The sequence below is a fragment of the Paenibacillus endophyticus genome (assembly GCF_014192395.1).
In the GTDB taxonomy this organism is placed as follows: domain Bacteria; phylum Bacillota; class Bacilli; order Paenibacillales; family Paenibacillaceae; genus Pristimantibacillus; species Pristimantibacillus endophyticus.
Window position 1 is genome coordinate 173,015 of record NZ_JACHXW010000008.1, and the last position, 57,671, is coordinate 230,685.

The 57,671-nt window shown below is 49.4% G+C and carries 47 protein-coding genes (2 of these 47 running past the window's edge); 6 read left to right on the forward strand and 41 right to left on the reverse strand.

Going from position 1 to position 57,671, the window contains the following annotated elements:
* From yqeH to FHS16_RS15505, 19 genes are all read right to left on the reverse strand, one after another.
* Positions 1 to 187: the 5' end (the start) of a ribosome biogenesis GTPase YqeH gene (gene yqeH, locus FHS16_RS15415; protein WP_183564228.1), read on the reverse strand. 938 nt of this gene lie to the left of the window's left edge; 187 of the gene's 1,125 nt are visible here — the first part of the coding sequence; it begins with the start codon at positions 185 to 187; its stop codon lies beyond the left edge, outside the window.
* Positions 187 to 711 carry a YqeG family HAD IIIA-type phosphatase gene (locus FHS16_RS15420; protein ID WP_183563981.1) on the reverse strand — a complete coding sequence of 175 codons (525 nt, stop codon included), beginning with the start codon at positions 709 to 711 and terminating at the stop codon, positions 187 to 189. The genes yqeH and FHS16_RS15420 overlap by 1 nt, the downstream gene beginning before the upstream one ends.
* A gap of 198 nt (positions 712 to 909) precedes the next feature.
* Positions 910 to 3,156 (reverse strand): DUF4129 domain-containing transglutaminase family protein, encoded by a 2,247-nt coding sequence (locus FHS16_RS15425; RefSeq protein WP_183563984.1) that lies wholly within the window; start codon positions 3,154 to 3,156, stop codon positions 910 to 912.
* On the reverse strand, positions 3,153 to 4,400 hold the full coding sequence (locus tag FHS16_RS15430) for a DUF58 domain-containing protein (protein WP_183563987.1): 1,248 nt from the start codon (positions 4,398 to 4,400) through the stop codon (positions 3,153 to 3,155). The genes FHS16_RS15425 and FHS16_RS15430 overlap by 4 nt, the downstream gene beginning before the upstream one ends.
* A gap of 4 nt (positions 4,401 to 4,404) precedes the next feature.
* Positions 4,405 to 5,361, reverse strand: coding sequence for an AAA family ATPase (locus FHS16_RS15435; RefSeq protein WP_183563990.1), 957 nt, complete (start codon positions 5,359 to 5,361; stop codon positions 4,405 to 4,407).
* Positions 5,362 to 5,501: 140 nt separating this feature from the next.
* Positions 5,502 to 5,852: a stage V sporulation protein AE gene (spoVAE, locus tag FHS16_RS15440; protein WP_183563992.1), complete on the reverse strand. Its 351-nt coding sequence runs from the start codon at positions 5,850 to 5,852 to the stop codon at positions 5,502 to 5,504.
* A 6-nt stretch (positions 5,853 to 5,858) separates the two neighbouring features.
* Positions 5,859 to 6,872, reverse strand: a complete 1,014-nt coding sequence (gene spoVAD, locus FHS16_RS15445; RefSeq protein WP_183563994.1) for a stage V sporulation protein AD — start codon at positions 6,870 to 6,872, stop codon at positions 5,859 to 5,861.
* A 1-nt stretch (position 6,873) separates the two neighbouring features.
* Complete coding sequence (gene spoVAC, locus FHS16_RS15450) at positions 6,874 to 7,365, reverse strand: stage V sporulation protein AC (protein WP_312890922.1); 492 nt, start codon at positions 7,363 to 7,365, stop codon at positions 6,874 to 6,876.
* 347 nt (positions 7,366 to 7,712) lie between these two features.
* Positions 7,713 to 9,737 carry a beta-galactosidase gene (locus FHS16_RS15455; protein ID WP_183563998.1) on the reverse strand — a complete coding sequence of 675 codons (2,025 nt, stop codon included), beginning with the start codon at positions 9,735 to 9,737 and terminating at the stop codon, positions 7,713 to 7,715.
* Positions 9,738 to 9,828: 91 nt separating this feature from the next.
* Positions 9,829 to 11,538 (reverse strand): ABC transporter substrate-binding protein, encoded by a 1,710-nt coding sequence (locus FHS16_RS15460; RefSeq protein WP_183564001.1) that lies wholly within the window; start codon positions 11,536 to 11,538, stop codon positions 9,829 to 9,831.
* A 71-nt stretch (positions 11,539 to 11,609) separates the two neighbouring features.
* Entirely contained in the window at positions 11,610 to 12,503 is an 894-nt protein-coding gene (locus tag FHS16_RS15465; RefSeq protein WP_183564004.1) for a carbohydrate ABC transporter permease, read from the reverse strand.
* A gap of 12 nt (positions 12,504 to 12,515) precedes the next feature.
* Positions 12,516 to 13,475, reverse strand: coding sequence for an ABC transporter permease (locus FHS16_RS15470; RefSeq protein ID WP_183564007.1), 960 nt, complete (start codon positions 13,473 to 13,475; stop codon positions 12,516 to 12,518).
* Positions 13,476 to 13,764: 289 nt separating this feature from the next.
* Complete coding sequence (locus FHS16_RS15475; protein WP_183564010.1) at positions 13,765 to 15,321, reverse strand: response regulator transcription factor; 1,557 nt, start codon at positions 15,319 to 15,321, stop codon at positions 13,765 to 13,767.
* On the reverse strand, positions 15,314 to 17,116 hold the full coding sequence (locus FHS16_RS15480; RefSeq protein ID WP_246431765.1) for a sensor histidine kinase: 1,803 nt from the start codon (positions 17,114 to 17,116) through the stop codon (positions 15,314 to 15,316). The genes FHS16_RS15475 and FHS16_RS15480 overlap by 8 nt, the downstream gene beginning before the upstream one ends.
* A gap of 175 nt (positions 17,117 to 17,291) precedes the next feature.
* On the reverse strand, positions 17,292 to 17,642 hold the full coding sequence (locus FHS16_RS15485; protein WP_183564013.1) for a hypothetical protein: 351 nt from the start codon (positions 17,640 to 17,642) through the stop codon (positions 17,292 to 17,294).
* A gap of 538 nt (positions 17,643 to 18,180) precedes the next feature.
* A complete protein-coding gene (locus FHS16_RS15490; RefSeq protein ID WP_183564016.1) occupies positions 18,181 to 21,009 on the reverse strand; it encodes a glycoside hydrolase family 3 C-terminal domain-containing protein in 2,829 nt (942 codons plus the stop codon).
* Positions 21,010 to 21,014: 5 nt separating this feature from the next.
* Entirely contained in the window at positions 21,015 to 23,399 is a 2,385-nt protein-coding gene (locus FHS16_RS15495; RefSeq protein ID WP_183564019.1) for a glycoside hydrolase family 95 protein, read from the reverse strand.
* 225 nt (positions 23,400 to 23,624) lie between these two features.
* Complete coding sequence (locus FHS16_RS15500; RefSeq protein ID WP_183564022.1) at positions 23,625 to 24,461, reverse strand: sugar phosphate isomerase/epimerase family protein; 837 nt, start codon at positions 24,459 to 24,461, stop codon at positions 23,625 to 23,627.
* A gap of 24 nt (positions 24,462 to 24,485) precedes the next feature.
* Positions 24,486 to 25,568 (reverse strand): Gfo/Idh/MocA family protein, encoded by a 1,083-nt coding sequence (locus FHS16_RS15505; protein ID WP_183564025.1) that lies wholly within the window; start codon positions 25,566 to 25,568, stop codon positions 24,486 to 24,488.
* A gap of 163 nt (positions 25,569 to 25,731) precedes the next feature.
* On the opposite strand from FHS16_RS15505, the gene FHS16_RS15510 reads away from it, so the two are divergent.
* Positions 25,732 to 26,610, forward strand: a complete 879-nt coding sequence (locus FHS16_RS15510; protein ID WP_183564028.1) for an AraC family transcriptional regulator — start codon at positions 25,732 to 25,734, stop codon at positions 26,608 to 26,610.
* Positions 26,611 to 27,069: 459 nt separating this feature from the next.
* Here the strand turns inward: FHS16_RS15510 and FHS16_RS15515 are convergent, their stop codons facing one another.
* Positions 27,070 to 28,299, reverse strand: coding sequence for an MFS transporter (locus FHS16_RS15515; RefSeq protein WP_183564031.1), 1,230 nt, complete (start codon positions 28,297 to 28,299; stop codon positions 27,070 to 27,072).
* 209 nt (positions 28,300 to 28,508) lie between these two features.
* Here FHS16_RS15515 and FHS16_RS15520 point away from each other — a divergent pair, with 209 nt between their 5' ends.
* Positions 28,509 to 29,177 (forward strand): GntR family transcriptional regulator, encoded by a 669-nt coding sequence (locus FHS16_RS15520; RefSeq protein ID WP_183564034.1) that lies wholly within the window; start codon positions 28,509 to 28,511, stop codon positions 29,175 to 29,177.
* Between the two features lie 156 nt (positions 29,178 to 29,333).
* Here FHS16_RS15520 and FHS16_RS15525 read toward each other — a convergent pair whose 3' ends face one another.
* Both FHS16_RS15525 and FHS16_RS15530 read right to left on the reverse strand, forming a co-directional pair.
* Positions 29,334 to 30,320 (reverse strand): Gfo/Idh/MocA family protein, encoded by a 987-nt coding sequence (locus FHS16_RS15525; RefSeq protein WP_183564037.1) that lies wholly within the window; start codon positions 30,318 to 30,320, stop codon positions 29,334 to 29,336.
* On the reverse strand, positions 30,317 to 31,348 hold the full coding sequence (locus FHS16_RS15530; protein ID WP_183564040.1) for an alcohol dehydrogenase catalytic domain-containing protein: 1,032 nt from the start codon (positions 31,346 to 31,348) through the stop codon (positions 30,317 to 30,319). The genes FHS16_RS15525 and FHS16_RS15530 overlap by 4 nt, the downstream gene beginning before the upstream one ends.
* 162 nt (positions 31,349 to 31,510) lie before the next feature.
* On the opposite strand from FHS16_RS15530, the gene FHS16_RS15535 reads away from it, so the two are divergent.
* Entirely contained in the window at positions 31,511 to 32,380 is an 870-nt protein-coding gene (locus FHS16_RS15535; RefSeq protein WP_183564044.1) for a helix-turn-helix domain-containing protein, read from the forward strand.
* Between the two features lie 349 nt (positions 32,381 to 32,729).
* Here FHS16_RS15535 and FHS16_RS15540 read toward each other — a convergent pair whose 3' ends face one another.
* From FHS16_RS15540 to fabF, 7 genes are all read right to left on the reverse strand, one after another.
* On the reverse strand, positions 32,730 to 33,560 hold the full coding sequence (locus FHS16_RS15540) for a uroporphyrinogen-III synthase (RefSeq protein WP_183564047.1): 831 nt from the start codon (positions 33,558 to 33,560) through the stop codon (positions 32,730 to 32,732).
* 95 nt (positions 33,561 to 33,655) lie between these two features.
* The gene (locus FHS16_RS15545) at positions 33,656 to 34,735 is read right to left on the reverse strand and encodes an AI-2E family transporter (RefSeq protein WP_183564050.1); all 1,080 of its coding nucleotides are present in this window, start codon (positions 34,733 to 34,735) and stop codon (positions 33,656 to 33,658) included.
* Positions 34,736 to 34,932: 197 nt separating this feature from the next.
* Complete coding sequence (locus FHS16_RS15550; protein ID WP_183564053.1) at positions 34,933 to 35,895, reverse strand: ABC transporter substrate-binding protein; 963 nt, start codon at positions 35,893 to 35,895, stop codon at positions 34,933 to 34,935.
* Between the two features lies 1 nt (position 35,896).
* Positions 35,897 to 36,934 (reverse strand): FecCD family ABC transporter permease, encoded by a 1,038-nt coding sequence (locus FHS16_RS15555; protein WP_183564057.1) that lies wholly within the window; start codon positions 36,932 to 36,934, stop codon positions 35,897 to 35,899.
* A 1-nt stretch (position 36,935) separates the two neighbouring features.
* Entirely contained in the window at positions 36,936 to 37,940 is a 1,005-nt protein-coding gene (locus FHS16_RS15560; protein WP_183564060.1) for a FecCD family ABC transporter permease, read from the reverse strand.
* Between the two features lie 145 nt (positions 37,941 to 38,085).
* Positions 38,086 to 39,699: a helix-turn-helix domain-containing protein gene (locus FHS16_RS15565; protein WP_183564063.1), complete on the reverse strand. Its 1,614-nt coding sequence runs from the start codon at positions 39,697 to 39,699 to the stop codon at positions 38,086 to 38,088.
* Positions 39,700 to 39,790: 91 nt separating this feature from the next.
* The gene (fabF, locus tag FHS16_RS15570; protein WP_183564066.1) at positions 39,791 to 41,038 is read right to left on the reverse strand and encodes a beta-ketoacyl-ACP synthase II; all 1,248 of its coding nucleotides are present in this window, start codon (positions 41,036 to 41,038) and stop codon (positions 39,791 to 39,793) included.
* 126 nt (positions 41,039 to 41,164) lie between these two features.
* Between fabF and FHS16_RS15575 the strand changes: the two genes are divergently transcribed.
* Positions 41,165 to 42,007 carry a helix-turn-helix transcriptional regulator gene (locus FHS16_RS15575; RefSeq protein ID WP_183564238.1) on the forward strand — a complete coding sequence of 281 codons (843 nt, stop codon included), beginning with the start codon at positions 41,165 to 41,167 and terminating at the stop codon, positions 42,005 to 42,007.
* Positions 42,008 to 42,045: 38 nt separating this feature from the next.
* Here the strand turns inward: FHS16_RS15575 and FHS16_RS15580 are convergent, their stop codons facing one another.
* The 7 genes from FHS16_RS15580 to FHS16_RS15610 form a co-directional block, all read right to left on the reverse strand.
* Positions 42,046 to 42,642, reverse strand: coding sequence for an ABC transporter ATP-binding protein (locus FHS16_RS15580; RefSeq protein ID WP_183564069.1), 597 nt, complete (start codon positions 42,640 to 42,642; stop codon positions 42,046 to 42,048).
* On the reverse strand, positions 42,632 to 43,555 hold the full coding sequence (locus tag FHS16_RS15585; protein WP_183564072.1) for an oligopeptide/dipeptide ABC transporter ATP-binding protein: 924 nt from the start codon (positions 43,553 to 43,555) through the stop codon (positions 42,632 to 42,634). The genes FHS16_RS15580 and FHS16_RS15585 overlap by 11 nt, the downstream gene beginning before the upstream one ends.
* 52 nt (positions 43,556 to 43,607) lie before the next feature.
* Complete coding sequence (locus tag FHS16_RS15590; RefSeq protein ID WP_183564075.1) at positions 43,608 to 44,468, reverse strand: ABC transporter permease; 861 nt, start codon at positions 44,466 to 44,468, stop codon at positions 43,608 to 43,610.
* On the reverse strand, positions 44,465 to 45,460 hold the full coding sequence (locus tag FHS16_RS15595; protein WP_183564078.1) for an ABC transporter permease: 996 nt from the start codon (positions 45,458 to 45,460) through the stop codon (positions 44,465 to 44,467). The genes FHS16_RS15590 and FHS16_RS15595 overlap by 4 nt, the downstream gene beginning before the upstream one ends.
* Before the next feature lie 23 nt (positions 45,461 to 45,483).
* Complete coding sequence (locus tag FHS16_RS15600) at positions 45,484 to 47,070, reverse strand: ABC transporter substrate-binding protein (RefSeq protein WP_183564081.1); 1,587 nt, start codon at positions 47,068 to 47,070, stop codon at positions 45,484 to 45,486.
* Positions 47,071 to 47,307: 237 nt separating this feature from the next.
* Positions 47,308 to 47,757 carry a nickel-responsive transcriptional regulator NikR gene (gene nikR / locus FHS16_RS15605; protein ID WP_183564084.1) on the reverse strand — a complete coding sequence of 150 codons (450 nt, stop codon included), beginning with the start codon at positions 47,755 to 47,757 and terminating at the stop codon, positions 47,308 to 47,310.
* A 58-nt stretch (positions 47,758 to 47,815) separates the two neighbouring features.
* Positions 47,816 to 48,118, reverse strand: coding sequence for a Dabb family protein (locus tag FHS16_RS15610; RefSeq protein WP_183564087.1), 303 nt, complete (start codon positions 48,116 to 48,118; stop codon positions 47,816 to 47,818).
* 191 nt (positions 48,119 to 48,309) lie between these two features.
* Between FHS16_RS15610 and FHS16_RS15615 the strand changes: the two genes are divergently transcribed.
* Both FHS16_RS15615 and FHS16_RS32255 read left to right on the forward strand, forming a co-directional pair.
* Positions 48,310 to 49,740 (forward strand): aminotransferase-like domain-containing protein, encoded by a 1,431-nt coding sequence (locus FHS16_RS15615; RefSeq protein ID WP_183564089.1) that lies wholly within the window; start codon positions 48,310 to 48,312, stop codon positions 49,738 to 49,740.
* A gap of 24 nt (positions 49,741 to 49,764) precedes the next feature.
* Positions 49,765 to 49,899: a hypothetical protein gene (locus tag FHS16_RS32255; protein ID WP_281379121.1), complete on the forward strand. Its 135-nt coding sequence runs from the start codon at positions 49,765 to 49,767 to the stop codon at positions 49,897 to 49,899.
* A gap of 93 nt (positions 49,900 to 49,992) precedes the next feature.
* On the opposite strand, the gene lacZ is transcribed toward FHS16_RS32255, so the two are convergent.
* The 5 genes from lacZ to FHS16_RS15640 all read right to left on the reverse strand — a co-directional run.
* The gene (gene lacZ / locus FHS16_RS15620) at positions 49,993 to 53,025 is read right to left on the reverse strand and encodes a beta-galactosidase, LacZ type (RefSeq protein ID WP_183564092.1); all 3,033 of its coding nucleotides are present in this window, start codon (positions 53,023 to 53,025) and stop codon (positions 49,993 to 49,995) included.
* Positions 53,026 to 53,100: 75 nt separating this feature from the next.
* Entirely contained in the window at positions 53,101 to 53,925 is an 825-nt protein-coding gene (locus FHS16_RS15625; RefSeq protein WP_183564095.1) for a carbohydrate ABC transporter permease, read from the reverse strand.
* On the reverse strand, positions 53,918 to 54,757 hold the full coding sequence (locus FHS16_RS15630; RefSeq protein ID WP_183564241.1) for a carbohydrate ABC transporter permease: 840 nt from the start codon (positions 54,755 to 54,757) through the stop codon (positions 53,918 to 53,920). The genes FHS16_RS15625 and FHS16_RS15630 overlap by 8 nt, the downstream gene beginning before the upstream one ends.
* Positions 54,758 to 54,943: 186 nt before the next feature.
* Positions 54,944 to 56,239: an ABC transporter substrate-binding protein gene (locus FHS16_RS15635; protein WP_183564097.1), complete on the reverse strand. Its 1,296-nt coding sequence runs from the start codon at positions 56,237 to 56,239 to the stop codon at positions 54,944 to 54,946.
* A 183-nt stretch (positions 56,240 to 56,422) separates the two neighbouring features.
* Positions 56,423 to 57,671 carry the 3' portion of a sensor histidine kinase gene (locus FHS16_RS15640; RefSeq protein WP_183564100.1) on the reverse strand. The gene runs 524 nt beyond the window's last position, so only the last 1,249 of its 1,773 coding nucleotides appear in the window; the start codon falls outside the window, past its right edge — the gene reads right to left on this strand; the stop codon is at positions 56,423 to 56,425.

The window sequence follows — 57,671 nt, forward strand, 5'->3', positions numbered from 1 at the left end:
CATCCTGATCTACCGCTACGGATGAAGCTTCATTATAATTGCGAATACGGAAACATCTTTGGCATATAACCGGCTCCCTGCCAATTGCCGCTTCCGGCAAATAACCGGGCAATTCGACACTTTTCGTTTGCAGCGCTACACCGCAGCCTGCACATGAACCGGATGCCTGACTAAGCTGTTCTTCCATCACTTCTTTTCCCCCTCATACCATAACCCTTTTTTCCTTAAACGTACTAAAGCAAACCGTTCAATTTGGCGGTTCACTCGCGTCATTATGCCCTCATCGGCAGGTGCAATCGGCAATACGAGAATGGTATACAGTCCCATTCTGTTGCCGCCTAACACATCCGTCAGCATTTGATCGCCAATAACGACAGTATGCTCAACGGCTAAGCCGAGCACACCTAGCGCTTTCTTGAACGCTTTGCCGGCAGGCTTGCGTGCTGCGTGAATATATGGAATATTCAACGGCGCCGCAAACTTTCCAACGCGGGTTTCATTGTTGTTCGACACGATAACAACCTGGAAGCCACGTGAGCGAACATAATCAAGCCAATGCACAAGCTCAGGCGTAGCTAACGCCTCCTTGGCACCGACGAGCGTATTATCCAAATCCGTAATGATGCCGCGAACGCCTCTTGCATGCAGCTCATCTAAATTAATTTCATAAACTGTATTAACGCGCATATGCGGCAACAGCCGTTCAAACATAATGGATTCCCTCTGCTTTCTGCCTGCTATCTTACGAAACTATACCATACAAACCAAATTTGTTGCAAAAAAATACCGCTGCCAATTTCTCAGGCAGACGGTATCTGTACAAATAAAATGATCGCTCTCGGTTGATTTTCCCGAATATTCCCAGCAAGTGGGAGGACGCTTCCAATCCGTCTTTGCTGCCTAACAAAATTATTTTAATTGATCGATTAGAGATCGTACTTTGATGACGAATCGATCAGCATCTTCCGTGGATGCCATGGCAGGACTGTACTTCGCCTGCTCAAACCCGTCCAGAACTGCTTTGAAATCCTCACGAAGCCGTTTCCTGCTTTGCGACCACCGGATGACCGCTTCTCTTAACGTTTCATGCTCCTGGCGCTCCATGCCTCGCTTCTTGCAAATTCGAAGCAGTCTATGCGTCTCAATAACAATCCGATCATTTGATGTATAAGAGCCATGGCGAAGTTTTCTCCATGCTAATACAAGCTTTTGACGACGCACATAGAGCCACGCGACCGCTGCAATAGCGATGAGAGAGACGGCGCTCCACAGCCATACCTTCGAACTGGACGATGTCTCTGATTCGGCAACCGCGGCAGCATCCGTTTCTTCTGTATCCGTATCTGGCAAAACAGCGTCCTCTTCGGCAGCCATCGTATACGGAAAGCTAAACCCGGAAGTAGCCTCGAATGGAATCCAGCCGAATCCTTCGAAATATATTTCAACCCATGAATGGGCATCCGAGTTGCGAACCGTATAAGTGCCAGAACCGCTCGGGTTGACATTCTCACCCATAAATTCGCCTGGAGGTCCGTAATCGCTAACAGGAAGCACGCCTGGCGCGAACCCCTTCACCCATCTCGTTGGCAAATCCAAGCTTCGTGCCATTACAGCCATCGCGGTTGAGAAATAATCACAGTAGCCTTCTTTCAATTCAAACAAAAACTGGTCTACAAAATCAAGAGAAGCACCGGTAAGCTTCGACTGATCCGGCAGGTTGTTGTAATTGTAATTCAGCCTTAAATACGATTCCAGCAATTTTGCGCGGTCATAATCATTCGCAGCCTCTGCCGTAATATCCTTCGCGAGCTGCTTGACTCGATCCGGCAGCGTATCCGGAAGCTGCAAATAATAAGCATTGCGGGAAGCATCCGCTTCATTCGCCCAGCCTGCTTCCGCCTTCCGCAGCAATTCTTCGTCCATGACAGGCACTGAAGACGTAACGGAATAGGTTTGCGGATATTTGCGGTTCTTCATGGACCAATTCAATAATCGAAGCTCGCCGGAGTTCGCTTCCCAGCGCAGCCCTGAAGGCAGAGTAGCTTCATCATTGTCCACCCAATTCAAGGTGGTTAACGGAGCAGCGCCGAACAGGACCGGATAAACATCCTTGCGAACCATCGTCACGATTTGATCAATCTTCGTAACTCCCGCAACTGGAGCAGGGTCCAGCGCAGCAAACGCCGCACCCTTTGTGATCGGGGTTAGCGTCTCTCCGGCTTCGACATCCTTCCAGCCGCTTCCGGTATAAAGGGCCTTTGATTCCCCCCGCCAATAGCTGCGATGGGAGGTCGTTACCGTCATCATTGGCGAGTAGTCAAATTCGAAGCCGCCTCCGAGCTGATCGTCATTTCGGCTATAGCCTGAGCTCGCGTTGCCGGTTTTGCTTGGGGTTATCGATTCCGTGCCTTTATCGCCTAGAAATACTTGTACCTGCTCGCCTTTCGCTTCCTTCCAGATCGTATAAGGATCTTGAAGGAGCGGAGACAATGACGGCATGTTGAGCCCCACTGTCATCAGTACCGTCAGCACGATCGCGATGGGCAGCAAAAGCTGCAGCGGGTATTCCGCAAGCTCCTTCCAGCTCGCAGGATGTTCGCGCTCGAGTTTCGACATATGGCTCGCAACAAGCCATAGTAATCCAATGAATACAACCATACCCACTTCATCCCATAGCCAAATGGGAGTAAATGAATCTCCGATCGTCAGCAGAAGGATGTTGGTGCCAACGAAACCGATCATCCTAAACCGCGTTGTTGTCCATATCCCGAACAATACGTAAAGCAGAAGCAAGGCGGCGCTGATCCAAATAAACGGATTCAACTGTACGGCGTGGGCCTGCAGCCACCACACCCAATCCTGCCAACTCTCCGGTCTTGCGATGAGCCAATCCATCTTGACCAGCCTAGTTGTTATGATGATCGCCGCAGCTGCTTGAAGCAAAAGCTTTGCATACTTTACGCTCGCCGGCAGCAGAACATCTATCGCCGCGGCAGCGAAGAGGGTAACATACGCGATCGTGAACGTTTCTTCCCACCAATAGCCTTCGAAAAGCGTAATGGTATTAGATAGTATGATAGCAATAAAAATAAATCTTAGATTATTGAACCAATTCGATGAAAAATAGATGCCGATCGCTTTCATGAATGACTTCATGCGATGCCACTCCCTTCTAGTACAGTGGGGAGCTCTTGCAGCTGACGGATTTCGAACACGGGCCAACCACGCTCGCGCATCACATTCTTCCATGACGTATTGCCGCTAAGCTTATCGACAGCAGATGATATATGAAGCAAACATGGCGTGATGCCTTTTCGTGACAGCCACTCCATACTCTTTATTACATCAGCGCCCGTATCAGGTGTAATCACGACGGCAAAGCTGCCAGGCTCAAGAATCGTATCCGCCTGCTGCAGCGAGGAATAAAGCGGCCTAACCGCATCCGCATCCACGAAGGTCAGATGCTTCATCATGATATTCCGCTGTTCAATGCCTGATTTGGGACTAATCATCGTCAGCTTATCGCCAATGGACAGCAAGCCCATGGCTGTATCATCCTTCAAGCCATTCTCAAGCAGAGAAGCCGCAGCCGAAACCGCGAGTTCGAAACGAGTCGCCAGCTCCAATGCGTAGCCGCCGGCATATCGGTCAAGGATGACGATTGTACGCGGCAGCGACTCCCGCTCAAAGGCTTTGGATTTCCATTCCCCTGTTTTCGCAGTCGCATTCCAATGCACGCGAGATAATCGATCCCCATACAAATATTCCCGAACGCCATTGATTTGTGTCGTTTCTTTCGCTGATCGGGACGCAATGGCATGGGAATAAGGACCGCGGATGCCACGCTGAATCCCATTCCACTGCCTTAGCGGCACGGTCTGAGGCAGGACGTTAAAGACCGTTTCAGTGCCGAATTGACCGGAGTGCTCGAATAACCCAAATACGTCATAGGATAGGCATTGCGTATGCATAAAACGATATTCGCCGCGCTGCAGCGGCGGCGTTTGGTAGACGACTTGGCCGCTTCGTTTCCAATTCGGTACGAAAGATGACTCGAAAGCCAGCTTCTGCCCATTATGGCGCTGCATTTGATCTCTCACAATCACATAAGGAAGCGGGTAATAGCCTGGAATTTTCATCGAGAGCGTGACATCCAGGGAACTTCCCGCGGATAAGCTCTGTTCAAGCGCATTCGCGCTGGGAACCGTATAGGTTCTGCTGCCTGAAACCCGATTAATGCCGCTCCAGCGTCCAAGCACCAAATAGACGAGCAACAGGTTCAAAATCATATAAAGCATAAAAGCGGTTTTCCCGCCTTGAAATAAAAAATAAAACAGACTGGTCACATAAATTACGGCAACAAGCTGCCAGCGCAGCTTCTTCGATTTAGCCGCTGCCATCCGTTTAACGCTCTAGCCGAACCGGCACCTTGGTGGACTGAATCACCTGATCGATGATATCCTCCGCTTTAAGACCGTTCATTCGGGCTTCCGTGCGAAGCAAGAGTCGATGGGACAGGACAAATGGCGCCAGCTCCTTCACATCATCTGGCGTTACGAAATGGCGCTGCTGGATATAAGCGCTCGCTTTGGCTGCACGCGCAAGCGCGAGTGCCGCACGAGGGCTGGCTCCCAGCATCACGTTAGCGTGCTCTCTCGTGCCTCTGATAACGCTAACCAAATATTTGCCGACAGCATCATCAATATGGACTTTGAGCACTTGATCTTGAATATGAATCATATCTGCTATATCAATCATCGGTTGAATACGGTCTGACGGATGTATTCCTTCATTAGATAACACCATGCGCTGCTCATCGGATTCACTTGGATACCCAAGCGACAGCTTCATCATGAAGCGGTCCAGCTGAGCTTCCGGAAGCGTGTAGGTTCCTTCGAATTCAATAGGGTTCTGAGTTGCCAGCAGTACGAACGGGCGAGGAAGCTCGTATGTGTCTCCGTCTACCGTAACATGCCCCTCCTCCATGGCCTCGAGAAGCGCGGATTGCGTCTTCGTGGTTGCGCGGTTGATCTCATCCGCTAATAAGATGTTGGACATGACCGGGCCGGGCCGGAAAATAAAAGACTCTTGCTTCGGATGATAGATAGAAACACCTGTAATATCAGTTGGCAATAGATCGGGATTGCATTGGATACGGCGGAATTGTCCGCCGATTGATTTGGCTAGCGCCTTGACGAGCTGGGTCTTTCCTGTGCCGGGCACATCTTCGAGTAAAACATGTCCGCCTGCAATTACAGCGATGAGCAGCCGTTTGATTTCTTCCTCTTTGCCTAAGATACAAGTTTCTAAGTTTCGTAGAATTGTAGCACATAATTGCATGTCTGCAGGACGAATATCCATACCATTACCTCCCGAAATAACGCTTGTGTTCATGTTCAATACTACTATTTTACAGTACTACCTTTCTCCTGCACAAACTTTTTCGCTACAAAAAAAATTGGAAGATCCCACAGGATCCTCCAACTGATTCACGCTATCCGTTAGCCCTTAGGCCTAACCACCAACGCCGCCAAAAACGAAAAAATGATCGCTGCTGATATGCCGGCGCTTGTCACTTTGAAAATGCCGGATATAACGCCAATCCAGCCTTGATCATGCAGCTCCGTCAATGCGCCGTGTACAAGCGCGTTGCCGAAGCTCGTAATCGGGACGGTCGCTCCAGCACCCGCGAACTTCACCAGCGGCTCGTACAGATCAAACCCATCTACGATCGCCCCAATAACGACTAACGTTGACATCGTATGCGCCGGCGTAAGCTTCAATACGTCGAACATCAGCTGGCCGAGGACGCAAATGGCTCCACCTACTACAAAAGCCCAGAAAAAAATCATATCATCTCAACCCCCTTTTGCGCTGATCGCAACCGCATGCGCAATGCACGGAATGCTTTCGCCCTGCTGGAACGAAAGCGGAGACAGCAAAGCGCCAGTCGCGACGACCAATATCCGTTTTAATTCTCCCTTTTTAATCCGTTTCAGGAGATGCCCGTAAGTGACAACCGCAGAACAGCCGCAGCCGCTGCCTCCGGCCTGCACCTTTTGGTTCTGAACGTCATACACCATCAAGCCGCAATCGCTGAACACCGTATCATTCATCGGAACACCGTTTTGAAGCAGCAGTTTATTCGCAATCGGATGGCCAACGCCTGCCAAGTCGCCCGTAACGATGAGATCGTAGTCACTAGGCGTTCGTCCCGTATCATTAAAGTGAGCTTGGATCGTATCCACTGCTGCTGGTGCCATCGCCGCGCCCATGTTGAACGGATCGGTTATTCCCAAATCAATCACTTTCCCGATCGTCGCACATTCAACGACCGGGCCGTCGCCTTCTGCCGCAACGACAGCTGCACCGGCTCCGGTTACCGTATACTGAGCCGTGGGCGGTTTCTGCGAGCCATATTCAGTCGGATATCGGAATTGCTTCTCCGCGGTACAATTGTGGCTGCAGGTTCCTGCAAGCACATGGGTAGCTGATCCCGAATTAACGAACAAGGAAGCAAGCGCCAACGTCTCCATTGAAGTGGAGCAGGCACCGAATACGCCGATATACGGAACGCCGAGAGAGCGTGCCGCGAAGCTGTTGCTAATAATTTGGTTCATTAAATCTCCGCCGATATAGAATTGAAGCTGATCGCGCTCTATGCCTGCATTTTGAATGGCGAATTCAGAAGCTTGCTCGAGAAGAAGCCGCTCCGCCTTCTCCCAGCTTTTCTGCTGCATGTCGAGCTCGGGATGTATGAGGTCGAAGTCAGATGCAAGCGGCCCTTCCCCTTCATCAGGACCCACAACCGTTGCTTCGCCGATAATAACGGGCCGTTTCTCGAACCACCAGGATTGTTTCCCACGCAGCATTTTACTGACCCCCAGTACCTAGTATGAGATGCGCGATTCCGACGAAAAATGCAGCTACCGTTCCGTACACAATAACCGATCCGGCAAGCTTGAACATATTGCCGCCAACCCCAAGCACGAGACCCTCGCTTCGATGCTCCAAGGCTGCAGAGCACATGGAGTTGGCAAAGCCCGTAACGGGAACAGCAGATCCGGCTCCCGCCCACTGCGCGATTTTGTCATAAACGCCTAGGCTAGTGAGTATAACCGAAATCAGAATCAACGTAGCAACGGTTGGATTGCTAGCCGCTTCCTGGCTCATCCCCATCAAATGAACAAACATCTCTTGTATGGCTTGTCCGATCACGCATATTGCTCCTCCAAACACGAAAGCCTTCAAGCAATTTCCCAGAATAGATCTCGGAGGCTCCATCGTTTTCGCAAATGATTGATACTCCTTAGGTGACATCGTCATTTTTTTATATTGATTGCGGCTTTTGCTTTTTGTAGCCACTGCGCCATCCTCCTTTTCGGTACGGCTTCCCTTGGCGCTCTAGCGCAGAGTTCCGTAAACACGTTGCTTTCTTCTCATTCATTATTTGTAATAGCAGGAAGCAATATTCCAGCAAAAAAAAGGATTGTCCATGGCGCTAGCAAACGCCGGGGACAATCCTTTTTCAAATCCAAATTGCGAACAAAAGAAGAACGAGAAGTACGTATAAAACAAGCATGAGAATACTCAGATATCGACGATGCCGCCTCTTCGACACGAATGTTTCTCCCTTCATACCGGGCATTTATCTATAGCATATGCCAAACACCCAGTACCAGAGCAAGTCCTAGCCTCACAATTTCAGGAATTTAACCCTCAATAATCATAACGCCTTTGGCAGCAAGTTGATAAACTCCGCTGACCACCTCGCCGGATAGAAGCTCAGGACGCGGCTGTGCGCCCAGGTCAACCTCTGCTTCGTCTGCATTGTGGTTTAGAACAAATGTATACGCTTTGCCGTCTTTGCTTCTGCGTGTAACCTCAACGCCGCTAGGTGTGACAAGCAGCGGCTCAATGCCTTTGTCCTTGCAAATATTAGCGATTAATGATTGAAGGAAATGCTGATCCGGACTGGAGGCGATATACCATGCCTCGCCTTCGCCGAATTTATTAACGGTCACGGCAGGCATGCCTTTATAGAAATCAGATCCATATTCCGCAACGACCTCAGCACCCTCGGAATGAATCAAGTCGCATAACAGGCTGCATGTATATGTGCCGCTAAGAGCGCCATCAACCTTTTTCATTACGATTTGGTTCTGTTGGCCTGGCAGCAAGGCATCGATTTCTTCGGCCCAAATACCAAGCACCTTACGCAGCTTGCCAGGATAGCCGCCCGTTGTAACGAGATCATTCTCATTCACGATTCCGCTAAAGAACGTTGTGATAAAGGTCCCCCCGCGCGCCACGAAAGCCTCAACCTTCTCGGCAAAACCAGGCTTGATCATATACATAACCGGTGCAATAACCAAATCATATTGGTCCAGCTGTTCTTCCACGCTGATCATGTCGGTCTGAACGTTCAGCTCGAACAAAGCGTCATAATATTTATGAACCTCGTCCACGTACTTAAGCGCAATGCTCGGGCCGCTCGAGAGCTCAACCGCCCATCGGTTCTCCCAATCGAATACGATCGCTGCTTTGGCGTCAATACGCGAATCGAGCAGCTTGTCTTGGAGCTGCGTAAGCTCGCGTCCAAGCTCCGCGCATTCCCGGAACACGCGAGTATGCTCGTGACCCACATGCTCGATAACGGCACCGTGGTATTTCTCGCATGCCCCGATCGATCTGCGCAGCTGGAAGAACATGACCGTGTCCGCACCGTGCGCTACGGCTTGGTAGCTCCACAAACGCATAACGCCTGGCCGCTTCAACGCATTATAGGCTTGCCAGTTCTGCTGGCTTGGGGTCTGCTCCATCAGCATAAACGGCTGTCCGCTTTTAAGTCCGCGCATCAAGGCATGCGTCATCGCTGTGTAGCTTACAGGCGTGTCGATGGAAGGGTAATTGTCCCATGAGATCACGTCCATATGCTTCGCCCATTTGAAATAATCAAGCTCGGGGTACGTGCCCATCATATTGGTCGTAATTTGAATATCCGGTGAATATTTGCGAATTTCTTTATATTCAATCAAATAGCAGTCGAGCAGCGCATCCGATTGAAACCTGCGGTAATCAAGCGAGATGCTTTGAAAATTCGTACGGTTGCCGCCCCATTCCTCGCTCAGCGCATTCGGAGGAACAATCTCGTCCCAATCGTAGAACGTATGCCCCCAGAAGCTCGTATACCAAGCTTTATTAAGCTGTTCAATCGTGCTGTAACGCTTTTGCAGCCATGCTTGGAACGCCTCAGCGCAGTTGTCGCAATAACAATAGCCGCCATACTCATTGGAAATATGCCAAGCGACAAGAGCAGGATGATCCTTGTAGCGTTCTGCCAGCTTGCCAGCAATAAGCTGTGAATATTTGCGGTATGCGGGACTGCTCGGGCAGGAGTTGTGACGACCGCCGAATTTGCGCTTGCGTCCTTCGTAATCGACCCGAGTCACATCTGGGTACCGCTTCGCCATCCATGCAGGATGAGCGCCTGTGCTTGTAGCCAGACATACTGCAATACCGTCTCCATGCAAGCGGTCAATGATGCGATCAAGCTCAGCGAAATCATAGGTTTCTTCATTCGGTTGAATCTTTGCCCACGAGAAAACGTTAACGGTAGCCACGTCGATATCCGCCAGCTTGAACATCCGAAGATCCTCAGTCATCGTTTCGTCATCCCATTGCTCGGGATTGTAATCCCCGCCATACCATATTTTTGGAAGTTTATTATGTATCATGTTGTTGTCCTTCTCCTCTCAACCTTTGCGTAATAAGAACGAGGGAAGAGAGCCCATGTAATGAGCCCTCCCCTTCCTTGCTATTTTAAACTTATTTGGACCAAAGCGCTACGCGGTCCTTCACCATTTTCGTGAACTCAGCATTTAGTTTATCAACGCCGGCATCATCTAGATCTTTCAAGAATGCATCGTAGATTTTGTCGAAGTCCGCCGGTTTAGCTAGAATAGCTTCTGGAATGCGTTTTTTCATGATATCTTGCGTTTTTTGGAAAATAACGTTGGCTTGTGAGCCTGTTTCGAATGGAAGCGTCCAAGCTGCGCCGTATTTACGCTCTGGGAATGCATCGTCAGCAGGCCACAGATCTTTGTATGTTGTTGCATTGTATTTCGCAAGCGTCTTTTTGTCTTCTTCGGAATAAGCCGTTTGGATTTGTTCCGGGAATGTTGTTGTATAGTAATTGCCAGAAGGATCCTTCACGCCATCGCCGTAACGAGCGGATAGCAAGTAGTTGCCAATACCCGTTGTTTTCTTGAACGTGTTGTTGTCATTCGATTTCTGCGCTTGAATATCTTCAGGAATGACACGTTTACCGTCCACTACATTGTAATGCTTGCCTTCGATACCCCAGTTAACAAGTACTTGACCTTCATCGGAAGCAAGATAATCAAGGAACTTGATTAAACGTTCAGGATCTTTAGCATCCTTCGTAATACCAATGCCGTAGCCGGCAATATAACCCGTGCCTTGGAAAGAGTGATCTTGGAACGTGTCATTCAATGTTACAGGGAAACGAGCATAGGTAGCTTTAAAGTTGCCTGCAGCTTTCAATGCGTTTTGCGCATCGCCATAATCCCAATCTTGGTCAATTAGACCAAGAACGCGGCCAGAAGCGACTTTTGCTTTGTATTGATCATATTTTTGAACGAAGCTTTCCTTGTCAAGCAAGCCGATATCGTTCATGTGGTTCAACCAACGGAAGTATTCTCTTTCTTCTGGACGCTGGTAATGCATAATTGCTTCATGTGTATCTTGGTTTACGTAGAACTCGCCATCATCCGGAGCGCCCGTTGCATAGAAAGCAGGGTTCGTTACGGAAATCAGGATTTGCCATTCGCCGCCATTTAGGGACATACCGATTGTCGGTTGACCGTCTGCCGTTTTCGGGTTTTTCTCGATGTAAGCTTTAATGGCTGCTTCGTAATCTTGAACCGTTTTGATTTCTGGGTATCCAGCTGCTTCGAGCACTTGGTGCTGCAGTTGGAAGCCGCCGCCTGCTTCGAAATACGTTTGGCCTACACCGCCAGAAGGAAGTGTATAAATCGCATCGTCATCCTCGCTCCAGCGAAGACGGTTGAAATATTCGCCATACACTTTTTTGATGTTAGGACCAAACTCTTCAATTAGGGGACGAAGGTCGATCAATGCGCCTGCATCAACCAATTTGCCTGCGCTGCCTTTCGGCATAACTAGGTCTGGATACTCATCGCTTGCTACCATAAGTGCGAACATCTCTGCATCCGTACCGCCTACAGGAAATTCCTGTTTCATCGTGATGCCTGTTTTTTCCTGAATGAATTTGCCTGTTTCGGACTGCATATCATCCCAGTTGGCATTGATATCGCCGGAAGCTACACGGATTGTAATCGGTTCAGCCGCTTCGCCCTCGTTTGTAGCATTGGTTGCTCCATTTGTTGAACCCGTGTTCGAGCCGCCTTCATTATTCGAATTGCCACATGCGGTGACGAATACGAATACAAGTGCCAACATCAAGCTTAGCGCCATTTGCATCTTTCTTTTCATTGCTGTAAGCCTCCCTTTTTTTCTTGAGCGTGATGTACATGTATATAACAGGAAATCTGCTATTACCAAGATTAGCTTTTTACTGCTCCTAATGTCATACCCTTCACGAAATACTTTTGAAGGAACGGATACACCATGAGAATCGGAATGGTGACCACAATCGTAATCGCCATCTTGATGGATTCCGGCGAAACGGCAGAAATAGCTTGCTGTGCGTTCGGATCGCGGTAGTTGTTGCCCGTTTGCGTCGACAACAGCACCTTCATCAGCTCATACTGGAGCGTCGTATTCTCAGGACTCCGGTTGTTGAACAGATACGTGTCAAACCATGAGTTCCAATGGCCAACCGCAATAAACAAAGCGATCGTTGCAAGTACCGGCTGGCATAGCGGAAGAATAACCTTCCAGAATATCGTCCAGTCGTTTGCACCGTCGATTTTGGCGGATTCCTGAAGTGCATAGGGAAGTCCGTCAATGTAGGAGCGGACAACGAACACGTTCCACACACTGAGAAGCGCAGGAATGATGTACACAGAGAACGTGCCGATCAAACCTAAGTTTTTCATAAGAAGGAAGCCTGGGATTAGTCCGCCTGTGAAATACATCGTAAGAGCGAACGCCACTGACATCCATCTTCTTGCCTGGAAATCAGGACGGCTGAGCGTATAAGCCATCATCGAAGCGGATAATACGCCGATTGCCGTACCGATTACCGTGCGCAGCACCGAGTTTTTAAAGCCGACTAGCAGTCCGTCGAAACCGAATATCGTTTCGTAGTTTTTGAGCGTAAATTCACGAGGGTATATCGTAATGCCGCCCCTTACCGTATCCACAGAATCATTGAATGATATAGCGAGCACGTTAAGAAACGGATATAACGTCACAATGGCAACAATCGTCATAAAAATGTAAATGAAGGTATCGAATACTTTATCGCCTGTATTTCTTCTCATCGTTCCTTGCATATGCGTTTCCTCCTATATGATTGATTCTTTGGTGACTCGTTTGTATATGCCGTTCGCGATAAACACGAGCAGGATGCTGACGACGGAGTTAAATATGCCGATTGCCGTACCATACGAATATCGGCTCATTTGAATACCGTACTTGAGCGCATACAGATCGAGCACCTCTGAATAATCAGATACGAGAGGATTGCCTAGCAAAAATTGCTTTTCGAAGCCTATGCTGACCAAATGCCCTATCGAAAGGATGAATAAAACCATGAAGGTTGTCCGAATGCCCGGAAGCGTAATATGCCACATTTTGCGAAAGCGTCCTGCGCCGTCAACCGTTGAAGCCTCATAAAGCTCTGGATCGATGCCTGACATTGCGGCAAGGAAGATAATCGAATTCCAGCCCATCTCTTTCCACAAATCGGACAACGTAACGATGCTCCAGAACCATTCGCCCTTTGCCATGAATTGAATCGGCGAGTCAATAATATTCAAATATATGAGTAATTGATTGACCGCGCCGCCATCCGTGGACAGCATCTTGGATACTAGACCCGCGACGACTACCCAGGATACAAAGTGAGGCAAATAGGAAATCGTTTGAACGGAACGCTTGAAGAACTGTCCTCTCATTTCGTTCAGCAAGAGTGCGAAAATGACCGGAATCGTAAAGCTGACGACCAATCCCATCGTACTCATTGCCAGCGTATTACGCAAAACGATATAAAACCTTTCGTCTTGAAACAGCTCTATGAAATTATCGAGCCCGACCCATTTTTGATTAAAAATGGAATCCTTCGGTTTATAGTTTTGAAAGGCAGTCAACCATCCCCATACCGGCACGTAGCTGAATATGAATATCCAAAGGACGAACGGCAATGACATCATGTACAAGTAACGCTGTTGAAAAGCCCTGGACCAAAATCGATTCTTTTTGTTTGCTAAACCTGTTTGCTGGTTACCATCTGTTAGCGGTTTCATCGCTGTTCCTCCTATTGTTTTTGCTTCGGGCAAAAACATCTTTCGTAAGCAACCTCTATGTCTGTGTAGCTTACCCTCTCTTATCTGTACTTATCATAAACGATGAGTCCTACTCTCTTGCACCCAGTAAATTCGTTCTAAAATCATATCAAAATAAGCACTTTCAAGCGCTTTCATAACCATTGGTTACTATAGACCATATAAAAACGTCTATATCTATTGCTCCCGCATTGGAGCAACGATATAGACGCAATAAAGTGAAGTATCGGATGTTTGGACTTCCACTCAGCTATTCTGATTGCGATTTGCCTGAAATGCTTTTATAGGAAGAAGGAGAAACACCCTTATATTTTTTGAATTTGCTGTGGAAATAATCAACGTTCGCGTATCCAACCCGTTCAGATACCTGATGAACCTTCAAGCCCTCCTGCAGGAGCTCGATCGCATGCTGAATGCGTACCTGATCCAAATACGTATTAAAATGCTCGCCGGTATAGTTTTTGAACATTTTGCCCAGATAGCCGCTATTGTAATTAAATAGGTCAGCCAACGTTTCCAGTTTAATATTCTCGCTATAATGCCTTTCGATAAAGTCCGTCATCTGCTTCATCACAGACAGACTGTCAGACTTCCCGATCTTCGCCGTCAAATCAGCCAAACGCTGTTGAAGCTGGACGAGCATTTCCTGATTATGATGCGCCAGATAGAGCGCCGTGATCATGGACAGATCCTCCTGCATGGAGACTTGAGGATTGGATAATGCGGCTTTATTCAGGACGATTGTTAATAGCTGAGCCCAGCTCGATTTGATGAATTGCTCAGAAGCATCATAGGCGCATATTTGATCGGCTGCGTTCTGAATCGCTTGGCCCGCGCCCTCTATATTCCCGATATCGATCATATAATAGAGCTTCTGAGCTAATGCCTCGAGGGATAGCTCCTCTCTATTTTCGGAGACGCTCACCATTGCATCCTCTGCCCGACCAGCCAAATGGATTTGCTGTCCCTGCAGCATGAAACGCCGTTTTAATACGTTTCTCACTGCCGGAATGGAGGCAAGAAGCTCATTCGGCTCGCGCACGGGTTCCGATGCAACCGCTACGAATCTCACTTTCGAACCGCAGCATTCTTCAATCCATTGCTTCATCTGCTCGCGCGATCCGTCCTGCAGCAAATAATCCTTCAGCAGCAAGCCTACGTATGGCTCAGCTGAGAACGCCCAGCCGAGCTGCTTCTGCGACATCCGGTCTGCGAGCTTCTTTTTGAGGGTTGCATTCATTGTCAATGAATGCTCTCTGCTATAAAGCTCGATGAGCAGCATTTGATAATATTTGGCCGGTTCTCCCAATAAAGCTTTGAATTCCGCATTCCGGGCAGCGTCTGCGTCAAGCTTGCCTGCGGCAAGCTGCTGCAGCATTTCTTCACGAAGCAGGACCGTTGTCTGCTCGGAATTGTGCTTCTGCTCTGTCCGGCTTACAAGTTGATTCGCGATTCGTTCCACATAGCTCTCCAGCTCATCCTCATCAATCGGCTTCAATATATACCCGTCCACCTGATGAGCGATCGCCTGCTTGGCATAATTAAACTCGGCGTAGCCGCTCAATATTAAGAAATGGCAGATGATATCCTTTTTTCTTATTTCCTCGATGGCTTGGAGCCCATCCATGCCAGGCATCCGAATATCGATCAAGATCAAATCTGGAGCAAGCGCTGCATGCTTTTCTATCGCCTCACGGCCGTTTGACGCTGTTCCTACGACCGAGAATCCGTATTTATTCCAGTCTACCAAGGTTTGAAGCCCTTCTCGGATCATCGGCTCATCGTCGACAATTAGTACCTTATGCAAATGAATGACCCCCTATCGGAATTTCAAAAGTGATGCGTGTACCGGCTCCTAGCTCACTTGTCAAGGTTAAGCCTACGCCCTCCCCATAAATCATGACGAGCCGTTGATGGACGTTGCGCAGCCCTATTCGGTATTCCTCATCCTCTTCCATATCATGTAGCGACGCCTTGATTTCATTGATCTTCATTTCGCTAATCCCAACGCCATTGTCCGAAACCTCGACACGCAGCTTCTGGTCGATCAACTGCGTCGTTAGCAAAACAAAGCCTCCCTCGGCAATATTCTCTAGTCCGTGTACGACCGCATTCTCGATAAGCGGTTGAATAATAAGCGGCGGAACTTCAATGTCCTGACCTGTGGGATCCACTTCCAGACGGAAGGTCAACCGGTCATTGCCATATCTGAACTTCTGAATTTCCAAGTAGCAGCGGACAATCTCAAGCTCGTCCTTCAAAGCAATCTTGCGCGTGCCGATCTCTAGGTTGCGACGGATCATTTTGCCAAGCATGCGAACGATCGAGGATATTTCCGTCTCGCCTTTAATATGCGCTTTCATGCGTATCGATTCGAGCGCGTTGAATAAGAAATGCGGATTAATCTGGCTCGCCATCATCTTCAGCTTGATTTCCTTCTGCCGCAGTTGAAGCTGTGCCTGCTGCTTGTGCGATTCAGAAACCTCGTCCATCAAGCCCCGTATGCTGACTACCATGTTATTGAATTGCTTCGAGAGAATACCGATCTCATCATTGCCGGTTACATGCGATATAACGTTCAAATCGCCCATCGCCACTTTGTTCATATCCTTGTTCAGCACCAGCATGCGCTTCGCTAGGATCGACGAGAAGATATAAATGAGAATAAACGCGATAACAAGGCTAAGCATAATAATGCCAAAACCAAGAAGGCTGATGCGGTTAGCTCCGCTTACGATGCTGTCGATGGTAAATACGGATACGATTTTTAAACCGTTTCGGCTGGAATCGGGCATAAGATCCTCAATAACGATCTTTGATGGCTTTCCATCATATTTAAACGCATAGGTCCCCTCTGCCTTATCCGTTAATTGGCTGGCGAAGTCCAAGTCATCAATATTTTTTCCGATCCAATCCGGGTTTTTTGCAGCAACCATAAAGCCATGGTCATCAATAATCATCGTATCAAACGGCTCTTGGCTGACCATTGCGTTTAATTCGACTTGATTCACGCCAATGACGAGCACGCCATTGGTCCGATATGTGGGAAATGTGATTTTTCGGATCAAGCTCAAATAATTGCGGTTATTTTTCGTTTCGTCACCAATATAGCCCCAGTGGATGCCTTCCTCTCCTTGTGCGGATTGATACCACGGCTTCTCTTTTATCGCATCAGTAACCTTAAGAAACTCCCAGTTGTCTAAGATCGTCATATTCGTCGTATAGAATCGGATATTGTAAATCTCACTATACAATTGAATGTAATCCCGGAAATCACGATAATCCCAAAAAGCCTTCACGACTTCAAAGGTCGAATCGTATTGGGTATTGACAACGTTCGTTAACCGGCTATCAACGAGCAACTTGTCCGAAATTTCGATCGGCATCCGAATGATATCGAACGTCTGCTTCTTTATCCGTTCCACGTTGTTCGTAATTTGCTGAGTGGCTTGATCCAGCACGTTTTGGCGAAAAGCGACGGTCAAGAAAATGCCTACGATCAGCACCGGCACGAATACGACGAGAATAAATGAAATAATCAGCTTTTTTTTGATACGGATATTGTCCATGCTAAGTGCAAGCGCTCTGATGCTATTCATCATGCAGGCTGCTCCTCCTTCATCAAGGAAAGCGTTTACTTTTATTCGCGTTCATTTGAAGCATCCTATATTATAAAGCGGGGGAAGACGCATTCATACATAATTTATTCGTTATTTTATCATATAACAATTAGACATATGCGAAACCTTGCTTGCCCATAGCAAAAACCGCCCTGAATCAGAGCGGAATCCGGTATTCAGAGTGAACCTCTACAATATGCTCGCCTTGATTATAAACCCACTTGAATGCGAAAGTTTCGCCGGCATAGCCCGTACGGCTGCGTATATCCGGAAGAATGACGGATTCAAAATTGTCCCTAATCGCCTTTTCCATAAGGATGAAGCGTTCTTTATTCTGCTCAGCCAGCACTTCCGCCTCTTCATCCGATTGCGCGGTTTGGAGAAAATAAGCCACTGCGATATCCAGACCTCTAATGTTCTCCGGCAGCGCGTGCGGGGAGCCTCGAAAAATCTCCTTCACCGTTTCAATCCAATCGTTGTACAAATTCAATTCGATTCCACTGACCACAACGTTTCCCCCCACCAAGTTGAAATGCTATGTTCAAGGATAATGAATGCCATCCAAAATTGCAAACTGCACATTTAAATATTCTTCCGATCCTCCTTGCTCAGGGATTCCTTTGAATCAACGAGGATAGGATGGAATCCCTTCACAAAAACGACCGCTGACGCTTCTCCAGAATCATTTAAATGCTCCGTACATCGATGCAATATACCCGTAGTTATTTAGGCTTAACGCCAAACTGCACATATAAATATTCTTCCGATCGCCATCGCTCAGGGATTCCATTGAATCAACGAGGAAAGGTTGGAATCCCTTCACAAAAACGACCGCTGACGCTTCTCCAGAATCATTTACATGCTCCGTTTACCATCAATTGCTAAAGAAATCAGCAAGAGACCAAAATCAAAAACAAGCGTTGCAGAATAGCCCTCTGCAACGCTTGTTTAATGCGCATTTTTTCTTGTTTTCGATAGTGCGAGCTACTTTTTCAAGGAGCGCCCCCCTTTTGAGTCAACCCCTACCTATGAACCATTCCTTTGCATTAGCGGACGCGGAAACCGCTCAGCTTCACGCTTCCATGCAGGCTAATGACTAAATCGCCTTCTGGCTTGACCCCCGGCAGCTGGATGCTCACCGTTTGCCATTCTTGTTCACCGCTAGCGCTTACTGTGCATGATCCGATAACCTCAGAATCCTTAGCTCCAATGCGAATACGCAGTTCGCCGCCTTGCCCGCCTCCCGATACGCGAGCCTCAAATTCGGCTGATCCGTAGGACCAATCAATATCAGAGAATTTAATCCAGCCTTCCGCTTGCAGCAGGCGCACGGCCGTACCGCCCTCCTTGCTCTCATCGAGATACACATTGGCATAATCGTCATAGTTTTCCGCGCGCGTTTGCAAGGATAGATTTCGCGCCGGAATCGTTTCGCAAGTGATGCTGATCGTGGCTGATGCCTTGATGTCATCGGAGGAGCCGCCTGCGCTGAACGTATAGGCTGCCGTCTCCAGACAAAAGCGGTCGCGCGTAACATCCCAAAGCGCAAGCTCCTCCGCTGGAACGATAAGCTCGACATCCCGCGTTTCTCCTGCCTGCAGCGTAATCCGCGTAAAGCCGACCAGCTTTTTGAGCGGACGATCCACCCTTGAGCCAGCGGTTCTTACGTACAATTGAACGACCTCGTCTGCCGTAATTCTCGAAGTATTCGTCACCTGCAGCCTTGCCGTAACACGGCCATCCAAGCTCGTAGCGTCATTCGTCAATTCAAGCGGGCTGTATGCGAAGGATGCATAGCTAAGTCCGTGGCCGAACTGGTACAAAGGCTCCCCATCGAAGTACAAATAGGTTCTTTTCCCCTTTTGAATATCATAATCCATCAAATCCGTAAGCTGCTCCGCAGATTTGTACCATGTCATATTAAGGCGTCCCGCAGGCGAATAATCGCCGAAGAGCACATCCGCAATAGCATTTCCCAGCTCTTGTCCCGCATGAGACAAATAGATTACTGCAGGTATTTGCTCATTGACGGCATTCAATGTAAACGGATAGCTGCCGATAACGACTACGACTGTATTCGGATTCGCTTCGTATACGGCGCTGATCAAAGCATTCTGTGATTCGGCAAGCTCCAAGCTTGGACGGTCAATCTCTTCCTTGCCGTTTATGAGCGGATTATTGCCTACAACTACGATTGCCGTTTCAGCTACCTTAGCTGCCGCAACTGCCTCAGCAAGTCCGTCCACGATGACGTTTTTGGTGAAGAGCTCGTTGCCGCCGATCTCAGCCGTCTCCGCAACTTGCAGCGAATCATTGCCTCCGTTCGGAGCAGTGACCAATTTGCCATTCCATGTACGGATCGCGAACTGGCCGTTTCCCTGCTCATCGAGCTTGAATACTTCTTTCACGTACCAGCCGAAAGCTTCGTCGGCCGCCGCTGCGACATTCGCGTCGTCCGCGCTTGTCAGCAGCTTGCCTGTCGTTTGATTCTCCAGCGTGCAGCTTCCCCAGCCCCAATCCGTAAGCTCGAAATGATCGCCTTCCGCCGCAGGTTCAGACGCTCGCAGGCGATTCTCATTGTTAACAACTGCACGCAACGCTTTTCCGTTCGCAGCCGATTTTAATTCGATGCGGTCATTCCCGCTGCTGAAAGTGACCGTTTTCCCTTTGAGCTTGCTTTTGATGCCTTCCAATGGCGTAACCTTGTAAGGCAAAGTTCCTGAATACCAGTCGCGGTATACCACATCGGCAAGCGGCCCAATTACGGCAATATGGTCCAGCTTTTCCTTGCTAAGCGGCAAAGCCTTATTCTCGTTTTTGAGCAATACGATTGATTCTCGTGCCGCTTGCAGCGACAGCTCCCCATGCTCCGGCGCACATAACTTCGATTCCGGCATGTCCGCGTAAGGATTCTGCTCAGCCGGATCGAACTCGCCTAGACGGAAACGGACACGAAACGTATTCATTAGCGCTTTGTCAAGATGCTTCTCCGTCAGAAGCCCTTCATCCAAAGCTTCGCGAATCGCAGCGCATGATTTTTCTTTATCATCCGTAATGCTGTCGATCCCCGCTTTGATGGAATGGGCTACCGCTTCTTTATAAGATTCATAATAATGATGGTCGTTTACGATGCCGAGCAGATCTCCGGCGTCGCTGACGATAAACCCGTTCATGCCCCATTCTTCCTTGACTACTTTGTTTACATCCTCATGCAGAATGGTCGGCGTTCCGTTAACGGAGTTATAAGACGTCATCATGGAATGCGCCCCGCCCTTCACAAAGGCCGGCTTAAACGCTGCTTGGTAATATTCCTTCATGTTGCGCGGGTCAATGCTCGCGGAACAGCTGCCGCGGTTGATTTCATTGTTGTTGCCGATAAAATGCTTCAAGGTCGCGACGGCTTTGAAATATAGCGGATGGTCGCCCTGAATGCCTTGTACGAGCGCTGCGGTTAGCTCGCCTGTGAGCTTCGGGTCCTCGCCGTAAGCCTCCTCGGTCCGTCCCCAACGCGGATCGCGCTCCATATCTACGGTTGGCGCCCACAACGTCAAACCGTTAATCGCCGGGTTTTTCTGATAATAGACACGAGCCTCATCACCGATGGCCGAGCCTACTTCCTTCAGCAGAACAGGATTCCATGTGCAGCCAAGTCCGATCGGCTGCGGAAAGGTGGTTGCTTCTCCCAGCCATGCCATCCCATGGGCTGCTTCAGTACCATGCTTGTAAGGCTTCACGCCTAAACGAGTGATTTCCGGTTGATATTGCACCATTGAATCAATCTTCTCATCCAGTGTAAACCGGGAAACGAGGTCGGTTACCCGTTCTTCAAGCGGGAGGCCGGTATTTTGAAAAGGATACTCAGTATGAGTCGTCATTATGTTTACACTCCTTCTGTTTGTACAGGCATGATGCTGTACCATTCATTTTTACTCGTCTGAAAAGACTTCGATCCATCTATAAAATGGCCATCCGAATTTTGTATCGCAATGCTGCAGCCAGCTTGCACGTAGCAAACGCTGCCATGAGTAGAATGAACGCGGGCTGAAATCAGCTTGCCATCCTTCCAATCCATATCAACGACAAAACCGCCTCTTGCTTTAAGCCCATGTACGGAACCACTCGGCCAAGCTGCCGGCAGTGCCGGCAGTAGGACAATTCGCTCCATATGGCTTTGCAGCAGGAGCTCAGCAATGCCAGCCGTACCGCCAAAGTTGCCATCGATCTGGAACGGCGGATGATCATCGAACAGATTCGGATGGGTTGAACGTGCCAATAGCGTATGAATAAAACGATAGGAGGCTTCACTGTCTTTTAGCCTAGCGTACAGATTAATCAGCCATGCACAGCTCCAGCCCGTATGTCCGCCTCCGTTTTGAATTCGGCTTTCGAGTGAACGGCGGCTAGCCTCAACAAGCTCAGGCGATGTCTCTTGGTTGATCGATGTACCTGGATACAAGCCGTAGAGATGGGAAACATGGCGATGCCCCGGCTCATGCTCCTCGAAGCACTCATGCCATTCCTGCAATAACCCATTCGCATTCACTTGCAGCTTAGGAAGCTTAAGCATAGCTCCAGCAATCCGCTGGGCAAACGCCTCATCCTGCTGAAGCAAGCCGGCCGCGCTAATGCAACGGTCGAACAGCTCGCCAATTAACGTAATATCCATGGCTGACGATTCAGCAACGCTGCTTGCCTCGCCCTCCTTAGTCAAAAATTTGTTCTCCGGCGAGGTTGACGGCACGGTCATTAACAAGCCTTGCTCATTTTCCTGCAGCCAGTTCAAGCAGAATAAGGCTGCACCTTTCATAATCGGGAAAACCTTATCGCGCAAAAAGGGCAAATCGGGGTTGTACAAGTAATGCTCCCAAAGATGCTGAGTGAGCCAGACGCCGCCCATTGGCCAGAAAGCCCAGCTTGGATGGCCGGCTGTCGGCGTCGCCGTCCGCCATAGATCCACATTATGATGGGCAACCCAGCCCGCACTGTTATAGTGTATCGCAGCCGTACGCGCTCCCGTCTTACTTAGTTCCTCGATCATTTGCAACAGCGGCTCATGGCATTCACTCAGATTGCCAAGTTCGGCTGGCCAATAATTCATTTGCGTATTGATATTGGTCGTATAGTCGCTGTTCCAAGGCGGTTGCACGCGATCATTCCATATGCCCTGCAGATTGGCAGGCTGCGTGCCCGGGCGCGAGCTTGCCATAAGCAAATAACGGCCGTATTGAAAATATAACGCTTCAAGCTGCGGATCCTGTTCGCCTTGCTTATACGCCTCAAGCCGCAGGTCAGTAGGCAGCTTCGCGTTCGTTGTTAGTCCTAAATCGATTTGTACGCGCTGAAACAGCCTGCGATGGTCATTTACATGCCGTTCGCGGAGCCGTTCATAGCCAAGCGACAACGCAGCCGCGAGCACGCGATCATTTTGCGCGGCTAATTCGCCTTCGCTTTTTGACGGCTGACGGTCAAACCCCTTAAAGCTAGTCGCCGCGCTTAGAAGGAAAACAGCTGACCGTGCACCCGCTATGACCAGCTTGTGGTCGTCTGTGACGGATGCCTTGCCGCCTTCAATGACAACGTGCAGCTTCGCCTGGAATTGAATGCCCCGGCTGTCCTCGTACTGCACCGCCATGGGATGGTCTCCCCAATAATTGTCCGCCACATGACTCGGACAGCGGCCATGCATCGTAATAGCGCTCCCGCCTGTAGCGGAGAGAAAATACGGAACGTCAGCTTGCATAGATGCTGTCAGTTCCAATCTTTGCTCGCCCTCTGCCTCATATTTCATGCAAAGAATCTGGTCAGGCGTGCTTGCAAACAGCTCGCGTTTATACTGTGTTTGTCCGACTCGGAATCGAACGCCGGCCACTCCCGCATCGATGTCCAGCTCGCGGATGTAGGCTTCAGGCTGTGCATCCGACAGTGCGAAGCGCTGCTCTATGAACCAGTCGCCCATCGGCTGGTAAGACTCCGTATTCGTTCCTAGCATACGGGCTTCGATTAGCTGTTCCGCTTCAACGAAACGTTTCTCCAGGATCAATTCTCGTGATCGCTTTAGATAGCGCAGCGCTTCGTAATTGTTTGTATCGCGCGGAAAACCCGACCACAGCGTATCTTCATTAAGCTGTACTCTCTCCTGCTGTACGCCTCCGAATACCATGCCGCCTATTCGGCCATTGCCGATCGGCAGCGCCTCTTCCCATCTGAGGGCAGGCTGCTTATACCAAAGCTTCCATGCTTGTTCCTGCTCTAATCTATCGCTCATATTGTTGGTCTCCTATGATCTCTTGTGATCTCACTTGATATAGAAAAGGTTATTATTCATCATAACGGAAATCACCTCTCGTACAGTACCCATTAGATTTCATAAAAATTCATATGGAAATTAGCACTTGCATGCGAAAATGCGCAAAAAAGGGGCCGTCCCATCGTCATTTTAATGACTGATGGGACGGCCCCTTTCCGACTCGCTGTCGGTTGTCGCTATTGGTTACAGTCCTGCAGCGCCGAACACTTTGTCGAATCCGGACTTGGAGCGCTTCACAAGCTCCTCCGGAGTCTCATTTGGCGCTTCAGCCGTCAAAATCTCTTGTGAGACGGCACCTTTGTATCCGATTTTCGCCAGCGCGCGAAGAAAACCTTCCAAGTCGATCACACCTTCGCCTGGGTAAATGCGGCCATTATCAAGCGCTTCCCCAACCGGTACGTCGGGAGCGTCATTGATATGCACATGTACGATTTGATCAGGGCGCAGCGCTTCGATATCCGATATTGCAAGCTCATTTGTATACCAGTGGTAGGCATCGAACAGCAATCCGACGTTGCTCTCGCCGATTGTGTCGATCCATTCCAGCGTCTCCTCAAGCGTCCATATGAAAGGATTGGCCCAACGCGTACGCAGATGATGCGGCCCGACGAATTCAAGACCAAGACGGATACCGTATGCGCCAAGAATTTGGGCGCATGTACGCAGCCTGCGAGTCGCAAGTGCCATGAAGCGCGCCGCCTTCAAGTCCGTTGACGGTAAAATATACGTGCAGCAGCTTGTGCAGCCAAGCGCAGCCGCTGCTGCGGCTGATCTTGCGAGCTTCTCTAAGCCTTCCAGAAATGCTTCTTCCGTCGTTCTCCACTCTACTGGCAATCCGAACGAACCGATCACTACGCCATTGCTTGCCAGCAGCTCACGCGCTTTCTCCAAGCCGTGACGCTCGATGAGCGAATACGCGTCAATGTCTACCGCCTGGAAGCCGTTTGCGCCAGCAAGCTCAATCAAGCGCTCATCGCTTTCGATACGGCCAAGCCCTGCTCCTGTTAATCCTCTCAGCATTTGAATGCCTCCTCGTTTCGTCTACTATTCGTTTAAGTTCCAATTCAACTTAACCTCATTGCCCGTGCGTGAGGACTCATAGATTGCATCCAGCACGAGGTTGTTCGTAAATCCGGATAATACCGATGTAATCGGCTGCTTGCCATCACGGATGCATGCCAGGAAGTGTCTGCTTAGGCGGGCGCGTTCTCCTTCGTCGTTTTCCGCTCTGCTAAGCGTGCTTTCAATCGGACGATCGAATTTTTCTGTGAGCAGCTTGCCTTCGGAGCCGCGGTAGCTCGCTCCGCCCTCTGAGCCCATGACATGGATAAACGGCGAGTTGTCCGTATCCATATGCACAGCCCAGCTCACTTCAAGCGATAACGTGCTGCCGTCTTCCATTTTGATCAATGCCGTTGCCAGATCCTCTACATCATAAGTGCCGTCCCAATCAGGCGTTCCCCAAGTACCGATCCCTTTGCGTTTTGGTCCGAACTCGGCATAAGTAGAACCAAATACCGATACCGGCTTTGGATTGCCCATTAAGTATAACGCAAGATCAAGCATGTGTACGCCTATATCGATAAGCGGGCCGCCGCCTGACTGATCCATTTGCGTGAACCAAGTCCCCCAGCCCGGAATGCCTTTACGTCGGAACCACCCTGTTTTGGCCGAATATATTTTTCCAAGCTCGCCGCGGTCGATTTGCTCCTTGATTTGCATGGCAACGGATTCCCAGCGCATTTGATGAGCAACCATCAATACGCGGTCGGATGCTTCGCTTGCTTTCAATATTTCGCGTGCAGCCTCGCTATTAATACCCATTGGTTTTTCCAGCAGCACATGCTTTCCAGCCTCCAACGCCTGTACAGCAAGCGGAGCATGAAATTGATTCGGCACGCCAATGATAATGGCATCAATATCCGAACGATTGATTAGCTCTTCATTTGAAGCGATTACATGTTCGATCCCGTACTGCTTTGCAGCTTTCTCCGCCCGGGACAAATCAAGGTCCGTCACAGCCGTAATAACGCACTCCTCACCTAGCTTTGAAAACTCGCTTGCATGCACGTTGCCGATATTTCCCGCGCCGATCAATCCGATTCTTATTTTATTTCCAGTCGTCATTGGAATTCCTCCTGCGATTTTAGTGAAAAGCAAAGCAGCCTTTCGCAACCTTCCGTTGAATTGCGAGCGCTTGGTCCCTGTATTTATGTTAGAATAAACGAGATGAGAAATCGTGCTTGTTTTTCGGTAAAAGTCTCAGTTTTTCGGAGGAATCCATTCATTCATGACCTATATACCCGATTATTTGAAAACGTATCCAAATATGAATACCTCTTCGCCGCTCCACATCAGCTTGAATCGCCTTTATCATGGCTTTCGGCCGCATCGTCATGACTTTTTGGAATTTTCATATGTCGTGGACGGCAGAGGCTCTGAATCCATTAACGACGCGCGGCATCAAATGCTGCCTGGAACGTTCACCTTCGTATTGCCCTATCAGGTGCACGAGTTGTTTACGGAGCCGGGCAGCACGCTCGTTCTCTACAACTGCATGTTCAGCATGGATCTCCTAATGGAACCCGGCCAAGAAGATGGCTTGCTCGGCCTTAACGACCAGAATGGCTGGCCGCCTTTCGTCCAGCTGAGCGGTGAGGATAATGATAGGATGACGCGCCTGATTGAAGAAATGTACGTCGAATACAAAGGCAAGGAGCCTTGGCGCAGAACCATGCTGCAAGCAAAGCTCAAAGAAATTCTAATCTGCTTCGACCGGTACCGGAGAAAATCGTCGGCTGTAGCGGATGTGACCAAGATGGCGTCTCGGTCGAGCGCTTCAATCTGGCCGATCATCCACTACATTCATCGCCATTATCAGGAGGAGCTCGCCTTATCCGACCTTGCAAGCCAATTTTCCCTCAGCGTCTCAAGAATAAGCGAAGTGATCAAACAGACAACTGGGCAGACCTTTGTCCACTTCCTGCATGATCTGCGGCTTAGGCACGCATGCAGCCTGCTCGTTTCCACCGACATGAGCGTTGCCGAGATTGCGCTTGAGGTCGGTTATGGCTCCTACAAAACGTTTTCGCGCATCTTCCGCGAAACGAAAGGCGTCGTGCCGAAGGATTATCGGAAAATGAAGCTATCCCCAGATCTGCTTGTCTAAGCGTAAACGGCTGAAGCCGTCCTCTGGCGGCTAAGCTTACGTTTCGCGTAGAAATATAGAGAAAGTTGGCGTAATGATATACTTTCCTATATTTTAAGAAGAAACGCCTGACGGCGTCCTTTCTATAGACGCCATCGTTTCGGCGAAATGTATAGAGAAAGGATGAGCAACTTCATATCCTTTCCTATACGTCAAGAAGAACCGTACCCATAAGCAAGGGCTGCCTCCAGTAGATCTCTCTACTGTACAGGCAGCCCTTGCTTGGTTATGTGTTTAATGAGTTATGGACAAGACCACGAACAAGACGGCTAGCAATACGTAAATGACAAGCGACACGACCATTAAAGTCCGCTTACTCACAGCGCTACTCCCCTCCCTGCACCGAATAGGCTCTACACCATTATTGTATGTGGGCGGGGACAACGTGGAAATTGTCCGGTTATAGAAATTATGAAGAGCTTACCTTCTTGCCGAGCCCTTTCGGTCGGAGGGAAGCAGAATGGTAAGCATACCGAGCAACGGTAAATATGACGTGCAGCGAATGACAAACTCGATTCCCATCGAATCCGCCAAATGGCCCAGTATCGCCGATCCAATGCCGGCAAGTCCGAATGCCATTCCGAAAAACACACCGGAGACTAGGCCGACTCTGCCTGGCAGCAGCTCATTCGCGTAGACCAAGATAACCGAAAAAGCAGAAGCCAATATAAGGCCGGCGAAAAAGATTAAAATGATCGAAAAGGTCAAATTGGCATACGGCAAGAGCAGCGCAAACGGTGCCGTACCCAATATCGAAAACCAAATCAAGCTTCGGCGGCTGAACTTATCCGCGAGCATTCCCCCTAATAGCAAACCAATCACGTTGGCAGCCAAAAAAACGAACAAAACGATTTGCGCCCCGGTTAGCGATAATCCAAAATGACTAATGGCATAAAACGAATAATAGCTGCTGATAGCCGCAATATATACGTTTTTGGAAAAAACCAAAACCATTAAAATCGTAATCGCAAATATGACTTTCCCCGTCGTCACATTCATCTGGGAGACGGGTTTCGCCGCTCGCGCCGTACCTCTTGCAGGCACAAGCGCAAGCTGTTTCCCATACCATTTCGCCACGTTGAACTGAATCAAGATGCCAATGGTTACGACTAACGCGAACCAAACTACCCCCTTCTGCCCCGTATGGACAAATAATACCGCCGTCATGATGGGGGCTAACGATTGGCCAATATTGCCGCCGAATTGAAAAATCGACTGGCCTGTCCCTTTTTTCGCGCCGGAGGCCAAATAAGAAACTCGGGCAGAGGCTGGATGAAATACCGCTGAGCCTATGCCAATGAGCATAACAGCAGCCATGACCACCCAGAATTGGTTTGCATACGAGAGTGCAGCTACCCCTCCAAGCGTGAACAGCATGCCGATTGGCAGGAGCATCGGCTTCGGATGCGAATCCGATAAGATCCCAATAACCGGCTGCAGCAGCGCTGCGGTCAAGTTGATCATTAAGGAAATTAACCCGATTTGCGCAAAGCTGAGCGACAGCGAATCCTTCAAAATCGGAAATAATGCAGGAACGACCGATTGGATCGAATCATTAACGAGATGAACGAAGCTAATCGCGAACAATAAGGGGTAAACCGTCTTCATCGCGGACGGAGGCGCTGCTAACGCGGCTTGATTGCTTGACATGGTGTCACTTCTCCTTTACCGACATCTATAATATGCGATATGTGATATATCGCATATTATATTTCGATTTACATAGAATAGCAATACAAGATTTATGCCGCTGCTGCTTTTCGTTTGCCTACACTGTCCACCCTGCGATATATTATATAGGGTTGCAAGAGACGAACAACAAGTGTTACGGCAACATTCCAATATAAGGAGGGCCTCCGTTGCCTATTCCAACAGACTATTCAACACCGGTTAGACTCTCCGCCAAGGAACGTACACTCGGCCAGCTTCAAAAATGGATTATTGACGGCACGCTTCAGCCAGGCGAGAAGCTCATCGACACCGAGCTTTCCGAAGCGCTAGGCGTCAGCCGCACTCCGATTAGAGAAGCCTTCCAGCTGCTTGAGGTACAAGGCTTGATTCAGACGTTTCCAGGCAAAGAAACTCGCGTTACAACACTTGAAAAAGAAGATATCATAAAGCTTTACGCACCGTTAACCGTGCTACAGGCATTGGCCGCCGAGCTGGCATGCGAACTCATCCAACAGGAAAATATCGAGCAGCTTCGTTCCATTAATGCCAGCTTCAGCGATAGCGTAAATAAGGAACAGCTTTATGAGGCGATGGAATACGACGAGGAGTTTCACGAAACGATTCTTCATGTTGCGAACAATCAGCATATTCTAACTTTCTGCTCCTCGCTGCAAATGCATATTAGAAGGTACAAATACATCTTCTTCAAGCGGCCGAACTGGGAATCACAGGCCGCAGCCGATGATCATGAAGCGATCATCAACGCACTTGCGGCCCGCGATGCAGCCGAAGCTTCGCGGCTAATGAAGCATAACCTTATCCGGCCTCTCGCCCATTTGGACAGCATGCTTTCTTGAGGTACGCTTCATACATAGCCGAGTTCAGCAAAACGAGATTAAGCTTCTGCGCGGCAGGCTTAATTTCGTTTTTGGCATATGCTCCTATACCGTGGTTAGAATGTATCGTTATGTCGATGTTGATGGATGTTCTTCATACGATGATGGCATTCAAGCTTATCTCGTGCTAATCCGCTTGCCCGACTCGAACGATTCAATGGCTGCATATGCAAGCCGAAGCGCCCTAAATCCTGCCGAAGCATGAACAGGCGGCGCGGCTCCTGCTTGGAAGGCTTGGAGCAAATGGTCGAAATGCTTGTCGAAGGTCAGATGGAATTGACGATCCGCGTCATTGAAATACCCAGCCTGCCAAACCTCCGCCGTCTCACTCCCGGCTTGCTGGAACGTGTATCGCTTCACGGTGTCCTCAATCGTCGCTCTGCCTAATGAGCCGTTCAGCTCAAGCGCATGCGTGCCTGCATATGCGTAGGAGGAATCATAGGAGCCAAGCAGCGTTCCCACGGCGCCGGACTCGAACGCAAGGGCTAACGCTAGCGTAGAGAAACCATTCCCCGTTTTATTTGTCATTTGCGCCATTACCGATTGAATCGGTCCGCATAAATACTCCAGCATATCAAAGCCATGGCACTGTGTTTCAATCAGATTCGCATGCGGGTGCCCGCCATCCCCTTCTCCGCCGAACCGCCAAGATGCAAACACGAGATCGCCAAGCCTTCCCGCATCAATCGCTGCTTTTGCCTTCTGAACGGGAACCGCATAACGATGATTGAAATTAATCGCGAAAAACAATCCTTTTTTTTCTGCCGCTTCCAGCAGTGTCTCCGCTTCCTTGATTCCGAACACGAGCGGCTTCTCTACTAACAAAGGCACTCCAGCTTGAATGATTTGCAGCGTCGCGTCAAAATGTCCTTGGTTAGGCAGGCAAAGGCTGACCAAATCAGGTTTTTCCCGCTCCAGCATGCTCGCTATGTCTGTATAAGCCCTCGTTCCGAACTCCGCTGCCCGCGCCGTTGTCTTGCTTTCGTCACGGCCGACTATGGCACAGAAATCAACATCCTGACGACCTTGAAAGATTCGGGCGTGGTGGTATCCCCAGCCTCCGGCGCCTATTAGCGCGATTTTTGTTTGCTTCCGGGTACTCATTGCTCAATGACCACCTTGCCCGTTTCACCTTGGAAAAAAAGCTCGAAAGCCGATTGCAGCGACTCCGGACCGAACCGATGCGTAATGATCTGCTTCAAATAAAACAAATTTTCAGCTAATAGCCGCGCGTTGTCCGTCAACTCACCGAAAGAAAAATATTCGCTGCCGAGAATAGCTCTCTCCTTTGCGATAAGGTCGGAAGACACCTGCAGATGAAGCTCTTGCCCGTGTCCAATGCAAACGAGCACACCGCGGGCATTCAGCATATGCAATGCGGTTTGGCGCGCAGCCGTTTTGCCGCTCGTATCAAATGCCGCATCCACTCCCGATAAACCTGCATCCGCCAAGACGCGCTCCAGCGTCGCCTCTCCCAAATGAACCGGGACCGCACCCATTTGCCGGGCAAGCTCCAAACGATAATGCGTATAATCGGTCACAAACACAGGCAAATCACTGCCAAGCAGCAGCTTCGCCATGGACAGCACCGCCAGACCGATCGGCCCGGCGCCTGCGACGACAATCGACTCGATATCCTCCCGCACAAGCTGCGCCCTTCTAATGGCATGTCCGCCTGTTCCCATAATGTCTAGCAGCATGGTAGCCTCCGTCAGCGGAATGTCCGGATCGATCGGGAAGAATACACTTTCGCTGACCAGCATGTATGGCGCATATCCGCCATCCCGATTGAATCCGTAATCCCCTTTCTTGCTCAAGCATTGATTCGTGTATCCCTGTCTGCAGCTGCGGCATTGTCCGCAGTAGTCCATCAAATAGACAACGCCTGGCGTACCTACCGCCAAGTTCGTTCCTGCTCCTGCTGCGGCAACGATGCCAGCCGACTCATGTCCTGGCGTGAAGGCCGAGCCTTCGTTGAACTGACCTCGCTCAGACCCGCACAATGCGTTCGCTTTAACTGCGATCAGCAGTTCGCCAACACCGGGAGTCGGAACTGCCACCTCTCTAAAGCCTATTATTCCATTGCCCAAAAATTGCGGTACTCTCATCATCCTTGGAACGTTCGCGGTCATTGTCCTACCTCCATGATATACATGTCATAATCTTCGACTGCCGTTCTTGCTATTTCATATAATAGCCCTATATGATTAGCTAATCATGTTTAAAACGATGAAATATGATGTCAAAAACCATGAATGTATTCACCTACTGGTGGGTTTAGGAGGAAATATGCTTTGGAGCAACGATTGAACAGCTGGAGCGATTACCCGGTCCTGCCTTTTGTCCGGCTATGCTACCGCTTCGAGCAGAGCGCTTTTTTCCAAGGGGAGCGCCGGCTGCTTGACTATTTGTTTTTATTTCTCGAAGAGGGGCGTTACCTGCTTACCGTGGAAGGCACAGAATATGAGCTTTTGCCTGGCGATTTCGCGCTCATTCAGCCTGGCCAACTGTTTACGACAAAAGGAATCGGCAGATGCTTGGTGCCGAATGCGCATTTGGATTTCTTCTATAGCCCATTAAGGGAACAAAGCTTCGTTACTACACCTGGCCAAACGAACCTAGCTTCCTATATGGAGCTGCTTCAGCCGCGTTTGAACGACTTCCCTTCGCTCCAGCTTCCCGTTAAGCTAGCTCCCAGGCAGCCACAGCAGCTTAAGGAGCTGCTCTACCGCATGATTGGCCATTTCAAGCATAATGACATCCAAAGCATGCTGCTCACTCAGAAGCTGGCGACAGAGCTTCTCGTCCTTCTAATCACAGACTATGAGGAATCAAGCTCTGCCCGGTTCGAGGATCAGCAATTTGCTGCCAAGATGAAGTCCTTCTTGGTCTCGCACATATCCAGCACCGTTTCCGTTGTCGACATGGCGCGGCATGCCGGTTATTCCGAATCCCATTTCAACGTTGTTTTCCATCGCCTGTTCAGTGTGACGCCTCATCAATATTTACTGGGATTAAGACTCGATAAAGCCAGTGAGCTGCTAGCGGGAACCGACCATAAGCTCGATTTAATTGCAGAGTATTGCGGCTTCGCGAATGCGTCGCATTTCTCCAAAGCATTCAAAAAGAAGCTCGGCTGCTCGCCGCGCGCTTATCGAAAGTAATTCAGCCTTGACGTGATGAAGGGCACGGAGTGAGCATCAAAAAATCCTTTCAACCAAAAGGCCGGTTACCGGCATTCTGTGTGAAAGGATTTGTTTCATTCGTTTCTAGACGGTTTGCCTTCCTAAGACGCTTCAATTAAATCGCACCCGGTTACGACCGTTAATTGAAAAGTAATAAGCGTAAGAAGAAACGCCTGACGTCGTCCTTTCAATAGACGCCATCGTTTCAGCGAAACGTATAGAGAAAGTAGGAGCAAACCCATATACTTTCCTATACGTCAAAAAAAAGCCTCTCCTTTAGTAAAAAGGAAAAGCTGTCATCATCTTTCCTGTCCAAAAGGAGGAGAGTCTAAGTCGTTGCACCATCATGCAGCTCATAATACCGTACGATTTCGATAATGAGTGCGCCCATTCTTTCGATATCCGGGACGACCATTCGTTTCACGCCATATTCGGTAAGTGCTTCAGCGGTTACCTTGCCGACGGCTGCGGCGACAACATGCTTATCGAAGATTTCCAGCAGCTGATCTTGATTGCCAGCCTGGATGGCGTGCCTGAACAAGTAATGGACCTGCACAGCCGTGGTGAAACAAACGGTATCCACAGCCGCTTCAGTGAGCTCTCCCATTAATAAAGCTAGTGTTGCAGGTTCCGGCGGGACATGTCGATAGGGCAGAACAGAGACCACCTGGGCCGCGCCTCTTTCCTGAAGGTAGCGGACCAGCTCAGGCGCTGTTTCTCCATGCAGCTGAATCCATACGCGCTGCCCTTCAAAGCCGTAAGCCGATAAGTTTTCCATGAGCCCCTGCATCGTTCCGTCATCATCGCTGACAGTCGCTTTAAGACCTGTCCGCTTCATGAAGGCAGAGGTTTTGTACCCTCTAGTCGCAATTCTTGCCTGCAACAGCCGCTCCTTTACCTCTTCGCCAATACCAAGCTTATCTGCGGCGCCCATTATGCTGTCCGATCCCAAACCCGTCGTCAGAATGACCCAGTCGGCACCTTCAGTTGCAAATTTCCGCAGCGGTTCCTCCAGCTGCTCCTCTTCGAACATCGTTAATCCCTGCAAGGAACGTGTAAGTGCAATCCCGCCCTGCTTCTCTATGATCAAGCTCATCTCATCTGTTTTTCGCGACCCGGCAATGACGATTCGTCTTCCTTGCAACCCAGTTATCCCCATAATCTAAAAGCCACCGTACTTTCGGTAAATTAGCCTCAGCCGTGGTCATTATATCAAATGAAGAGCCATTAAGCATCCTTTATGTCATCTTTGTGTCAGGCATTTTCCCATTGCTCCTTAAAAAACAGCGCATATACTTTGCGGTACACGATCTTCAAGATCATATAAATCGGAATAATAAGCAAAATACCTAAAATGCCTGCAATATCCCCGCCGACAAGCACCAATATAATCGTGGTAAGCGGATGAATATCGAGCTGCTTGCCAAAAACGTAGGGAGCCACCAAATTATCTTGTATCTGCTGGGCAACCGTGATGATGACAATAGACCAGATCGCGATCGACGGCGACTCTATGAAACCAATAATAACGATGGGAACAGAAGAAAGGAATGACCCGATAAACGGGATAAAGTTCAGTATGACGGCAACAACCGTTAGCAATAAGGCATAGGGCAGATCAATAAACAGGAAGCCGACATACATCAGAATGCCGAGTGCTACGTTTACGATAACACGGCCTACGATGAAGCTGCTGAGCATATGATCGATATCCTCCATGACTTCTGAGCCATCACGGCGAAACCGTTTGGGAATAAATCGAACGATCTGCTCGCCGAATTTCCCTCCCTCCTTTAGCATATAGAACAGGAGAATAGGGAACGTAATCAACACAATTGCAAAATTTGAAAAGAACGTCAGCATGCCTGACAGATAATCAGTCAAAAGCGTAAAGCCCCGATTCAAATATTCGGTTAGCTTGGAGAGCGGATTTGAATTCTCTGGCAAAAACGACGAAATGAAGCCGTTATGCTCAAGCTCAGAGACCTGCTCGCTCAAGGTCGTGAATAAGCTTGGGGCATTTTCAACCAAATTGACAAGCTGCGTTCGGAGCGAAGGCCATACACCGATGCTGAAGCCGACCATAATTAGGGCGAAAGCCAAATAAATAAACAAAACCGCCAACGTGCGGTTCACCTTTCGCCGCTCCATGAGGTTCACAAGCGGCCTAAGCAAATAATAGAAAAAACCCGCGAGCATAAGCGGGATAATTATCATGCTGAACAACGAGAGGATTGGCCTGAAAATAAAATCAACACGCGATCCCAAATAAATAATAATTAACATTAAAATAATTGTAATACACCAACGGATGAACCGGTTATGCCTAGCCATACGCACACCCTCTTCTCTTTTTATATTGACGGATCTAGCGCCCTGCTTCCTCTTTTCCCCCTGCCTTAAGCATCAATAATCAAAATAGGTTACGTACCTTTTACCCCTGCCCGCCGTCTATGAAACGCTGTTAACAAAAATGGACCGCAGCCCGGGGTACTTCCTTCCCCGAGCAGCAGTCCACTTCATAACAGGTTTTACTTCGCGAATAGTTTTTCAGCATCATCCAAAGCCATGCGATGCCCAATAGATGAGTAATCCAGCCATTTCTGTCCGTCTAGCACATAAACATGGTTATTTTTCACGGCTTTCAGATTTTGCCATACCCTATTAGTTGCAAGCTCGTCGAATCTGGCTTTCGCCTCGCTGCCTTTGCTAATAATGACAAAGATGGCATCCGCGTCAAAATCAGGCAGCACCTCTTGTGAAATTACGGCGTAGGGCTCTTCAGTTATTTTCTCCACGCCAGCTGCCGGATTAAGAGCAAGATCCTCGAATAGAATAGGTCCTAAGGGACGTTTCATCCCCATCACCCGCAGCTCCTTTGCCGTCATGCGAATAGCCATCACTTTCGCGTCTTTCCCCAGCTCCGTGTGGATCAATGTTTGGACATGCTCTGCTTGATCGGCGTACTCCTTTATGAACGCTTCCGCTTCCTTCTCTTTGCCGACATGCTGAGCGATTCGGTTCAGATGGTCGCGCCAAGTCCCTTGATCCATATCAATGCTGATTGATGGTGCGATCTTCTCGAACTTTGCTTGATCATCGCCGGAGTAAACCTCGTCCAAATAAATAACATCCGGCTTCAGCGCCAATACGGATTCCATGTCAGGATCCGTTACGACGCCAAGCTTAGCAACACCCTGCAGCTGATCAACAACATGCGGAAGAAAGTCCTTTGCATCCCCGCCGACAACCGAGCCTGCAGGTTTAATGCCGAGCGCGAGCAAATTATTCGTAATATGGATCGACATCGACGCGATTTTGGCATTTGCATCATGGGCTGCCGTTCCCGTGTCTGTAGCCGTCGACTCGGTCGGTGCCTGCGATGGAGCTTCCTGCTCAGCTGCCTGCTGATTGGATGGGGCCGTGTCGCCACATGCGGATAAAACAACGAAAACAATAAGCGAAACGAACAAAGCAAGCCATTTTCTATTCATGTTAACGATTCCTCCGAGAGTTTGGTTTGGACTGCAAGAGCAAATACAAGAAATAAGGTCCTCCGATTGCTGCCACGACAACGCCTGCAGGTATGGCATTCGGCTGAAAGAGAGATCTGCCTACCGTATCTGCAACGACTAGAATGACAAGTCCGATAAGCCCTGCAATCGGCAAAAAATGACGATGCTGCGGACCCGCCAGCCGCCTTGCGATATGCGGTGCGATTAATCCGATAAAGCCGATTCCACCGGCCATCGATACGCTTGCGCAGGCTAAAGCTACAGCAAAGATCGTCAGCAGCAAGCGGCTTCGCCCAACAGGGCTGCCGACGCCCATAGCTGTCTCATCTCCCAGCGCGAATAAATCGAGCGAGCGGGAGCGCATATAAATAAGGGGTACAAACAAGGCAATCCAAGGGAGCAGCGCCAGCACATTCACCCATTCTCTTCCCCATACGCTGCCAGCAAGCCATCTCGCCGCAAAAGCGTAAGTGTCCTCGTCAAGCCGAAGCGATAGAAATAACGTAAAAGCGCTGACGCCGGCCTCAACTGCGATGCCGACCAGCAGCAGCCGGATCGGTATTAACCCTTTAAATCGATCAAAGGCAAGCATGAAGATCAATACTGCGATCAGAATCCCGCCAGCAAACGTAAACAACGGAATGAGCAGCGCAGCCGGACCTTCCATATTTCTGAAAAAAGAGACATACACTATCAATCCCAGTGCAGCACCCGCATGGATGCCGAGAATGCCCGGATCGGCTAGCGAATTGCGTGACACTCCCTGCAATACCGCGCCTGAAATGCCCAGCCCGATACCTGCAAGCACGGTCACAACGATACGGGGAAGCCTGTATTCGAATAGAATAAGTTTCTCGTCCGCGGTTCCCCCGCCAAGAAGCGTTCGCCATATCGCTTCAGTTGACAGTCGAATCGTTCCTGTATTTAGGCTTACGATGACGACGGCAGCCGCTGCTGCCAATAGAACAATCGCGACTACGATTGCTTTGGCTGTTCTTTTCTGCTCTACGCTTGCCATACTAAAGCTCCCGCCTTTCTTGACGGGCTAAATAAAGGAAAAACGGCACGCCTACCAACGCTACCATCGCACCGATCGCAAATTCACGGGGAGGGTTTACCATGCGAGAGGCGTAATCCGCCCAGATGAGCAATGTCCCGCCTAACAAAGCAGAGAAAGGAATGAGCATTCGGTAGTCCACGCCTACAATCCGTCTAGCGATATGCGGCACCACAAGGCCTACAAAACCGATCGAGCCAGCTACCGCCACGGAGGAACCGGCTAGCATAACCGCAGCCGTCATGCCCAGCACCTTCACTGTTTTCGTATGTACGCCGAGACTTGCTGCCGTCTCATCGCCAAGCGACAGGAATGATATCGATCTGCCCATTGCCGACGCGCCAGCAATGACGATCAGTACAATTGGGGCGAGCAGCTTCAGGTGCTCCCATTTCACGCCGGCGACGCCGCCTGCATACCAGAAAGCAAGGTCCTGGCTCAGCTCGTAATAAATCGCAATGCCGCTGCTGAAGGAATGAAGAATAGCTGCAATGACGGCGCCGGCTATTGTTAATCGGATCGAATGAAGCCCTCCTTGCGTGGCTGTTCCGAGAAGAACGATAAGCAGCGTGCTGATCGCAGCACCCGCGAAAGACATGAGAATAAGCTCCCAATATGAGATACCCGGCAAAAAGGCAAAGCAAAGCGCTACTACAAAAGCTGCGCCTGCGTTTACGCCAAGAATGCCTGTATCTGCCAAGGGATTGCGCGTGACGCCTTGCATTAGAGCGCCTGCTGCTGCAAATGCCATTCCTGTCACGGCGGCTCCAAGCACGCGAGGAAGCCTATACTCATGCATGATTTGATGAGCGGTCAATTCCGGGTCATATGCGAACACGGAGCCCCATACGACAGCTAAGCTAAACGCCTTCGCGCCGAAGGAAACCGCTACGCCTATCGATAGGAGAAGCACGACCGCAGCCGCTGCAAACCACAATCCTGTTATACGTGCATGATTTATCTTCATTTGATAGCCTCTCGTGCCCCTCCTTTGATCGATAATACTGATAATCATTATCATTATTTTATTATAGCTTTCCCGCTTTGTCCGTACATGACATAATTCAAGATTCCCTCATGGATAATTTCAAGATTGCTTCCGCGAGCAGCTGTCAGACGATCAGCAGCCGCTCTGCTTCTTCTAATTGTTGGTCAATACCGTGAGGCGCATACACGATCCACTTCTCCCACTCCAAAAAACGAAGTTTCTGCGCCCTTACAGCAGGATGGTTCTTCCAATTCGAATTGGTCTCCAGAAGATGCAGCACCCGCTGGTAATCAAGCATAGTCTCGCATACGAGGAACATATAATCCGATTCGAAATCAGTGATTTCATCCGGTTTGATGGAAATCCAGTTAAAACCGGTGCCGATCCGGTGCATGGCTTGGACGTTCGCGATGCGATCCGGCATGGCCATCCCTAGAGAACGATAGAACACATGGCCAATATTTCTTGTCCCGTACATTCTGAGATCGTTTTTGCGGACAACACAAATCGCAGCGGAGGCCTCACCGACCGATGCCTTCACCTTTTTCCGTATCCGGTCAGCTTTTTGATTGTGGGCATCCACCCATTGCAGCGATTCTTGACGCCTATCGACAAGCTCGGCAATCTCGCAGTGATGAGTATAAATGTCTTTGCTTGCCCACGGAATGGGAACAATAGGCGCAATATCGTTAATATGGGCTTTCGCTTTGGCCAATACATTGTCCTTGCACACGATTAAATCAGGCTGCATGTCACTGAATGCTTGACGGCTCGTTTCCCAGGGTTCGGATTCATGCTTGGGCAGCGTTAGCGCCTTCGTAACGAGCGGCATGTAGCGGTGCACCTGCGCTGCGCAAGGAACAATACCGAGCGTAAACAAATGATCGGTATAGGGCGAAGAAAGAGATATGATGTTCAAATCTTGTTTTTTCGTATATATTGTCGGGGAATAGCCGTTCGTATCCTTAAAGCGGCGGCTGAAATAAAACTCATCCACGTAGCCAACATCAGCTGCTATATCATTGACTGGCTTATTCGTCGTGAGAAGCATCTCTTTCGCTTTGTTCATACGCAGATGGGTCAAATAAGAAACGGGTGTTTTATCCATGGCTTTTTTGAAAATTTGCGAGTAATACGAGGGGTGAAGCCTTGCCAGCTCGGCCAGCTTATCGACCCTGATCTCCTCTCGATAATGGTTCTGCATATAGTCAAGCGTCGATCTCAGGCGGTCGGACAGCTCATTAGCCGCTGCCGGCCTCGCATGTTGAAGCAGGATCTGAAGCAAATCGGACAAATGCTGCTGGGCGAGCAGCGGACTTCTGCCTTGATCCTCGCCAGCCGCTAGCAGGTACAAATACCGCTTAAACAGGCTTCCGCTCAGCTGCAGCCTGCCTTCAAGCGGAAAGCTGAGCTCTCGCATGTAGGACCTGCCGGCATCCGTCTGCTCTGCCAATCGAAACCAATCAAAGGACACGACATACAGCTCGCTGTCCGGCTCCGTTGCGAGTTCAACCGACATGGTTTTGCCTGGAGGATATATAAAGAGAGCGTCCCTTTCAAAGCCGCATGATTGACCGTTGACCGTCAGCCTGCCTGCACCCTGTGCCAAATAAAGCAAAGTATGCCGGGCTAACGGCGTAGAGCCGTCAACCCAGCTTGGTGCTTGAATGCCTTTTCCGGCATGTCCAATCTCGAAGATAACGTCTTTCAACCAATAATGATGATCAAGCGTGCTCATTTCAGCACCGCTCCTCTCAGCTGCTGCATCGCTGCTTTTGGCAGCAATAATTGAAAATCATTATCAATTGTAAACATTTGTCCCGTTTAAATCAATCTATTTCAGCTGTATATTTCTTCAATATGATAACGGCATTATGGCCGCCGAAGCCAAACGAATTGGACATGCCGATCTCCATGTTCGCCTTGCGCGCCTTATTCGGCACATAATCGAGATCACAGGTTGGATCGGATTCTTCTTGATTGATCGTCGGCGGAATGATGCCCTCCTGCATGCTCTTCACCAATGCAATCGCCTCGGCTCCGCCTGCTGCGCCAAGCATATGACCGGTCATCGATTTATTCGCCGTAACCGGAATACGGCTGGCTAGCTCGCCGAACAGCTTCTTAATGGCTGCCGTTTCGGAACGGTCACCGATATCCGTACTCGTTGCATGCGCGCTGATCACATCAATCTGATGCGGCTCCAGGCCTGCTTCGCGCAGCGCTGTTTTCATGGCTTGGTAAGCCCCTATCCCTTCAGGGTGCGTGGCTACCATATGGTAGGCGTCTGAGCTGGCTCCGTAGCCAATGACCTCGGCATGAATGCGAGCCCCTCTGCGCTGCGCATGAGTGAACGATTCCAGAATAAGAATGCCGGCGCCCTCCGCCATGACGAATCCGTCGCGACCCGCGTCGAAAGGCCGACTAGCCTGGCTAGGCTGTTCATTCCGTGTCGAGACGGAGGTCGCGTTGCCGAAGCTGGCTAGCGAAATATCCGTGATCGCGGCTTCCGAACCGCCTGCAATAACGACGTCCGCGCTGCCGGAGCGGATAAGCCTCCAAGCTTCGCCTATGGCCGTATTGCCAATCGAACAGGCGGTTACCGGCGCCATGGATGGACCCTGCGTGCCGAACCTGATGCTGATCATTGCCGCAGCCATGTTCGCGATCATCATAGGAACGAGGGTAGGACTAACCCGGTCCGGTCCTCTATCCTGCAATACCGCCGCTTGATCCAGCAGTGTTTGGATACCGCCGATTCCGGAGCCTACGTAAACGCCTACGCGCTCGCGGTCCGTATCCGCCATAGAGAGCGCCGCATCAGCTAATGCCTGCTCAGCCGCCGCGACAGCGAACTGGCTGAAGCGGTCCATTCGGCGCGCATCCTTGCGTCCGAACAGCGCTTCCGCATCAAAATCGCGAACGACACCGCCGATTTTTGATTTATGCTTACTTGTATCAAAGGCATCAATCCGGGATATTCCGGACATGCCGTTCACCAGCCCGTTCCAGAATTGCTCTACAGTGTTTCCTAAGGGCGATACAATACCCATTCCTGTTATGACTACACGCTCCATGCTATTTCCTCCTTCGTTACTACCTTATAGTTAGTAGTTTGTCACAGCTTCTATCCTATTACAAGTTGTCGTTTATTATAGTATAATGAGTACCACTATAACAGGCTGGAAGGGTTGCCGGATATGATTAACCAAGAAACAAGGTTGCAAGCTTTATCTTCGTTCTTAAAATCAAAGCGTGCCAAACTATCGCCTGAGGCTGCCGGATTTCCTGTTGGCACTCGCCGTAGGACGCCTGGCCTTCGGCGCGAGGAGGTTGCGCAGTTGGCCGGTGTAAGCCCAACCTGGTATACGTGGCTCGAGCAAGGCCGGGCGATTAAGGTTTCCGGCTCCGTTCTTGAATGCGTAGCAGTCGCGCTGCAGTTGAACGACGATGAGCGAAAATATTTATATGCATTAGCTATGGAGGCAAGTCATGTTGCCCCTCCCTTGCATGAGGATCATTCAGAGATAACGCCTTCCTTAAGGCATATTTTGCAGGAGCTGCGATTCTGTCCAACCATTATCTCTGATCGGCGCTGCCAGATTGTCGGCTGGAACGCGGCTGCCTCGCATGTATTCATGGATTTCGAAACGATTCCGGCTGAGCAGCGCAATATGATAAGGCTGCTGTTCACGCGGAAAGAGCTGCGCAGGCTGGCAGGCAACTGGGAGCATTTCGTCGGAGGCTTTCTAGCTATCTTCCGCGCTTACTATGGTCAATATGTTCAGGATGATTGGTATGAGCGGTTTATTGAGGAAATGAAGAACAGCCATCCGGACTTTCAATATTTATGGGAGCAAAGTCAGGTTAGCTCTGCACCGGATGTACTGCTGGAATTTCGTCACGCGAAGGCGGGGAAAATGCTGTTTCACCTCACCTCGTTCCAGGTGCAGGGAAATGCGGATTTGCGATGCAGCGTGTATACGCCGGCGCCCGAGACTTCAACGGAAACGAAGCTGCGCCGGCTGATGGAGAAGCAGGAGTAACCTATGCTTCGAATTCGCTGTTTCATATGATTGAACCGTTATCCAAATGGAATAATTCGTGAACAGATTCGGTTCACAAGCAGATGGTCATGACTGATGACAAGCAAGCCGATTTGACGTTTGCTTGCTATCTCCAGGACGGTATGCCAGATTTGAGCCTGCGTGACCGCATCCAGCATCGTCGTCATTTCATCGGCAATTAGAAACTTGGTGTTCGGGCCAAGCGCCCTTGCTATACAGCAGCGCTGCAGCTCGCCGCCTGATAATTCGTTCGGATAACGCCGAAGCCAATCGTCTTTAATGCCTAGCGCATCCAGAAGCGGAGCATCGGGTGACCAGCCCTCCGTTAATGTCCGGGCCATGCTCCATCTCGGGTTAACAGCACGCTCCGGATGCTGGAATATCATCTGGACCGGGTCATAGCCCGTATGATTCGGGCTGCGTCCCGGAACGCTCACTTCACCTGTCAATGGCTTCTCATATCCGGCCAGCAGTCTTCCCAGCGACGTTTTGCCGCTGCCGCTTGGACCGATCAAACCGACCGATTCGCCGGGCTGGATCGCAATGTCATAGTCGCTGAACAGCCACGGCCCATTCCCGTAGCGCCAGCCGATGCCTTTTCCTTCAAGTCGCATGGAGGCACCTCACCGTTCCGCCTCTTAGCTGGCGCGGCTCGGGTTGCTTCGACATGCAGGAATCAACAGCCGACATGCAGCGGTCAGCAAAAAGGCAGCCTTGCAGGTCCATGCTCTTAGAGGGCTGGCTTCCGGCAATCGGAATAAAGCCGTTGCCCGGCAGTGCCTGCCATAATGCTTTACTGTAAGGATGACGCAGCTGCTCGCCTTCACCCTGGAAATCACTTGCTGGCGCGACCTCTACAACCGCCCCCGCGTAAATAACCGCTACTCTATTCGCGATTTGGATGGCCGCTTCGATATCATGCGTGATGAACAGTACCGCACAGCCCTCCTCTGCCAGCTGCTTGAAGTGGCTCAATGCTTCCGCAACGTCCGCGGGATGCATGCCTGGCGTCGGCTCATCCGCAATGATCAGCCGTGAGCGGCTATGAGCAGCCGTTGATACGAGCACTTTGCGTGCCATACCGCCAGAGAGCTGGAAAGGAAACAACCGATTGACATGCTCTCCCAGTCCCAATCGCTTGAATAGGCCTTTCCGTTCACTTGCCTGTGCCTTGCCGTCAAGCTTCGTCTGAAGCTGGCTTCCTACGCGCATAAGCGGATTCAAGTAGGTCACCGATTGCGGTACAAGCGCAATCTCATTGCCTCGGTATTGCCTGAGCAAGTGTTCATCCAGCAGCTCTCCGCCATATCGGATGCTTCCGGAATAAACGGCATTAGCCGGAAGAATGCCCATGATCGCGTGCGCGAGCAGGCTTTTCCCCGAACCGCTTGCGCCTACCACAGCAACGATCTCGCCTTCATTGACAGCCAAGTCCAGATTCTCCATGACGGTGACCGTCTGCTGCCGGCTGCCTTTTGTATATTGCAGGAATGATATTGATAATTGCGTTACCTCTAAGAGTGCCATCGAGCCAGCCTCCTCCTCTCCATATGGGCCCTACTGATCCCAAACCTAAATGCTAAAGATGCGTATGCCTCGGGTCAACGAGCTGCCGCAGGTGATTGCCAAGCTTATCGAATGCCCGTACAGTCAGCAGCAGTCCTAAACCGGGGAATACAGCCAGCCACCACATGCCGGTAGACAAATAACGCATGGATTCCGATAGTATGATGCCGATAGCCGGCTGATGCGGCGACATACCTAGACCAAGAAAGGTGATCGCGGCTTCATGCAGTACCGCATGCGGGAATAGGACAAGAAATCCGACCAGCAATTGCGGGAGCAAATGCGGCGCTAGATGGCGTATCGCAACCTTTAAGCGGGAGCTTCCCAGCTTTCTCGCCACGAGCACATATTCGGCTGCCATCAGCTGCATGGCTTCCGCTCGAATGATTCTGGCTAAGCTGGGCCAATGAGTGAGCATGATGCCGATCGCAATGCCTTTGAGTCCGCCGCCGCATACAAATGCGATCAGTATGAGCATTACGAGATGCGGCACGCTCATGCATACATCGATCAGCCAGCTGATCATTCGGTCAACGGTGCGCCCAAGCGTAGCTGCCATCAGGCCCATCGTCGCTGCGATGACAACGCTGCAGGCTGCGCCGAGCAAACCGACCTTTATGCTCAAGGCAAGGCCCTTCACGGTACGGGAGAGCATGTCCCTTCCAAGCCAATCGGTTCCGAACAAGTGAGTCATCGATGGCGCAAGGTTGCGGTTCTCAAGCTGGACGGATAAACCCGAAGAACCGAGCAGCCAGCTGCAGGCAGCGATACCAGCAAGAAAAATGGCTGCCAGTATCGTTGAAGCGAAGGTTCTGCGCCGTTCATTCCAGCGGTTCGCTCCGTTTAATGTTACAACTGAAGATGCTTGCTTCATCTCCTAGCCCCCTTCTCCAGCCTAAGCCTTGGATCTACGATATGGTAAAAGTAATCCGCCAACGTATTTCCCGTAAATACAAACAGCGTGCTGCAAAGGACGAGTCCCATCAACAAGGGCACATCTCCTCGAAGCCCGGCTTCTACCGTCGCTTGCCCTAAGCCTGGATAAGAAAAAACCTGCTCCGCAAGGACAGCCCCCCCGAACAGTTCGCCAAACGACGCGAATTGAAGCGTGATCGCGGGAAGCGCAATATTGCGCAGCGCATGTCTGAAAAAAAGGCGCGCCCCCCGTTCGCCTCTTGCTCTGGCGAATAATATAAAATCGCTGTCCATCACCTCAATGAGCTTCTGCCGGGTATGCAGCGCGATAGGTGCAATCCCAACGATGCTTAACGTTATGCCCGGCAAGATCATATGCCGGATGTAATCGAAGAATGTAACGCTGCCTGCCAGCATCCCGGCTGGCACGCCTAGCCCGACAGGCAGCAAGCCTAGCCATACGGCAACTATCATCATAAGCAGAAGTCCGACCCAAAAAGCAGGCGTTGAGGCAAGCGTATAGCAAAAGCCGGTAATGACGCGGTCGAGCCAGGAGCCTTTCCTTAGCGCAGCTGCTGCACCAACTGTGAATCCAATAATACCGGATAAGGTCCATGCGAATGCCATCAGCCATACCGAATGCATAAACCGCTCTCCTATTACTTTTGTTACGGCTTCACGGTAAATCATAGAAGTTCCCATGTCGCCTTGAATCAGCGCGCCTGCCCATTTCATGAATCGCTCGGCAAACGGCTTATCGAGTCCCCAATACGCAGCAATTTCTTCCCGCTGCTCCGCACCGACGCGCATCACATCGGCGCCAATATAGGATTGAACCGGATCAATCGGCGACATCGCAACCAGAGCAAACGTAATCATGCTCACGGTGGCCAACAGTAGAAAAAGACGAATTATTTTTTTACCCGTGAATACAGCTATTCCTCGCAGCATGTGCAATCCTCTTCCCGTTGCTGTTATTTCCAGCCCCAGCTTTCAATATTATCCGTTACTGGCCAGCCGTGGCCATGCGGTTGAATACGCTGCTTCCCGATATCCAAGCCGTCCTTCACTAAATATAGATGATCAATGTTGACAAGCCAGGCCCACGGCGCGTCTCCTTTGACGCTTAGGCCCGTCTTTCCGTCCCACTGCGCTTTTTTCCAGTATTCGATCGATTCCTCCTCGGTGCGAGCCTCAAGTGCCTGTTCAAACCATTTGTCTACTGCCGGATTGTTGTAATATCCCGTATTGTAATAATCGACTCCGCCGAAATCACTGCTGTAAAGATTGTACATTTCGAGCGGATCATGGCTGCCCCATCCGAGCAGAATGGCATTGGCATGCATGAGCTTCTCCAGCTCGTCCCAGCTCTTGCCTTCTACATTGATTCGAATGCCGGCATCCTTGACCATCTCTGCAGCTGCAAGCGCCAGTGATTGCCTCGTTACATCGCCTGCCGGATACAGCAGCGTAAATTCCGCCTTTAATCCGTCCTTCTCCACGACTCCGTCGTTATCGTTGTCTGACCAGCCTCCGTCCTTCAAAATGCGGAGCGCCGCATCCGTGTCATGATCTTCGAGCTTTGTATCCTCGTTCCACCAGGGCAAGCCGTCATTTGCGGTATAAGCTGGCGAGCCGTAGCCTTCCAATACGCCCTCGACCAATTGTTCACGATTGATCACTGTGTTAATCGCAAGGCGAATCGCTTTATCAGCCGTTACGTCATTGCCAATCGCATATCCCTTGTCTGTTTTTCCGCCTGCTTTCACATAAGGAAATGCAATGCCGCGGTTATCGACCGTTTTCACCGCTTCCAGCCGCATGCCGGCAACCTCTTGGCCGCTGAATGCGGAAGGGATATAAGCCACGTCCACGCTGCCTGCTTTTGCAGCCGCGAAAGCAGCATCCTCATTCAAAAACAAAAATGTCAGCTTATGGAATGATGGCTTCTTGCCGTAGTAATGCTCATTTGCCTCTACGATGAGCTGCTGTCCGCGATCCCATTGTACAAATGTGAAGGGACCTGAACCGATTGGCTGCTCCGCATATGAGCTGCTGTATGCATGCTTTGGCACGATTCCTGTCGTAATCAAAAAATAGACAAAGGTAGACTGCGGTTTCTTAAGCTGAAATCTGACTTCATTTTCTCCTGCTGTTACACTTGCCAAATTCGTCAAATCGATAGCCGAGCCGTTGCTCGCTGACGTATCGAACGTGAACTTTACGTCTTCGGACGTCAGCGGCTTCCCATCAGAGAATACGACATCGCCGCGCAGTTGGACTGTCCAGGTTAGCCCATCTTCGCTCACTTCATAGCTCTTTGCCAAGTCGCCTTCGATTTTCAAATCATCATCCCGCTTGAGCAGCGTGCTCTGGAATAGCGGAGAACCATAGCGTCCCCAGCCCTTTGTCGGATCGAAGCCCGTATCAGGCTCCGCCCCGATTGCCACGATAAGCGAATCCGCTTTAGTCGTGCCGGTAGTCGGCTTGGCCGCACTGCAGCCATTTACGATTAATAGAATAGCCAAAACAGAAATGATCGTTAACCCTATTTTTTTCAAAAAAACCCCGCCCGTCAATGTTAAGTTTAGTAACACGAATACGGGATATTGTAACACGTTTTATTCAAAATATCATTAAATATGCTCTATTATCCATGATTATCGCATAAAAAAAGACTACCTCACATGGTCGGACCTGACCATAGAAATAGCCTTCAATATGAACCAACCTAGAACCATGAAGGAAGAATGACTCTAGAGCTGTGAATGTTAACCACTTCAAAACCGCAAGCAGCCCTATGTATGCTTATGCTCCTTTGACGCGTCATGCTTGTCGGCATAGGTAACAGACAGCTCAGCGTAAATAACGCCTTTCTGCGCTTGAATCTGCCGATGGAGCGAGCGCAGCCGTGCGAGCTCGCCTCTTACGACGATGACCTCCAAGCATTGATCATGATTCAAGTGAACATGCATATTCGAGATAATGTCATGGTGAAAGCGATGCTGTACTTCCATCAAGACGATCGGAAGATCACTGACATGATGATCATAGACGAGCACGATTGTACCTGCCACATGCTCATCCCCATTCATGCGGGAAGGCTCGAGCAAGGAGCGCCTTGCCATATCCCGTATGGCTTCCGACCGGTTTGTATATCCTTGTTCGTCAATATACTGGTCAAACTGCTCGATTAAAGGCGCCGGGAAGGAGACTCCGAACCGGACTAGCTCATCCCTTTCCGCCATATGCTTCACACCCTGCCTGCTTTAATTTATTTATGTGCTCGAGCGTGCAAATTTGCCTTCACACAATCGGATAATCAATGACAATGACGTTCTCGATCAAACCATCCAGCATCGCTACGAAGCTTTGGTGGGCAGGATGCGGGCCATAGTCTTGCAAGGCCTGCCGATCGGTGAAGGTTACCCTTAGACCAAGCATATAGCCTTGAATATTGCCTGTCTCCAACGTTTCATTGCGGCCTGCTGTCAACTCGACGATACCTGGAACTTGTGTCTTAAGCGCATGCAGCGCCTCCAGCAGCTCCGCTTCTTTGCTAGGAGACAACGCTTCTTTAAACTTAAAGGATACCAAATGTTCGAACATGCAATCGGACTCTCCTCTCATGCTTTTCGCGTGATTTCTACCTATCATACCACGGAGCTCAGCCAATATGGTAACCTTGAATTGGATGGGGCATAATACTTCCAATTGGTTCTGTACAATTCATGCGCAGTCCGTTACCGTTATAATTGCACATCAAATACCTACCATTATGGTTAAAGGATGAACCCGCCGTGTGGAAACCTGATCGCTCAGCCCCCATGCCGTTATACCGGCAAATCGTCGAGCATATCGAGCGCGGCATTACCTATGCGCAGCTCCCCCCAGGCAGCGTGCTGCCTTCCGAGCGCAAGCTCGCCGAGCAGCTTGGCGTTAACCGCAGCACCGTCGTTCAAGCTTACGAGGAGCTGAGAGCTTCGGGGTTAGTGGAAAGCACCGTTGGCAGCGGAACGCGCGTAAGCTTGACCAAGTGGGGTGTATCACCCCTGCATACGCCGAATTGGCGCTTATATACGGAGGGAGGCACCTTCCTGCCCAATCTGCCATTTATGAGAAGAATTCGGGAAGTAACGCGCTATGATGCATCCATCATTAACATGGCAAGCGGAGAGCTTTCATCTGATCTTTTCCCAAATCGTATCGTGAGCCGGATTTTACGCGAGGAGTCGTTCGATGAGCATCTGGGCTATGATGACCCGCAGGGCTATTTGCCGCTCCGGCAAGCCCTTGTGAATAAGCTGCTGCAGGATCAAAACCTGATCACATCCGAAACGTCTATGTTAATCACATCCGGATCGCAGCAATCCTTGTATTTGATTACGCAATGTTTATTATCGCCGGGAGATGCGGTAGCCATCGAGGATCCTTCCTACACCTATTCGCTGCCGATGTTTCAATCAGCAGGCTTGCGAATCTTCCGGCTGCCTGTCCATGCGGATGGCATTGATCCAGAGGATATCATCACGCTGTACAAGAACCACCGTATCCGAATGGTCTTTTTAAATCCCAATTATCAGAATCCTACCGGCACTACCCTAAGCGATGTCAAAAAAAAAAGAGTCCTTGCCATTGCCGCCGACCTGCGTATTCCAATCGTAGAGGATGACCCGTTCAGCTTGACCGACTTCCGCGGCAGCATTCCGACATCGCTTAAGTCGCTGGACAAAGACGGCATTGTCCTGTATATCGGCTCGCTTTCCAAAACAGCAGCCTCCGGCCTTCGCATTGGCTGGCTGGTTGCTCCCCAATCAGTCGTAGACCGTCTCTCTGACGCGAGGCAGCAGATGGATTTCGGCTTGAGCATAATAGCCCAGTGGACTGCGGAGCGCCTGCTTGCCTCTGAAGAATTCGATAAACATATCAAGGAGCTGCGCCAATCGCTGCAGCAGAAGCAGCTTCTTATGTTGGAGGCGCTCACGCATACACTGCAAGATCGAATCAGCTTTGTCCCGCCGGTTGGCGGCCTGAATGTATGGTGCAAAATCAACCACGCTATCGATGACGGCAAATTGCTTGAGGAAGCGATCAAACGCGGCGTCGTATTTGTTCCCGGTAGCGTGTACGGCTCTGAGCCGGGGCATGTTCGCCTCAGCTACGCAAAGCCGAGGCCTGAAGAAATAGCGATAGGCATATCTGCCTTCGCGGAAGCTTTGGAGCGCAGCTAACATGAATGAGAGGAGTTGATTGCGATGACTTACATTATCATTTTGAGCGCTTTGTTTTTTGGCGGCATTATCTACATCCTGCTGGCTGGAGCAGGCATCATCCGTGATGACAACCATATTCAAGACCAGATTTTGAAGAGAATGAATGACGGTCATTAACTAATAACCTTCCCCCATCGGTTGTTTACGGGAATAGAAAAAAGGCTGTACAGGTTATACATCCTGTACAGCCATTTCTATATGATATCCAACCTACAAACGCTGAATATTGAATTCAAACGCCAGCTCTTGGTTAGCTGGAATTAAATACTCATCATGTACCGGTGCACCCCAGCTGTCGTCGCCGCCAACACCCATCTGTCTGCCTGCTACCGTAATCACGGTATAATGCACGTTCGGCAGCTCATAGTGATGATATGCGCTCTCAAGCTCAAATGCAGTGTATGGAGAAATATTGCATTCCACTGGCTGCTTGGCTGGTGCCGTAATTCGAATGCCCTGGCCATAGTCATTGCTGATACTAACGCGACGAACGCCTGTACGGTTGCCTGATTCCTGAGGAACAACATAACCCGATACATTATCTGCCGCATCGTTCTGGAACTCGCTTAATCTGGCTCCGAACGCGCGGTCGATATAGTTTTCTTCAGGACCCATTGCATACCAATCCAAATGGCAATAATCCGCTGGAACCTTGAAAGAAAGCGCGAATATCGGAAGTTTCGGCAAGCCCTCGACGCCTACATAACGTGATTTCACATGCAAGCTTCCGTCTGGCTTCACCGTGTAAGCAACGGATACTTGAACATCTGCGCTTATGCTTAGCTTATAGTCGAAAGTGACGGTTGCGTTGCCTTCTTCCTCGACAAGCCGCACGCTAATGCATTTGCGAGTCAAGCTGGCAGCGAACCATGCTCCAGAATCGAAGCCAAGCGCAAAGCCTTTGTCATTATCGGTTGTTGCACGCCAGAACAACGGTGCCGGCGGGATTGCAATCATTTCTCTGCCCGCATAATTAACCGAAATCAACGTACCTGCTTGCTTCGAGAACATGATGCTGAAATCGCGTCCATGCACACCGATATTAACATCGCCCTGCACGACTCTAAGCGATCCTTCTTGCTGCATTTCAACTTGATTGCCCTCTGTTACGAATACATATTGACCGAACGAGGTCTCATGACCCGCATCCGCCCAAAGCGTACCCTCTTTCAGCAGTAGCGAAGCGTGAATGGCGTATTCGCCAGGCTCGTCCGTGTTTGGCAGCGACAGCTCCACATACGCTTCGGATTGCGCGTCAACCGCGATGCTTTGCGTGCTGCGGAATATTTCTTTCCCTTCAAGATGCAGCGTGAGCACCAGTTCATAAGCATCCGTACCCTCGAACAGATTTTCGTTGATGATTTTCAAGCCGCTGCGGTCAGGAATCAGCTTAATGTTTTGGTAAAGGAACTTAACCTCCTGCATCTTGGGCGATTCCTTGCGGTCCGCGAATACGATGCCGTTCGTACAGAAGTTATAGTCCGTCGCCCGGTCGTCGAAATCGCCGCCGAAAGCCAAAAACTCTTTGCCATAACGATCTTTTTTCACAATGACCTGATCGATATAATCCCAAATAAATCCGCCTTGATACATCGGATATTTCTGCTCAAGCTCCGTGTATTTGTGCATGCCGCCAACCGAGTTGCCCATTGCATGCATATATTCGCAGCTGATGTATGGCTTCTGCGGATCAGCGTTCAAGTATTCCTCAATATCGGCGGGCTTCGCATACATCCGGCTTTCCATGTCGCTGGTCGCATCATAAGTTCGGTTGTGGAATACGCCTTCGTATTGAACGAGCCTGCTCGGGTCCGTCTCACGGAAATAATGGGATACGTTCAGAAGTACCTCACCAGCATAAGCCTCGTTGCCTACGGACCAAATGAGAATAGAAGGATGGTTCTTATCCCGTTCCACCATCGAAATCGCGCGATCCATTACGATCGGCTGCCATTCCGGTTTGTTCTCCGGGATGTTCCAGGACGGCTCAACCGCGCCCATTTTTTGCCATGACCCATGCGTCTCCAGGTTCATCTCGTCAATTACATAGACACCATAAATATCGCATAGCTCGTACCATAACGATTGGTTCGGGTAATGGGAGGTGCGAACGGCATTCAGATTGTTGCGTTTAAGGGTAGCTATATCCCACAGCATGTCTTCCTTCGTGATGGAACGTCCTCTGCGGCTGTTGAATTCATGGCGGTTAACGCCTTTGAATACGATACGTTTCCCGTTGAGATGCATAACCTTGTCAATCATTTCGAAGTTGCGGAAACCTACCCTTTGCGGAACGGCTTCAACTAGCTTGCCTTCTGAATCAAAAACCGATATATAAAGCATATACAAATAGGGCTTCTCTGCGCTCCACGGCGTTACTTGTCCGGCATCCATCGACACGGTTGCCTTGCCGTCCCCGAACGACTCGGATTTGCCTGTTGCGACTATTTGACCGTCTGCATCCTTCAAAGTCATGGTCACGCTGGATGGCTGTTCGCCTGACAGCTTCAAATCTACGCGCAATTGACCGTTCTTGTATGCTTGATCAAGCTCAGCATGTACGAACAGGTCACTTACGTGAACACTAGGAACTGTATATAAATATACATCGCGGAATATACCTGAAAAACGCCAAAAATCCTGATCTTCCAGCCAGCTGCCCGTGCTACGTTGATATACTTCTACCGCAAGCTTATTTTCGCCTTCAACCAGAAACGGAGTCAAATCGAATGCCGATGGCGTGAAGCTGTCTTCGCTATAACCGACAAATTGCCCGTTCAGCCATAGATAGAAGGCGGACTCTACCCCTTGAAACGAAAGATACACAGGCTTGCCCTGCATATTGCCCGGCACAGAGAAATATTTCACATAGCTGCCAACCGGATTATGGTCCTCGGGAATTGCAGGCGGACGAATATCATTGTGGCCATCCCATGGATACATCGTATTCACATACTGAGGTTTGCCAAAGCCTTGCAGCTGAATATGGCCCGGAACTTCTATACTGCTCCAGCCATTGCAGTCATAGTCCGCTTCATGAAATAACGCTGGACGATCGGCAGGTTTAACGGAATAGGCGAATTTCCAGCTGCCGTTCAATGAGTGGCGAAGTGCCATTGGCGCTTCCTTCTCGGCTTCCTCTACCGTCTCGTAATAACGGTGATCAGAGTGGGCCGGCAAACGGTTTACCGCAAATACGCTCACATCCGTGAGCCAGCTCACATTCGGTTTCATTGTAGTCATTGCGATTTCCCCTTATAGTCATGTAAAAGTCAGGAGGCGCGTATCGAGCACGCGGCCGCCTGACTTTTCGTGTACTTATTTCACTGAGCCAGTCATTCCCGCTACGAAGTGCTTCTGCATTAAGAAGAACACAAGCGCTGTTGGTATCGTTGAAATAACGATAGCTGTCATAATAATACCATAATCAGGCGAATAGCTTGATCCTAAATTAGAGATCAGCATCGGCACCGTTTTCTTCTCCGGCGATTGTAAGACGATGAGCGGCCACAAATAATTGTTCCAGCTTGACATAAAGGTGATAATGCCAGCTGCCGCGTATGTCGTCTTCATCGTTGGCATAAAGATTCGGAAGAAGAGACTGATCTCATTCAATCCGTCGATTCGACCTGCTTCAAGCAGCTCCCGCGGGAACATTTTGGTATTCTGACGGAAGAAGAAAATAAGAAAAGCAGTCGTAAACGTCGGCAGAACGACGCCAGACAAGGTATCCAATCCGATAAACGGAATAACCTGCGAAATTTTGCCGAACATTTGGAACAATGGCACCATAATTGCTGCGAATGGAATCATCATCGAAAGCAGCAGGATGCTAAATACGATATCCTTTGCTTTACTCCGATAGATTTCAAAGCCATAACCGGCTAAAGATGCAATAACCATGGCTAGAATCGTAGTCGTGACAGAAATTTTCGCTGAGTTCAGCAATGCTGGCACGATGTCAACGGTATTGAAAAGCTGTTTAAGATTCTCGATAAGCTGTCCGCCGGGAAGCAATCTTCCTTGGGTTACGTCAGCCGATTTGTTGGTAGCGCTGATGATCATCCAAAGAAACGGGAAGATCGATACGAAGGCAAGCAAGCTTAGAAAGATATAGATAAATACACGCTTTAGCTTATCCATTTTTATCACCTGCCGCTTTGAACTGAATAAATGCCAAGATGATGATCATGATCACGATCGAGTAAGATACTGTAGCTGCGTAGCCGAAATCGGCTGAGTATTTGAAGGAAAGGTTATAAATATATTGCGAGATGGACATGGATGCATTACCCGGTCCGCCCTTCGTAATATTGACAACCTCATCAAACAATTGCAGCGTACCGATGGTTGACGTTATGGATGTAAACAATATGATTGGCTTGAGCAAAGGAACGGTAATCCCAAAAAACTGTCTTGTTGACGAAGCACCGTCGATTTTTGCAGCCTCATATATGGAATGGTCGATATTTTGAAGCGCGGACAAATAAAAGATCATGTTATAGCCGGTCCAGCGCCATGTGATTGCGATAATAACGGTAACTTTCGCCCAGAATGGATCCGTAATCCACTGAATCGGCGCAGCGATCAAATGAAGATTGGTCAACAGCTTATTGACTAGTCCTTCAGATGCGAACAAATATTTAAAGATAACGGAATACGCTACGAGCGAGGTAACGGCCGGCAAGAAAATAGCCGTTCGGAAAAATCCTTTAAACTTCAGTTTACTGTCGTTAAGCAATACAGAAATAAACATAGCAAGCACGATCATTACTGGAACTTGAATAATCAAGTAAATAAAGGTGTTCTTTAATGCCGTCAAAAACGTTTTGTCAGTGAACAAGCGGACATAATTGTCAAATCCGACGTAATCGAGATTCATCCCTTTACCCGATTTGAACGATAGCAACAACGCTTGAATCATTGGATAGAAATAGAATGCCACAATCATGACAACTGCCAGAATGATGAACATCCATCCGGTCAAATTAGCTCTATTGCGAATTTTCACGCCAGGCCTCGCTGCTTTCACGTTAGCCTAACCCCTCTCTTGACGGTCATAAAACCTGGGGAGACTTCCCCTGATCAAGCAGCCGCATTATTCACTTGGCACCGGAAAAGGAAAAGTCTCAGGTTTTATTTCTCAGCCGTATGGTCTAGTTTATTTCACTTGTGTTTCTGCTTGTGCTTGCGCATCTTTCAGTACATCGTCGATTGCCTTGCCGCCTAGGTAGTTCTGCATTTCTACGACAAGAATGTCTTCAACCGCATATGTGTGCATGCCGTAGTTCACGTTAGGAATTTGTTCTGTCCATTTCGCGAAATCTTCGATTACTTTTTGGCCGCCGAAGAACTCATCAGCTTGCTTGTAAGCATCGCCTGCTGCCGCAGCTTTAAGCGTACCAATTGCACCGATTTCAGTAACAAGCTTCTGGTATAGATCAACATCGGAACCGAAAGTTTGCTTCAAGAATTCAGCTGCTGCTTCTTTGCCGTCAACGTTCATAACGTACCACGAGCTGCCGCCAAGGTTGGAAGCATGAACAGAGCCCGCTGTAGTCGTCAATTTAGGGAATGGAACAACTGCCCATTTGCCTGATTGTGAAGCTTCTGCTTTAACGGATGCTGTGATCCAGTTTCCTGTCGGAATGGAAGCAACCTCGCCGCTGTTGAATGCACCAACAAATTGGCTCCAGTCGGAATTCGCTTTGACAATATCGGCATCCATCATTGCTTTGTATGTTTCGAATGCTTCTTTAAGGGCTGCGTTGTCTGCAAGATTAGGTGTAGTACCGTCTTCTTTCAAGTACCATGATCCAGCAGATTGTATCATCATGCGGATAAGTCCAAGATCGTTGGGATCTTGTGTAAGCAAAGATTTGCCTGTTTTTTCTTTCACTGCTTTGCCGATTTCGATGAATTTTTTCCAATCAATATCTTGCAGGTCAGCGACTTTGTAGCCCGCTTGCTCCAAGTAGTCAGTTCTTACATATAAGCCGGCTACGCCAGAGTCGAACGGAACACCGTATTGTTTGCCGTCGAGGCTTGTAGGTCCGATTTTGTAATCAGCGAAATCATCTGCTTTGATAAATTCCGACAGATCAAAGAATGCCTCAGGGTAAGCTTGCAAGAAGCTTTGCGCACGGTAATCCTCAATCAATACGATTGTCGGCAAGCTTTTTGTCGTACCAGCGTTCAAGCCCGCATTCAGCTTTTGAATGATATCGGCTTGTGCGTTTTCCACGATGTTGACCTTAAGGTCAGGGTTTTTAGCTTTATAAGCTTCGCTTGCACGTTCCATTGCGCCAATGTTGAACGCTTTATCCCATGCCCATACTGTAATCTCTTTCGTGCCTTCAGCAGCATTGCCGCCGTTGTTTGGTGCATTGTTTTCCTTACTTGAGCATGCTGTCAGCAATACGAAGCTGGCAAGCACTACCGCGAGTAGTTTTTTCAATTCCTTTCAACCCCTTTAACTAAACTGATATTTCTCTTAAGCAATTACTGGCTAACGGTTATCAGTATAACAATTCATTAAATTGACTCGTTAGCAAAATATTTGTGTGGATTTGTCATTCTATTGTTACCTTCCCATTCGTTATTATGTAATTAAAAATAAATTTGCATTTTGGTATTATTTTTAGGTTTTATGCAGCGGCAGCTTAATTTTCACCCTCGTGCCCTCACCGATATTGCTGACAATTTCTACACCATACTCCTCGCCGTACAGAAGGCTGATTCTGTCGTGCACATTGCGAATGCCGATTCCGGAGAAGAAATGACTCGTACTGATTGCGCTGTGATCGGGATTTTCGTGATCATAACCTTCCATGCCGACGCCATTATCAACAACCTCGCATACAAGCGTTTCATCTTCGCGTGAGAAAAGCACGTAAATATGGCCATCCTTTCGCTCCTGAAAAGCATGGAAAAAAGCATTCTCGATAAATGGCTGTATGATGAGCTTGGGAATATGGTATCCATAGCAATCATCCGCTATGAAATAATTGACGGCAATCTGATCGCCGTATCGCACATGATTGATAAATACATAGTTTTTTAAATTGACCAGCTCTTGAGCAACGCTGATCGTCTCGCTAATATTGCCCACCGTATTTTGCAGCAGCGAGATTAACGAATTGATCGTAGCTGCTGCTTTTTCCTTGTTGCCCTGCTGCACCAGTATTTTGACAGACGCAAGCGTGTTGTATAAGAAATGCGGATTAATCTGCATCTGCAAGGCTGATAATTCGGCGTTGCGTTGGTCCTTCTGCGTTTGAATGAGCTTGCGCACATATTCGTTCAGCTCATCAAGCATATAATTATAGGCTTTGCCTAACTCCTTGATTTCATAGCTGCCCGATACGGTAATGTAATTATCGAAGTTATTTTCAGCGATTCTCGGCATTTGCCTAGCAAGCAGCGTTAAGGATTTCGTCAGACGTCTCGAAATTAGAAATACAATGATGAGTGCAACGAGAACGATGCCAACACAAATAAGCGCGACGGTCTTGAAATCGACCATCTCGCTAAGCACCTCTTTTTTATTGATTAAATTGACCAGGTAAAAATCATAGACAGGCAAATATTCGGACAGCACCAAGCTGTTTTCCCCAAGCACGTTAACGTCCTTGAATGTTAGCCCTTTTTGTTCCATTTCTTGCGCGTGCGATAGCAAATCCAGATTTTCTTTGCCGATAAGCTCTTGACGGTTGCTTGATACAATAATACCCGACTGATCTAGGATGGCTACATCGTTGCCGCCGCTGGTGAAGCTTGCATAGAATCGCTTGAAGTCGCTTTCTTTTATCGCAAAATATAAAATGCCGTATTGATTGCCGCTCGTTCGCTCCATAAGCGCCCTTGATGCAACGATAACCGGGTCTTTG

What these genes read in the sequence shown, in the direction of transcription:
- FHS16_RS15540 (WP_183564047.1), bottom strand. Translation starts at nt 33,560, where the DNA reads ATGGGGATAACTGGGTTGCAAGGAAGACGAATCGTCATTGCCGGGTCG.
- FHS16_RS15490 (WP_183564016.1), bottom strand. Translation starts at nt 21,009, where the DNA reads ATGACGACTCATACTGAGTATCCTTTTCAAAATACCGGCCTCCCGCTT.
- lacZ (WP_183564092.1), bottom strand. Translation starts at nt 53,025, where the DNA reads ATGACTACAATGAAACCGAATGTGAGCTGGCTCACGGATGTGAGCGTA.
- FHS16_RS15550 (WP_183564053.1), bottom strand. Translation starts at nt 35,895, where the DNA reads ATGAATAGAAAATGGCTTGCTTTGTTCGTTTCGCTTATTGTTTTCGTT.
- FHS16_RS15460 (WP_183564001.1), bottom strand. Translation starts at nt 11,538, where the DNA reads ATGAAAAGAAAGATGCAAATGGCGCTAAGCTTGATGTTGGCACTTGTA.
- FHS16_RS15590 (WP_183564075.1), bottom strand. Translation starts at nt 44,468, where the DNA reads ATGAAGCAAGCATCTTCAGTTGTAACATTAAACGGAGCGAACCGCTGG.
- FHS16_RS15430 (WP_183563987.1), bottom strand. Translation starts at nt 4,400, where the DNA reads ATGGCAGCGGCTAAATCGAAGAAGCTGCGCTGGCAGCTTGTTGCCGTA.
- FHS16_RS15505 (WP_183564025.1), bottom strand. Translation starts at nt 25,568, where the DNA reads ATGACGACTGGAAATAAAATAAGAATCGGATTGATCGGCGCGGGAAAT.
- FHS16_RS15480 (WP_246431765.1), bottom strand. Translation starts at nt 17,116, where the DNA reads ATGATGAATAGCATCAGAGCGCTTGCACTTAGCATGGACAATATCCGT.
- FHS16_RS15565 (WP_183564063.1), bottom strand. Translation starts at nt 39,699, where the DNA reads ATGAGCACGCTTGATCATCATTATTGGTTGAAAGACGTTATCTTCGAG.
- FHS16_RS15495 (WP_183564019.1), bottom strand. Translation starts at nt 23,399, where the DNA reads ATGAGCGATAGATTAGAGCAGGAACAAGCATGGAAGCTTTGGTATAAG.
- FHS16_RS15425 (WP_183563984.1), bottom strand. Translation starts at nt 3,156, where the DNA reads ATGAAGTCATTCATGAAAGCGATCGGCATCTATTTTTCATCGAATTGG.
- nikR (WP_183564084.1), bottom strand. Translation starts at nt 47,757, where the DNA reads ATGGCGGAAAGGGATGAGCTAGTCCGGTTCGGAGTCTCCTTCCCGGCG.
- FHS16_RS15530 (WP_183564040.1), bottom strand. Translation starts at nt 31,348, where the DNA reads ATGACCGCGAACGTTCCAAGGATGATGAGAGTACCGCAATTTTTGGGC.
- FHS16_RS15545 (WP_183564050.1), bottom strand. Translation starts at nt 34,735, where the DNA reads ATGGCTAGGCATAACCGGTTCATCCGTTGGTGTATTACAATTATTTTA.
- FHS16_RS15595 (WP_183564078.1), bottom strand. Translation starts at nt 45,460, where the DNA reads ATGCTGCGAGGAATAGCTGTATTCACGGGTAAAAAAATAATTCGTCTT.
- fabF (WP_183564066.1), bottom strand. Translation starts at nt 41,038, where the DNA reads ATGGAGCGTGTAGTCATAACAGGAATGGGTATTGTATCGCCCTTAGGA.
- spoVAD (WP_183563994.1), bottom strand. Translation starts at nt 6,872, where the DNA reads ATGCTGCGTGGGAAACAATCCTGGTGGTTCGAGAAACGGCCCGTTATT.
- FHS16_RS15625 (WP_183564095.1), bottom strand. Translation starts at nt 53,925, where the DNA reads ATGGATAAGCTAAAGCGTGTATTTATCTATATCTTTCTAAGCTTGCTT.
- FHS16_RS15465 (WP_183564004.1), bottom strand. Translation starts at nt 12,503, where the DNA reads ATGCAAGGAACGATGAGAAGAAATACAGGCGATAAAGTATTCGATACC.
- FHS16_RS15555 (WP_183564057.1), bottom strand. Translation starts at nt 36,934, where the DNA reads ATGGCAAGCGTAGAGCAGAAAAGAACAGCCAAAGCAATCGTAGTCGCG.
- FHS16_RS15560 (WP_183564060.1), bottom strand. Translation starts at nt 37,940, where the DNA reads ATGAAGATAAATCATGCACGTATAACAGGATTGTGGTTTGCAGCGGCT.
- FHS16_RS32255 (WP_281379121.1), top strand. Translation starts at nt 49,765, where the DNA reads ATGACTTACATTATCATTTTGAGCGCTTTGTTTTTTGGCGGCATTATC.
- FHS16_RS15455 (WP_183563998.1), bottom strand. Translation starts at nt 9,737, where the DNA reads ATGATACATAATAAACTTCCAAAAATATGGTATGGCGGGGATTACAAT.
- FHS16_RS15510 (WP_183564028.1), top strand. Translation starts at nt 25,732, where the DNA reads ATGACCTATATACCCGATTATTTGAAAACGTATCCAAATATGAATACC.
- FHS16_RS15500 (WP_183564022.1), bottom strand. Translation starts at nt 24,461, where the DNA reads ATGCTGAGAGGATTAACAGGAGCAGGGCTTGGCCGTATCGAAAGCGAT.
- FHS16_RS15630 (WP_183564241.1), bottom strand. Translation starts at nt 54,757, where the DNA reads ATGTTCATCATTCTGGCAGTTGTCATGATTGTGGCATTCTATTTCTAT.
- FHS16_RS15515 (WP_183564031.1), bottom strand. Translation starts at nt 28,299, where the DNA reads ATGTCAAGCAATCAAGCCGCGTTAGCAGCGCCTCCGTCCGCGATGAAG.
- FHS16_RS15470 (WP_183564007.1), bottom strand. Translation starts at nt 13,475, where the DNA reads ATGAAACCGCTAACAGATGGTAACCAGCAAACAGGTTTAGCAAACAAA.
- FHS16_RS15610 (WP_183564087.1), bottom strand. Translation starts at nt 48,118, where the DNA reads ATGTTCGAACATTTGGTATCCTTTAAGTTTAAAGAAGCGTTGTCTCCT.
- FHS16_RS15580 (WP_183564069.1), bottom strand. Translation starts at nt 42,642, where the DNA reads ATGCGACTTGAAGGAAAAGGCATCGGCTGGCGCTACGGGAATGGGCCG.
- FHS16_RS15435 (WP_183563990.1), bottom strand. Translation starts at nt 5,361, where the DNA reads ATGGATATTCGTCCTGCAGACATGCAATTATGTGCTACAATTCTACGA.
- FHS16_RS15525 (WP_183564037.1), bottom strand. Translation starts at nt 30,320, where the DNA reads ATGAGTACCCGGAAGCAAACAAAAATCGCGCTAATAGGCGCCGGAGGC.
- spoVAE (WP_183563992.1), bottom strand. Translation starts at nt 5,852, where the DNA reads ATGATTTTTTTCTGGGCTTTTGTAGTAGGTGGAGCCATTTGCGTCCTC.
- FHS16_RS15420 (WP_183563981.1), bottom strand. Translation starts at nt 711, where the DNA reads ATGTTTGAACGGCTGTTGCCGCATATGCGCGTTAATACAGTTTATGAA.
- FHS16_RS15585 (WP_183564072.1), bottom strand. Translation starts at nt 43,555, where the DNA reads ATGGCACTCTTAGAGGTAACGCAATTATCAATATCATTCCTGCAATAT.